Genomic DNA, 56,920 nt, shown 5'->3' with positions numbered 1-56,920 from the left:
GCAGGAGCCGCTGCGCAAGGTCGCCAGCTTCACGCAGATGCTGGAGCAGCGCTACGGCTCCGAGCTCGACGAGCGGGCCAAGCAGTACATCCACTACGCGGTCGACGGCGCCAAGCGCATGCAGCTGCTGATCAACGACCTGCTCGACTTCTCCAGGGTCGGCAGGGTGACCGGCGGCAAGACCACGGTCGACTCGGGGAAGGCCCTCGACACGGCGCTGGACAACCTGTCGGCCACGATCGAGGACACCGAGGCCACGGTCACCAGGGACGAACTGCCCGCGGTCAAGGGCAACCGGGTGCAGCTCACCCAGCTGTTCCAGAACCTGATCGAGAACGCCGTCAAGTTCCGCTCCGAGGCGCCCCCGCGCATCCACATCGGGGCCACCAGGTCCGGCGACATGTGGGAGTTCAGCTGCTCCGACAACGGCATCGGGGTCGAGCCCAAGTACGCCGACCGCATCTTCCTGATCTTCCAGCGACTCCACCCCCGCGACGTGTACCCGGGTACTGGCATCGGGCTGGCACTTTGCCGCAAGATCGTCGAGTACCACGGCGGACAGCTCTGGCTCGACGGCGAGGCCGAGGGCCAGGGCGCGACGTTCCGCTGGACGCTGCCGGCCGCGGGAGACGACGATGAATGAGGGGCGCCCCATCGAGGTGCTTCTGGTGGAGGACGACCAGGGCGACATCCTGCTCACCAAGGAGGCCTTCGACTTCAACAAGGTGCGAAACCGCCTCAACGTGGTCAACGACGGCGAGCAGGCGATGGCGTACCTGCGCAACGAGGACGGATTCGCCGACGCGCCGAGGCCCGACCTCATCCTGCTCGACCTCAACCTGCCGAGGATGAGCGGCCTGGAGGTGCTGGCCGAGGTCAAGGCCGACGCCGGGTTGCGGACGATCCCGGTGGTGATCCTGACGACCTCTGAGGCGGAGGAGGACATCCTGCACAGCTACCGGCTGCATGCCAATGCGTATGTGTCCAAACCGGTGGATTTTGAGCAATTTATCCGGGTTGTCCGGCAGATAGACGATTTTTTCGTGACTGTGGTTAAGTTGCCCGCCCAGGGGCAGCGCCCTGACGGGCGTACGTGACAGGAATCACAGCTAGTCATCGAAATTGTGAGTGACCCCGCTCACAAATTCGCATGCTGTCGTCGTAACGTATCCCCCACCAACGCGCGCCTGAGCGGTCGCTCGCCGCCCGCGCGCCCAGCGAATACGAAAACCACGGACCCCCTGCGCGACGGGTCCGCGGGAGGTGGAGAGGTCCGCGATGACCCAGACTACGCCCGACGCTCCGGTCAGAAGGCAGCGAGCGCAAGTCAAGGTGCGCACCCTGCGCACCGACAGATGGTGGCTTGTCCCGCTGCTGACGTTCCTCGGGCTCAGCTCATTCCTTGTCTACGGCGTGTGGGCGATCATCGACAACAGCTACTTCGTCGATCCCTACATAGCGCCGTTCTCGTCGCCCTGTCTGGCGACGTCATGTCCCGAGGGGGCCCGGCTGTTCGGCCTGGCGCCTTTCGGTGACTGGTACGCACTCCCGCCGGGGCTGCTGATCCTCGGCCTGCCGGGCGGTTTCCGGCTTACCTGCTACTACTACCGCAAGTCCTACTATCGCTCGTTCTGGCTCTCGCCGCCGGCGTGCGCCGTCCAGGAGCCGCACGGCAAGTACACGGGCGAGCGGCGCTTCCCGCTGATCCTGCAGAACGTGCACCGGTACTTCTTCTACGCGGCCATCGTGATCGGCCTCATCCTGGCCTACGACGCCGTCCTGGCGCTCGTGCACAAGCCGATCGGCCTGGGCACCTGGATCCTGGTCGTCAACGCCGTCCTGATCAACGCCTACACGCTGTCGTGCCACTCCTGCAGGCACATCACCGCGGGCAGGCTCAACCACTTCTCTCGTCACCCGCTGCGCTACCGGGCCTGGACGTTCGTGTCCAAGCTCAACGCCAAGCACCAACCCCTCGCGTGGGCCTCGATGTTCTCCGTCATGGGCGCCGACCTGTATGTCCGCCTGGTGGCCAAGGGCATCATCGCCTTCCCGTACGCGTAAGGACCAGCTTCAGTGGATAACTCGCTTAACACAGAGCGTCACGAATACGACGTCGTCGTCATCGGCGCGGGCGGCGCCGGCCTGCGGGCCGCGATCGAGGCCCGCCAGCAGGGCAAGAAGACGGCGATCGTGTGCAAGTCGCTGTTCGGCAAGGCCCACACGGTCATGGCCGAGGGCGGCGCGGCCGCCGCGATGGGCAACGTCAACGCCGACGACAACTGGATGGTGCACTTCCGTGACACCATGCGGGGCGGCAAGTTCCTCAACAACTGGCGGATGGCCGAGCTGCACGCCAAGGAGGCGCCCGACCGCGTCTGGGAGCTGGAGGCCTGGGGCGCGCTGTTCGACCGCACCAAGGACGGCAAGATCAGCCAGCGGAACTTCGGCGGGCACGAGTACCCGCGGCTCGCACACGTGGGCGACCGTACCGGCCTGGAGCTGATCCGCACGCTGCAGCAGCGCGTCGTCGCCCTCCAGCAGGAGGACTACGAGAAGCACGGCGACTACGAGGCCTACATCAAGGTCTTCGCCGAGTGCACGATCACGCGGCTGCTCAAGGACGAGGACCGGATCGCGGGCGCGTTCGGCTACTGGCGCGAGACCGGAAATTTCGTGCTTTTCGATGCGCCCACCGTGGTCCTGGCCACCGGCGGCATCGGCAAGTCGTACGTCGTCACGTCCAACTCCTGGGAGTACACCGGCGACGGCCACGCCCTGGCCCTGCTCGCCGGCGCCAACCTGATCAACATGGAGTTCATCCAGTTCCACCCCACCGGGATGGTCTGGCCGCCCTCCGTGCGCGGCATCCTCGTCACCGAGTCCGTCCGCGGTGACGGCGGCGTGCTGCGCAACTCCGAGGGCAAGCGCTTCATGTTCGACTACATCCCGGACGTCTTCAAGGACAAGTACGCGACCACGGAGGAGGAGGGCGACCGCTGGTACACCGACCAGGCCAACAACCGGCGCCCGCCGGAGCTCCTGCCGCGTGACGAGGTGGCCCGCGCGATCAACGCCGAGGTGAAGGCCGGTCGCGGCTCACCCCAGGGCGGCGTGTTCCTCGACGTCTCGACCCGGCTGCCCGCCGAGGAGATCAAGAAGCGGCTGCCGTCGATGCACCACCAGTTCAAGGAGCTGGCCGACGTCGACATCACCGCCGAGCCCATGCAGGTGGGCCCGACCTGCCACTACATCATGGGCGGCGTCGAGGTGGACGCCGACACCGGCGCGGCGGCCGTGCCGGGGCTCTTCGCCGCGGGCGAGGTGTCCGGCGGCATGCATGGGTCCAACCGGCTGGGCGGCAACTCGCTGTCCGACCTGCTGGTGTTCGGGCGCAGGGCGGGCGCGGGCGCGGCCGCGTACGTGGACTCGCTGGAGGCTCGTCCCAAGGTCCTGCCCGAGCTCGTGGAGGAGGCCCGCCAGGAGGCCCTGGCGCCGCTGGGGCGCGACGGCGAGAACCCGTACGAGGTCCACCACGAGCTCCAGCGGACGATGAACGACCTGGTCGGCATCATCCGCAAGGCCGAGGAGGTCTCCGAGGCGCTCCAGGTCGTGGAGAAGCTCAAGGAGCGCGCGCAGGTGGTCGGCGCGGCCGGGTCCCGGATCTACAACCCCGGCTGGCACCTCGCGATCGACCTGCGCAACATGGTGCTGGTCTCGCAGTGCGTGGCGCGCGCCGCGCTGCTGCGCGAGGAGAGCCGCGGCGGGCACACCCGCGACGACTTCCCCGGGATGAACCCGGAATGGCGTCGCAAGCTGCTCGTCTGCTCCACCGAGGACGGCTCCACGGTCAAGGTCGAGGAGAAGCTCCAACCGGCCATGCGGGACGACCTGATCACCCTGTTCGACCGGGACGAGCTGAAGAAGTACCTCACCGACGAAGAGATGACCGAGTTCGACGGGATTTCGAAATGAGCTACAAGGCGAAGTTCAAGGTCTGGCGCGGTGAGGGCGGTGAGGGCAAGCTCGAGGACTTCACCGTCGAGGTGAACGAGGGCGAGGTCGTCCTCGACATCATCCACCGCCTGCAGGCCACGCAGGCGCCCGACCTGGCGGTGCGCTGGAACTGCAAGGCGGGCAAGTGCGGCTCGTGCAGCATGGAGATCAACGGCAAGCCGCGCCTGGGCTGCATGACCCGGATGTCCACCTTCGAGGAGGACGAGACCATCACGGTCACGCCGATGCGGACGTTCCCGGTCATCAAGGACCTGGTGACGGACGTGTCGTTCAACTACCAGAAGGCGCGGGAGGTCCCGTCCTTCACGCCTCCGGCCGGCGTCCGGCCCGGCGAGTACCGGATGCAGCAGGTCGATGTCGAGCGGTCCCAGGAGTTCCGCAAGTGCATCGAGTGCTTCATGTGCAACAACGTCTGCCACGTCATCCGTGACCACGAGGAGAACAAGGCCAACTTCTCCGGCCCCCGGTTCCTCATGCGGATCGCCGAGCTGGACATGCACCCGTACGACGTGGCCGACCGCCAGGAGGCGGCGCAGGACCAGCACGGGCTCGGCTACTGCAACATCACCAAGTGCTGCACCGAGGTCTGCCCCGAACACATCAAGATCACCGACAACGCGCTGATCCCGATGAAGGAGCGCGTGGTGGACCGCAAGTACGACCCGCTGGTGTGGCTCGGCAACAAGATCTTCAAGCGCGCCAAGTAGGCACAAGCGAATGAGGGGGGCTGGATCTCCAGCCCCCCTCATTTCGTTTCCCGGCTACTTCTTGCGGCCCCAGCGCCTGCGCTTGGGGTCCGGCATCTCCTTGGTCTGCTCCGGCTGCTCAGGCTGCGGCGGCAGCGGCTGGACGACGGTCGCCTCCGCGTCGGGCGCCAGGTAGGGCGGCGGGTCGTACGCCTGCTGCTCCGGGTTCCGTGGCGGCGGGTCGAACAGGGACTGGCCGCCCTGCCACGGCTCCGAGTCGCCGGACTCCGCCGCCGAGACCGGGCCGAGCGGGCGCTCCTGGCCGGGGACCTCGTAAGGGTCACCGCCGCCCGGCGGGATGTCCCCCGGCGGCGGGTCCGCCGGCACCAGCGGCTCGAACGGGTCGCGGAACTCCTTGGGCTTGGGCGGCTCGTGGTTGAAGGAGTCGAACTCGTCCGGGTGCAGCACCACGGGCTCCGCCACGGGCTGCGGCGGGGCCTCCTGCGCGTAACCCTGGGGCGGGTACGGGTGCTCCTCGTAGCCGGGGACCGGGCCGCTCGGATAGGTCTGCACCGGGACGAAGCTGATGATCGGCGCGTACGCCGTGCCGCCCGGGTAGCCGGGCGCGGGGAAGCCCGCCGTGGCGTAGTAACCGGGCCCCGCGGGGTAGCCGCCGCCCGGAGGAGGCGGCATGTCCGGCCGGCCCGTCTGCGGCCCGGCCTTCCGCACGGCCGCCGCGTGGGCCATCCTGCGCAGGCGTCCCTCGAAGATCAGGACGGCGAAGAGAGCGAGCAGGACCAGCACCAGCGCCGGGATGCTGAGCTTCTGCGTCAGCGACTTCTGGTCGAACTCCGGCGCCGCGTTACGCAGCTCCAGCGGCACCTCCTCGGAGGAGGCGGGCTGCGTGTCGCTCGGCTGCGCCGACGGCGCCGTGACCGGCTCGGAGCTCGCGACCTCCGGGATGTCGATGGACTGTTCGGGGGTGCTCTGCGCGGAGGTCGGGGGCGTCTCGATCGTCTGGGTGGGCAGCGGCTGGGGGTTCTGGTTCTGCTGCGGCGGGGCGCTGGTGGTCGCCGGAGGCGTCGTGCTCTTCGTCGGCTTGGGCGTCTTGCTCGCCTTCGTCGGAGTGGAGGTGACGGTCTTGGTGATCGTCGTCTCCGGCTCCTCGGGCTCCGGCGTGCCCGCCGTCTCGGTGACCGTCACGGTGGTCTCCGGCGTGGTGTCGCACGCCTCGCCGACGTCACAGGGATCGACCGGCTCGTACGCCGACACGGACGCGCTCGCGCTCTGCACGATGAACGGGGTCGCTCCGACGCCGGCCAGACCCAGCGCCAGGACGACAGCGGACGCGGCCGTCGCTCGCGTGCGTGCCACCGGTGCCCTCCGCGTATCCCGGAACCTTGGTCAAGGGAATACTAGTCGGGTCAAAGTAACAGTAAAGCCCGAATTAACCTACGTTTTGCTTTTTCGGCGTCTTTGCACCGTGCCAATCAACCACAGGGCCCCCAACAGCACTCCGATGCCTCCGGCGACCATGGGCAATCCCTTCGGACCGTCCAGCGGGCTCACCCATGCGACAGGGCGAGCGCGCTTGCGCGCCACGGCCACATTCCACGGCAGCGGCACCACGCCTTCGGCACCGCGCGCGGACTGCCCGGCCGCCCCTGGAGCGGCCATGCCAGGCACAGGCGGCACGCCCGCGACGCCTGGCATGCCGGCGAGCGGGGGTTGCGCGCCGGGCAGGACCAGCGCCGGCGGGGCGCCAGGCACCGGCTGCGGCACCGCCTCCGGCAGCCGGGGCACCAGCGTCATGCCTTGGGGCAGCTGAGGCACCCCCTGAGGCAACTGCGGAACGGCCTGAGGCGCCCGCTGCACGCCCTGGGGCAACTGCGGCACAGCCTGAGGCAACTGCGGCACAGCCTGAGGCAGCCGCTGCAGGCCCTGAGGCAGCTGTGGAACGGCCTGAGGCAGCACGGGCGCCTGCGGGAGAGGTTGGGCCAGGCCCGGCGCGCCCTGGGGCCACTGCGGCATCGCCTGCGGCTGCCGGGGTGCCTGCGGCATGCCGCCCTTCAACCGGCGGGCGGTCCCTCCGGCCGCCTCACGCCGCGGCGCGGCCGCTTCGGCGGGCCACTGCCCCTCCAGCAGCACACCGGCCCCGGCCAGGACCCGGCGTCTGGCATGCGCCCCGGCGACCTCTGCCCCGTCGGCTTGCACCTTCGCCCAGGCCCCTGCGGGTGGGGCGGGCGCTTGCAGTTGGGCGAGGAGCCGTTCCTTCGCCTCGACGTACTCCCGGGTCTTCCCCGGGGTCACACCGGACGGCGTGTCGGCGCCGAGCTGGGGTTCCGCCGGGCTCACGCGGACCGCCGGGCCGCTGAAGCCCGCGTCCTCGTCCATGACGCGCGTGGCGGCGGTCTTGGTCTTGGTCGTGACCGGGCCACCCGAGTCGGCCCGCATCCCGGCCACCGCCGCGAGCACCACCTGCTTCGCCCCCGACGGGGCGGTGAGCGTCACGTCCACCGCCCGCTCACCGGCGAGGTCGCCCAGCTCGCACACCCGCGTCCCGGGCGGGACGGAGCTCGGCAGGACCGAGCCGCCCGTGACATTCAGCGCCTGGGCCGCCAGGGCCCGCGCGTCTCGCACCCCGCCCCGGGCCGCTCCCATCCCCGTGGCAGGCACGGGCGCGGACGGCGTGCCCGAAGCCGGCGGGGCACAGGACACCTGCGCCAGCGCCGAGGCCGGGCTGGCCGCCACCGCCACCTTGACCCCGCCGGCCATCCCGTTCAGCCGCACCCGGAAGCGCTGGACGTCGCCCGTCCTGATCCACTTTCCGGGCGTGCTCAACCGCTCCAGCACCAGCGACACCTGGGAGGCCGCCAAAGGCACGGAGGGCACAGCCGCCAGGATCAGTGCGCCTGCAATGATCCAGCCACGCCGCATCACTCCCCAACTCCCCCGTTGCGACAGATGTCACTCTTGGTAGTCATTCTGTCACACAGAGGAAGCACCTAATCCCGCGAAAGGAGCAGATTCTCCACAGTCTTCATTACGGGCAGATCCGCCCCGAGCCACTCGACCGAGTAGTACTCGCCGGGCCCCAGCCACCGCAGCGCCAGGTGCTCCCGAGCCTCCGGGACCCCGGAGGCCAGCGAGCACAGCCACACGCGCAGTACGTACCCCTCGGAGAGCGCCCAGTCCCCGCCCACCTGCTCGCCCACCGTGACCTCCACGCCGAGCTCCTCGCGGCACTCGCGGACGAGCGCCGCCGCCTCGCTCTCGCCGGGATCCACCTTCCCGCCAGGGAACTCCCAGCCACCCGCGAGCGCCGGGGGATCCGCGCGCTGGGCGGCCAGCACCCGGGCGCCCGGGGAGACGATCACCGCGGCCACCACGACCGTGTCGAAATCATTCACAGGGAAGGATTCTGCAGCTTCTTCAGCTGCTCGAGCACGTCGGGGTTCTGCAGGGGGCGGGTGAAGCCGATGCGGTTGTCGCGCGCCTGGTAGCTGGTGACCTTGATCGGCCCGCACAGCCGGCACCGGGCCTCCAGCATCTTGCCCTTCGACACGACGAGCCCGACGTGACCGGGGTTGTCGGCGGACGTGCCCGGCCCGGCGTTGAAGAACACCAGGTCACCGGGCTGTTCCTGGCCGTCTAAAACCTTCACGCCGAACGGCCACTGCCCGAACGTCGTACGCGGGATCGTCAGCCCCGCCTCCCGGTAAGCCGCGAAGATGACGCCCGAGCAGTCGAACGCGTCGGGCCCCGTCCCGCCCCACAGGTACGGCTTGCCGCGCTGCGCCAGGGCGTATTCCAAAATCTTGGCCACGATGTCGCTCGGCGCGGCCTCCACCAGCGATTCGTCGCATTCCTCCGAGGCCTGCGGCGGCACCTTGACGTCGCCCGACTTGGCATATTTCCTGGCGATCGCCTCGACCTGGTCCACGTACCACCAGGCCCGGTTGTAGACGAACAGCGCCTGCCGCACGTTCTCCGGGGCGCCGTTGCGCTTGAGCATCCGCGCGGCGCCCAGGATCGCGTCGGCCGGGTTGTAGACGTCGCCCACCCCGTCGCCGTCGCCGTCGGAGGCGTAGCCGGTGAACTTCGACGACATCGCGACCCTGGCCTTGCCGCCCCACGTGGAGATCAGGAACTGCATCGGCCCGGCCGCGCCCGCGTAGTTGGTGCCGCTCTTGACGCCGGGCAGGTTGGAGCGGCCGTGGTCGGTCTCGCGCTTGCCCACGGCGGCCAGGATGTTCCACTGGACGCCGATCTTCTTGCCGTACTGCTTGTAGAACTCCAGGTATTCGGGCGGGATGTCCGACGCCGCCGAGTCGGACACCTCCTCCACCCGCGAGTTGTCGTTGCAGTCGGGCGAGGTGCCGCCGTTGCTGAGGAACGACGGCATCGAGATGAGCAGCATCGGCGACACGACGACCGCCACCAGGAGCAGCACACCGGCGGCGCCGATCAGCAACGCGAGCCGGGTACGTGAGAGCTTCACCCCGAGGTGTCCCCCTCCTGGCCCTCCGCGGCAGGCCGGATGTCGAAGATCCGCCAGTCGGCTCCCGACTGGGTCACCGTGACCGCGTACTCCTCCTGAGCCGTCTGGTTACCGCTCTTGGCGGTGACCTGCCTGGCCGAGGCGACCACGAAGATGATGGAGTTCTTCTCGATCTGCCTGATCTCCTTCAGCCTGGCCGTGGCCTTGGAGACGATCTGGTCGTTGCGGTTCTGCTCGACGGTGCCCGCCGAGGTCATGGTCCTGGTCAGCTCGTTGCCGAGCTCGGCCGTGGTGTACGCCTTCACGCGGGTCGCGTACGCCGCCGGGTCCTCGTCGTACCTGAAGGTGCCGTACTCGGCGGTGAACCGCTCGGCCAGGTCCGCCGTCGCGGCCAGCTGCTCCTTCTTCATCGGCAGGTACGAGTAGATGTCGAACGGCGCGGCGCTGGCGGTCGCCAGCGGCGTGCTCGACGGGACCGGCGCGCTGGCGACCCTGGCCGGCTCCTGGCTGGGCCCGGCCTGCTCCTCCGGGTCGGGCCACATGGTCAGGTAGATGCCGACCGCGGCGATGACCACGACGACGGCGGCGAAGGCCAGCCCCCGCCTGTCACCTCGCTGCACCATGTTCGCTCAGTCCTTGTCCGGGCTGCTCGGCTTGAGCCAGAACGGCACATCCTGGCTGTCGCCTCCGGAGCCGCCGTTGCGGCTGCTGCGCAGCCAGAGGGGCGGGGCCTCGGAGGTGCGGGACGAGGGCTCGTCCGAGCCGAAGATCCGGGGGCCGGACGAGCCGCCGGACGGCCTGGAGCCGCCGCCCGACCGGGCGGCGCCGTTGGACCTCGAACCGCCGCCGAACAGCCCGCCACCCGAGCTGCCGCCCGAGCCGCCACGCGATCCGCCGCCGGAGCCCCCTGAGCCACCTGAGCCGCCGCCGAACAGCCCGCCGCCGGTCCCGCGCGAGCGGGTGCCGCCCGACCGGGACCCACCCGAGCCGCCGAACCGGGAGCCGCGCGACCCGGACGACGAGCCGCCGCGGGACGCCCAGCCACCGCCGGACCGGCCGCCGAACCAGCCGCCCGCCGAGCCGCCGCCGGAGCCACCTGAGCCGCCGGAGGCCGTGCCACCGGCCCCGGCCGCGCCGGCCACCCGTGGGCCGCCCGCCGCGGGACCGCGCGTGCGGGTGGGCGCGCCCAGGTTGAGCGGCGGCGCCGTGCCCCTGCGCGGCTCCATCGGAGCCCTGCCGGCCGCCTTGCCGCCCTGCTGGTCGGTGTCCAGCGGCGCGGCCGTCGCCGGTACGCGGGTGCCCGAGGGAACGCCCTCGCCCTCCTCGGCGCGCACCCGGGCCTGACCGGTGGTGGCCGCCGCCGTGGCCGCGGCGCCCGCCGGGTTGGCCGCGCCGGCCGCCCTGATGATCGGCTCGGCCTTGCGCAGCCCCCAGCGGCCGATCCTGGCCGAGGCGACCGGCGGCAGCGCGCCCGCGGAACGCTCGAGGACCGACGAGCTCGCCGCCTCGCCCAGCATGCGGGTGGTGACCGTGTGGCCGTTCATCGAGGCGAACAGGTGCTGGAACGGCCTGCGGTAGAAGAACACCGCGATCGTCAGCAGGGCCATGAACAGCACCTGCAGGCCCCATGGCATGGCCGTGGAGATGATCAGCGCGTACCCGTAGACGAGGACGCTGAGCACCAGCGTGAGCACGGCCTGCCTGAGCAGCGTGCCGACGAGCATCTCCACCCACCGCATGGCGACGATCCGGCCGCTGCCCGGATGGACGCCGATCAGCAGGAACACGGGCCCGAGGATCAGCAGCAGCAGGAAGCCCACCTTCAGCACCAGCAGCGAGACCGCCACCAGGAAGATGAGCAGCCCGGCCACGATGGCCGCGATGAACGCGCCGACGGCCACGCCGAGCCGGTTGGACCAGTCACGGCCGGAGAAGACGGTGTAGACGGGGTCGTTCTTGAGCTTGTCGGCCAGCGAGGCGTATTCGGACTGGCGGGCGCCCACGTCGGGCGCCGGCTGGCCGGCCACGGCCCGCGGGACCGACTGCATCTCCAGCACCTTGCGGCCCCAGTCGCGCACGATCGGCTGCTGCGGGTCGGCGGTGCCGAACAGGCCCACCAGCCACGGCTTGCAGACCAGCGTGGACCACAGCGCGTCGGCGTTCTGGTCGACGCCCGGCGTGCCGGTCTGGGCGTAGCCGCCGGCCTGGACCTTCGCGTCGCCTCCGCCGGGCGGCGGCAGGCAGGAGGCGCCGCCCGCGCCCGGCAGGCCGGAGAAGGCTGAGTTGACGACCTCGCCGGTCTTGTCGGTCACGACCTTGCCCAGGCCCGTGAAGTCGCCCGGACGGCTGAGGAACCAGACCGCCACGGTGACCGCGAGGACCATCCAGATCACGCCCTCGGCCGTCGTGGTGGCGCGCTTGCGGATCAGCCCGTACCAGGCCAGCCAGATGGCGCCGAGGATGACGATCGGCTGGAGGAAGGGCCAGTACATGGCCTTGGAGAGGTTTGTGATGATGTCGTCGACGACGTCCTTGATGGCCTGGAGCGGTCCCTCCGTCGCCGCCGCCTGGTACGTGGTGATCGTCAGCCGGTCGATGGCCTTGGCCGCGGTGAAGATGCCGTTGGCCCACATGTTGCCGAGCACGGCCACGTAGTCGGAGCAGCCCAGGTCGTGGGTGTGCCAGAACTGGCCACTCATGCCGAACTGGGAGTAGTTGGTGGTCGGCGCCTGCGGCCCGCCCTCGATGGCCGGCGCCTGGATCAGGCCGTCGGTGCCGCCGCCGACCATCTCCGGGTTGAGCGGGCCCGACAGGTCACAGGGCGCCGCGGCGGCCGGGGCCGTCAGCCCGCCCACCACGAGCGGCACCACGAGAATGCTCGTGACGAGCGCGAGCGCCAGTGCGAGCCGTCGAGACAGCCTGATCCTCATGACCGTACCTCCTGCGCCCTGCCCACGCCCCCCTGAAGATCATCATGCCCGCTGCCGTCGGGTTTGTCGTGCGTCGGGTTCGTGTCGAGCCAACGGAGAAGTTCCTCGGAGATCAGGTCTACTCCGATCCGCCCCGCCCTGCCATCCAGATCACGGAATACGCATTCGCCGTTGCCGAGCGAGCGCAGCACGGCCTTGTGCTCCTCCGACGGCTCCACCCCGAGCAGGGACATGACGTGTTCGACCTCCACCCGTTCGGTGGACCTGAACGCGAAGACGGACGACAGGCAGTTGGTCACCTGCTCGTTGAGCAGGTCGCCCGCGTTCTGCGAGACCAGCACGAGAGCGGTGTTGCGGGAGCGGCCCATCCGGCTGACCTCGGGCACCAGCTTGGCGCCCTCGGGCGTGGAGGTGATCGCCCACGCCTCGTCCAGGAAGATCGCCTTGGGGGCGCGCCGGTCGAGGCCATTCATCAGCCTGCGCGCGAACTGGGAGACCAGGTAGAGCAGCGCCACCGACAGCCGCTGCTCGTAGGAGTAGTCGTCCCTGGTCGTGGCCACGTCGGGCAGCGTCAGCCCGCCCAGCGTGAACACGGTCGTCCACCCCTCGCTGTCGATCTGGTCGCCGCCCGAGGGGTCGAAGCAGAGCCTGGCCAGGTGCATCTCCGACATGGAGCGCAGCACCGCGCCCAGGTTCTTCGAGGCGGGGTCGTCGGCCTGCTCCAGGAAGTCGACGACCTTGCCCAGCGACGGGTCGGGCGCGTTGGAGACGGCGGCCACCGCCTGGATCATCGCCGACTCGCGCTCCTCCGACATGCGGGGCAGCAGCAGCCGCAGCGTCTCGGTGGCCATGGTCTTCTTCGCCGCGATGTCGTCGCCGAACGAGAACGGGTCGAGCAGCCCCGGCGCCGCCGACCCCAGCGGGATGATGCGGGCCTTGCGGCCCCGCTTCTCCAGCAGCCGCACCAGCGACTCGGCGTCGCCCTTCGGGTCGATCACCGCGACCGTCACGCCCCTGAGCGCCATCTGGTAGATCATCAGCAGCGCGAGCGTGGTCTTGCCGCCGCCGGGCTCGCCGGTGATCGCGATGGCGGTCGGCCGGTTGCGGGTGGCCGCCACCAGCGGGTCGAAGTGCACGATGCTGCGGGCCCTGCCGACGGTCTCGCCGATGTACGGGCCGAGCCAGCCTTCGGTGCCGTCGCCCAGCCGGTCGCCGAGGTCGACGGTAGCGGTGGCCATGCCGCCCGCGATGGTGCGCAGGGGCTGCCGCTGTGCGTAGGCGTTGACGCGTACCTTCTCGCCGGGGAGCGTCTCGCAGAACAGCGAGAACTGGTCGCCCGTCGAGTTGACCACGTCGATGCCCATGTCGCGGTAGTGCTCGACGACCGCCTCGACGCGCTGCACGCAGATGTCCTCAGTCGGGGCCGACACGATCAGGCGGTGCCAGCCGTACACGAAGGGCAGCCGTTCCTTCGTGATGCCGTGCTCCAGCATGCGGGCCGCGTCGATCTGCTCGGCCAGCGCCAGCGGCGCCTCCGCGCCGGCCTCGCGGATGTGGTGGTCCATGTCGCGGGCGTGCGCGAGCTTGCGCGCGACGTCCTTGGACGCCTTGACCGGCGGGATCAGCCGCATCCGCGACGAGATCTCCACGGGGAAGGCGAGCTGGTCCGCGAAGTGCATCCACGGCTCGCCGTCCGGGAACGGCATGAGGTCGGGGAACCTCGCGAACGACAGGTAGGCCACGTACGAGTCGCCCTGCGGCTGCACGATGCGCAGCAGCGACCTGCCGTTGTGGATCTCCCCCTCGACCAGCGACTCGATCTCGCCCTTGCCCCAGCGCCGCTTCGGGCTGGCCGACGGCGGCGGGTCGCCGAGCGCGCCCGCGGCCGCGTGCTGGAACAACCACGCCACCTCGACGGAGGTGGCGTGCCTGGCGTAGAGCGCGCTCGACGTGAGCGCCCTGCCGAGGCGTTCGGCCTGCTCGGTCCAGCGCCCGATCTCGCTGTCGGGGACGTGGTCGTCCTCCATGCCGAGCGCCTTCTCGGTCTTCTGGTAGAAGCCGAAGAGCTGGGACAGCACGCCGGCGCCGAGCTGCTTGCCGCGCGGGCCGAGCCGCACGCCGAGGTAGACCTCCTTGGACCAGAAGTCCTTCGCCCAGACGTGCCGGTACATCTCCTCCAGGTAGTCGCGCCAGCCGGGCCCCTCGTCTGACGTTGCGTTGAGCGCCATGGCCCACTCGGCGGCGGGGTAGGTGCGGTGCGCGACCCTCAGGTGAACCTCGGCGTCGGGCATCCTGATCGCGGCCAGCGCGATCGTGATGTTGGTGGCCAGCGCCTCGCGTTCGTCGGGTGTGACGAACTCGTAGCTGACCGTCGGAAGGCGGAAGTACGCCCATGCGGAGGTGTCCGTGAGCAGGATGCGGTCGTCGAAATACCGGACCGCCAGGCGCTGGTGCGCTCGTGCCGCCCTGCTCATGCCGCCCCCTCGGCGCATGAACGGGCCAGACCTGCTCGCTTGTTCACTTATCGCTCACCGATTCTCGTGCCCGGGGGGTCACTCGCCAACTCCTCTTCGCTCGGTCGGACGGTCTGTGCCTGTGCCGCGAAGCCCGCGATCACGACGCCGGCGAGGGCGAGATAGGCCCGTTTGCCGGCCGCGCGCAACTGCCCCGGGTCGACGACCTCCCCGCCCTCGGGCGCCAGGCCGTCCTCCCAGGGGACCCTGACGATGGCCCGGCACCTGCCCCTGGCCACCGACTCCGCCTGCTCGACGTCGGCCATCGAACGCCTGCTCACGCCGTTGACCACCATGACCGCACGCCTGCGCAGCTCCGCGCAGCCGTGCCCGTCGAGCCACTCGTACGTCATCGCCACCGCCTCGGACGCCTCCTCGCTCGCGGGGACCACCAGGACGAGCTGGTCCGCGTACGGCAGGAGCCTCGCCGCCAGCGCGGCGGCCGGGTCGATGACGGCGAGCTTGTAGTGGCGGTCCAGAAGGCGCATCGACTCGCCCAACCGGTGGTCGGAGAAGAACGACCGGTCCGTCAGCCGCTGCTCGGCGCCCGCGTCGGTGTCCGCGCTGATCACCTCGAGCCCGGAGGCGGTCCTCGTGGTGTACCCACGCATGGTGAGATACCCGCTGACGCGGTCGAGCCCGGACAGCAGCGAGGTGAGGGTTTCGGGCGTCTCCGGCTCGATCTTGCTCGTCAGGGTGCCGCCGCCGGTGTTGGCGTCGACGGCCACGACCCTGTCGTCGCGGTATTTGGCGAAGGTGTGGCCCAGCATGAGCGCCGTCGTGCTCTGACCGGCGCCGCCGGTGCAGCCCAGGACCACGATCCTACGGCTGCCGCCGAACACGCCCCTGGCCCTGGCCTCGTCTATCTCGGACCCGTCGGTCCGGACCCCGCCTCCGCCGACGACCACCTGCGCGATCCTCCGCCATCCCCCGGAGTCCCGCCCCACCACCGACTCGACCCGCCGCACCCGGCCTTCACCTGGGCGAGGGACTGGCACGGGGGCAACGAACTCGCCCCCACGCTCACGCGCCGCCGCCCCACCCCGACCGTCACCGGCACCCGCCGCCGCACTCCGACCATCGCCTGCATTCGCCGCCGCACTCCGACCGTTACCAGCACTCGGCGCACCCCGGCCATCGCCGACGCTCGCCGCCATACCCCGGCCGTCATCGGCGCTCGCCGCCGCCACGCGCCGATCACCGGCCACCGGACCGCGCGCGTCGGGCACACCCGCACCCCGGTCGGCGCGCGTGCCAGGCGCGGTCGCACCTCGGTCACCGCGCGTACCGGGCACGGCCGCGCCCGGCGCATCGCCCTTCGCCGGGAGTCGCCGCACCGTAGACCGCTCAGGCCGCTCAACCGTAGACCGCTCAGGCCGTTCCACCGTCGACGGCTCAGGCCGTTCAGCCGTTGGCCGCTCGGGCCGTTCATCGGCCGCATCGGGCTCCTGCGCGTGGGGACCGCCGGGCACTTCGGCGGCCCGCTGCGGGACGCCGCGATCCGGCTCCTCCTGCGCCGCAACCGGCGCTTCCGCGTCATCGGGCGCATCCACGCCGTCAGGTCCTTCGGCGGCCTCACCGACCGACTGCGGCGCATTGCCCTTCAGCGCCACAACCCGCGCGCTGGGCGCATTCACCCCGTCTCGCATCTCGGCAGCGCCGCCGACCGTAGCGTCGCCGGCCGTCTCCGGCGTGTCGCCCTTCGGCCCGTCGTCCGCCGTCTTCGGTGCATCCACGGCGCCGCGTGCATCGGGGACCTCGGCCACCGGCTGCGGAACGCCGACGTCCGGGGCGTCGCCGACCGCGCCCGGCACGGTGCCCGATGCGTCGGGCGCGTCAACCGTCGTCCTCGGCGCACCCGGCGTATCAGCCGTCGTACCCGGCACACCCGGCGTCCCGGCAGTCGTGCTCGGCGCACTCCGCGTGTCGGCCGTCGTGCTGGGCTCAGTCGTGCTGGGCTCATGTGTCGGTGTGCTCGGCGTGGCGGCCCTTGGGGTCGGTGCCGTGTCCTGCTGGGGCGGGGTGGTGGATGCGGGGTCGGGGGATTCCGCGCCGGACCTGGTGGCGGCGGGGCGGGGCAGTGGCTTGGCGTCGGGGTTGAGCGGCGGCCAGACGCGCTGCGGGCCGGACAGCACCAGCGACGGGCCCAGCCGAGGCGGCTGCCCCTTCCGGTGCTGGTCCCGCGCGACCTCGTCCTCGCGCCGTTCCCCGCGCCGTTCCCCGCGCCGTTCCTCGCGCAGTTCCTCGCGTCGTTCCTCGTCCCGTTCCCGGTCCCGCTGCTCGCCCTCCGTGCGTCCCGAAGGTTCGGCGGGGGCGTCGGCGCTCGCCGCCAACCGGCGCAGCCGACGCAGCGCCTCGGTGTCGATGGGCTTCCCCGCGCCGGGCTTGTGGGTCTCCGCCTCCCCGGCCGCACCGGCCGCCTCGCGGTCGGACGGCGCGTCACCGGGCGATCCGGAGGCAAGCCCCTGAACGTCCCCGGCCTTCTGGCCCCGGGCCCCGGCCACGGCTTCGCGGTCCCGCGTCTCGATGGCGGGCTCCTGAGCCCCGACGTCGGCCAGAGCGGCGACGGCCTCTGCCCGCCCTGTGCCTTCACGGGCGGCGGCTTCCCTCGCGTCCCCGCGCTCCCAAGCCGCAGCATCCCGCGAGTCCACGCCTTCCCGAGCCGCAGCGTCCCTCGCGTCCACGCGTTCGCGGGCAGGGGACTCGGAACTCTCGTGAACGTCGGGTGGCAGGGCGTCCTGGCGGCGTCCAGGGCCGCCTGGAAGGGCCTCCTCGCGCCGCAACGCCCCCACCCCGGCCCTCGGTGCCGAAGGCGGGGCCGTCTCGCGTACCCGGGCCTTGAGGGCGGGCGCGGTGCCGCGGCGGGTGCCCCAGCGGCCGGTGGTCGGCTCCGCCACGGGAGCCTGGGAAGCGGCGGCGGCAGCGGCCGCGACGGCCGGGCGGACCTGGCGCGGGCCGGTGATGCGCTGGCCCTCGCGCCGCCGCTGCGGCTGGCGGACCTTGCGGGGCGCCTTCGACTTGGCCCGTGCGGGGGTGGTGCGCCAGACGCGGGCGGAGAACGTGATCGTCTCGGGCTCCGACATGGGCGCGAGGCGGTACCACGCCTTGGGCTGGCCCAGGTAGCGGAGCTGGGACTCGAGGAGCTCGGTGAGCCGCTTGCCCTCGATGACGGGACGGGTGGACAGCCACGTCACGATCCCGGGCGGCACGAGGTAGAGCACGTGCCACGGCATCTCCACCGGCACGCCCACCAGGACCAGCAGGAGCGACCACGGAACGAACACCCCGACGAAAACGCCGATCCAGACGATCGGCAGCGGCATCGGCAGCCGTAGGTCGTACAGCTTGTAGAGCCGCTTCTCAATCCGCCAGATGTTCGTATATGTGGGCAGGTCCACGCCGGTCCTCCTCTCCACCCGCTCGTACATGACCGCCGCGGAGCGGTCTCAACCCTTACTTGATGCCCAGTGCGCCCGCGATTGCCTTCGCCGTCACCTCAATGATGTTGGGAACGTAGAAGATCACGCCAATGGCCACAGCCAGTATCAAGAACTGCACGAAACGTGTGATCTCGCGGGTGAAGAGGAAGAAGAGCGCGACCACGGAGACGACGACGAGGAACAGCGGGGCGAAGAAGCTCCGCAGGAAGTTGGCGAGACCCCCGGTGTCCGGGCCGGTCGCCGGGGGCGTCGGCGTCAGTTCGATCAGGTGGAGCAGTACGGTCTTCAAGGTCACTTCTTGTCCTCCCGGGGGGTACCGATGAGCGGCGCGGCCGTGCCTCTATCCAACGACCCGGCCGGCGCCGCGAATGTCGGCGACGAACCACTTGTCGCCCTGCTTCTCGACGGTCAGCCGGTAGGCCATCTCCAGCGTGCCGCCCACAGCCGCGGGATCGGTGGCGTCGGGGCTGGCGGGCGTCTCGCTGTTCGGCACGACCCACACCACGACCGCCTGGATCTCTCGGGTGGCACCCCCCACAGGCACCACGACCTTCTTCAGCTCCCTGAACGTGAACGTGCCGCCGAAGCTCGGCAGGGTCCGGCCCGCGGCGACGTAACGCTGCAGCCCGGCCGCGTCGCCGGAGGCGTAGTCGGTGAAGAAACCCTTCAGTTGCTCTTTGAGCTCGCTCGCGGTGGCCTCGTCGGTCTCCGGCGCGGCGACCTGCGGCACGTCGGCGGGGGACGGGGCGGGCAGCACCGCGGGACGGCCGACCACGGCGAACCTGCCGCCCGCGTCGTCGCCGGAGTAGTAGAGCGGGACCGACAGCATCAACCTGCGCGGGCCTGACTGGAAGGCCACGCTGACCAGGGCGTTGTGGGCGTCGCTCGCATCGATGTCGTACGGCTGGACGGCGACGGCCGCGAACTTGCCGTAGCCGTCCCAGCCCATTTGCGGATCCATGCCCTCGGCCAGGAAAGCGGCCAGTTTACGCGACCTGCTCGCCGCGTCGTCCGGGCTGAAATTGAGGTAGACCCCGGCGAACTGGGCGGCGAAAGCCATGCCCCGGTCGGCCGGAAAACCATGGTGAGCAGGCGCGACGCTATTGGGCGTCGCGGTCGTTTGTTGGGTAAATCGCTCAAATGGGGCACGAACCCCATTCACCACGACAACCACGATAACCGCCCAGAGAATGACACGGCCGGTCCAAACCAGCCACCGCCCGCCTCCGCCCGACCAGCCGCCGCGCCGCGGCCTGCGAGGCGGCGGCGCGTCGAAGTCAGCCGTGTCAAGGCGCGCGGAAAGCTCGGGGTCGCCAGCGATCCGAGGATCGTGCTGGACGGTAGACCTACGAGCCATCACGCCTCCGCTCGCGCCGATCCCCCCGGCTGGCGCGGTGTCGTCCGTTGCCGATCCCCATCATCCGCGGTGAAGTAGCCACCCTATCCGGTCTCCGCCATTGTTCCAGGAAAGCCACGCCCATGCTGCGGCATGACCGTCCTGACGGCAAACCGGGTCACAGGGCAGGCCTCATTGCCGATTCCTGAGACTTCCCGGTGGAAACATCTTTTGACCAGGCCAGATACCTAAATTGGCATAGCGCGACAGCCACGGATTCCTGTCCTGCCGGGCATGGACTCTCGCTACCTGCGGATTCGGTATGGATCGGGGAGCGGAGTCAGGACCGTCAGGCGGGCTCCGGGTCCTGGGTGGGCCGCGGCTGACGCCTGCTGTGCAGGTCCACGACGGTCGGCTGGGCCGTCCGGTCCAGGGACACGACCGTCGGCTGCACCGCCCGCTCCAGGGAGCCGCGCAGGTCCGCCAGCATCTCGGCGGCGTCCCGCTCGCGCATGCGCGTCGCCATCTCGTTGCGCTCGTCGACCTTCCTGCGGAGGTACGCCTCGCGGTTGACGCGCAGGCCGTACATGAGCTCGACCCTGATCAGGGCGAGCTCCTCCTCGAGGCTGATGCCCGCGAGAGTGGGCGTAGGACGTCGTTTCCGGATGATGCGACGGATCATTGAGGGCCTCCCGAGTCAGCGTGAACGCCGTGACGATTCGACGCGCGGGGGCCCAAAGTGGTTGACGCATCAGTTGTCCCGGGATCAGACGTCCTACCGATTCCCGGGATCAGACGTCTGAGGGGGCATCGCCGCCGTCACCGTCGGTAACTTACCGTAACGAACGGCGGCTTTCCGTGATTTCCCACGGGACACCCCGGCCCGGCCCGTGCTCAGACGTTGAAGCGGAACTCCACCACGTCGCCGTCGCGCATGACGTACTCCTTGCCCTCGACGCGGGCCTTGCCCGCCGCGCGGGCGTTGGCGATGGAGCCGACCTCGACCAGGTCGTCGAAGGAGACGACCTCGGCCTTGATGAACCCGCGCTGGAAGTCGGTGTGGATCACGCCGGCCGCCTCGGGCGCGGTGGCGCCCTTGGGGATCGTCCAGGCCCTGGTCTCCTTCGGCCCGGCCGTGAGGTAGGTCTGCAGGCCGAGCGTGTCGAAGCCGACCCTGGCGAGCTGCCGCAGCCCCGACTCCTCCTGGCCGACGGACTGGAGGAGCTCCAGCGCCTCCTCCTCGTCGAGCTCGACCAGCTCCGACTCGATCTTGGCGTCCATGAAGACCGCCTCGGCGGGCGCGACCAGCGTCGCCAGCTGCTCCCGGAGCGCGGAGTCGCCCAGTTCGTCGGCGTCGAGGTTGAACACGTACAGGAACGGCTTGGCCGTCAGCAGGTGAAGGTCGCGCAGCTCCTCGCGGTCGAGGCCGCTCTCGAAGATGGTCTTGCCGGTCTCCAGCACGCTCAGCGCGGCCTCGGCGGCCTCCAGCGCGGACTTCTTGTCCTTGTTGTTGCGCGCCTCCTTCTGCAGGCGCGGGATGGCCTTCTCGACCGTCTGCAGGTCGGCCATGATCAGCTCGGTGTTGATGGTCTCGATGTCGCGCTTGGGCGAGATGTCGCCGTCCACGTGCGTGACGTCGGGGTCGCTGAAGACGCGGACCACCTGGCAGATCGCGTCGGTGTCGCGGATGTTGGCGAGGAACTGGTTACCCCTGCCCTGCCCCTCCGAGGCCCCCTTGACCAGGCCCGCGACGTCGACGAACTCGACCTTGGCGGGCAGGATGCGGGCCGAGCTGAAGATCTCGGCCAGCTTGGGCAGCCGGTCGTCGGGCACGCCCACGATGCCCACGTTGGGCTCGATGGTGGCGAACGGGTAGTTCGCGGCGAGCGCGTTGCCGGACTTCGTCAGCGCGTTGAAGAGCGTGGACTTGCCGACGTTGGGCAGACCGACGATACCGATAGAGAGACTCACGGACGCCAAGTTTACGTGCTGAGCGTAACGAGCGTGTCGGGCCGGAACGGCGCGCCGGAGTCCTGCAATCATCGATCGAGTGGATGTCGTCTCGCTTGTCGTAGGTCTGGCCGCCGGGTTCGTCATCGGGTTCCTGGTGGCCAGGACGCGGGCCGCGGTGCGGGTCGCCGAGGCGGAGGCGCGGGCCAGGTCGGCCGCCGACAAGCTGGTCTACGTCGAGGAGCAGCTCGCCGAGCGCTTCCAGGCCCTGTCCACGCGCGCCCTCGACGTCAACAACGTCCGCTTCCTCGAGCTGGCCGAGACCAGGCTGGCCGCCAGCCGCGCCGAGGCCACGGGCGATCTGGAGCAGCGCAGGCAGGCCGTCGAGCACCTGGTGGAGCCGCTGAAGGACGCCCTCGCCCGGGTCGAGTCGCAGCTGCGCGACACCGAGTCCGGCCAGCGCGCGGCCCGCGCCGAGCTGGCCAAGCAGATGGAGTTCGTACGGCAGAGCAACGAGCAGCTGCGCTCCCAGACCACGGCCCTGGTCAGGGCCCTGCAGCGGCCCGAGGCGCGCGGCAGGTGGGGCGAGCTCCAGCTGCGCAGGGTCGCCGAGATCGCCGGCATGCAGCGCCACTGCGACTTCGACGAGCAGGTCACCGAGGGCTCCATGCGCCCCGACATGGTCGTCAGGCTCGCCGGCGGCAAGAACATCGTGGTCGACTCCAAAGTCTCGCTGGCGGCCTATCTGGAGGCCGCGGAGGCGTCCGACGAGAGCCTCGCCACGGTCCGGCTCGACGCCCACGCCCGGCACGTCCGCGAGCACATCGACCGGCTGGCGGCCAAGTCCTACTGGCAGGGGTTCAACCCGTCGCCGGAGTTCGTGGTGCTGTTCATCCCCGGCGAGGCCTTCCTGGCCCCGGCGCTGGAGCGCGATCCCGGGCTGCTGGAATACGCGATGACGCGACGGGTCCACATCGCCACGCCGACGACGCTGATCACGATGCTGCGCACCGCGCACTACGCCTGGCAGCAGGCCGCGCTGAGCGAGAACGCGCGGGCGGTGTTCGAGCTGGGCAAGGAGCTCTACGAACGGCTCTCGTCCCTCGGCAGGAACGTCGAGTCGCTCGGCAGGGCGCTGACGCGGGCCGTGGAGGCGTACAACAAGTCGGTCGGATCACTCGAAAGCCGCGTCCTGGTCACCGCACGCAAGCTGCACGATCTGGGCGTCGTGGACGGCGATCTCGACTCACCTGAGATGCTCGAAGGGCTGCCCAGACCCCTGGCGTCCCCGGAACTGCTGGAAACCTCGCCTCTGCTTTCCCACTCGAACGGTAAGTTGGCCAACGGGTCGCAATAAATCGGGGGTGGGGCATTGGGTGAGAAGAGGCGTTCCGCGGTCAGGCTGACCGCTCGCGGCGCCATCGCGCTCGCCCTGGTCGCCACCTTGGCGGGCTACGTGCTGGCGGCCCTGCTCGACATCCAGTACGTCGTGGGCGCGGCGTTCGTGCTGTCGAGCCTGCTGGGCGTGCTCATGGTCAACCGGCGCGAGCTGCTGTCGCTGGTGGTGACGCCGCCGCTGGTGTTCTTCTGCGCCACGCTCTTCGTCGAGCTGGGGCGCGCGTTCGGCTCGGTGTCGATCGTGCAGTCGCTGGCGCTGGGGCTCTACACGTCGCTGACGCAGGGCGCGCCGTGGCTGTTCGCGGGCTCGGCCGTCGTGCTGGGCGTCGCGTGGCGGCGCGGGCTCCGCGACAACGTACGCGAGCTGCGGGAGGAGCTGAAGGCGGGCGCGGAGGTGCCGCGCCCGCGCCAGCCGTTCGTGCCCGAGCCGGAGGGCTACTTCGAGCCCAAGGTCTACGGGACGCCGCGCGGGGACGACTAGGAGACCCGCAGGTCCTTGCGCAGCTCGTGGGGCAGGGCGAAGCGCATGCGCTCCTGCACCGACTCGACCTGGGTCACGTCGTCGAACCCGTGCTTGGCCAGCCGCTCCAGCACCTCGTCGACCAGCTCCTCCGGAACGGAGGCGCCGCTGGTCACGCCGACCGTGGTGACGCCTTCGAGCCACTCGTCGCGGATGAAGGTGGCGTTGTCGACAAGGTAGGAGGCCTCGGCCCCGTAGTCCTTGGCCACCTCGACCAGGCGCTTGGAGTTGGAGGAGTTTTCCGAGCCGACCACGATGACCAGCTGCGCCTCGGCGGCGATCTCCTTGACCGCGACCTGCCGGTTTTGCGTGGCGTAGCAGATGTCGTCGCTCGGCGGGTCGATCAGCGTGGGGAAGCGCTCCTTGAGCCGGGTGACCGTCTCGGTGGTCTCGTCGACCGACAGCGTGGTCTGCGACAGCCACACCAGCTTGCTCGGGTCCTTGACCTGCACTTTGTCGACCGCGTCGAGCCCGTCCACGAGCTGGATGTGGTCGGGGGCCTCACCGGAGGTGCCCTCGACCTCCTCGTGACCCTCGTGCCCGATCAGGAGGATGTCGTAGTCCTGGCTCGCGAACCGCTTGGCCTCGTTGTGCACCTTGGTGACCAGCGGGCAGGTGGCGTCGATGGTGCGCAGGCTGCGCCGGCGCGCTTCGTCGTGCACCGCCGGGGACACCCCGTGAGCCGAGAACACCACGATCTCGCCCTCGGGCACCTCCTCGGTCTCGTCGACGAAGATGGCGCCCCTGGCCTCCAGCGTCTTGACGACGTGGGTGTTGTGGACGATCTGCTTGCGCACGTAGATCGGCGCACCGTACTGCTCCAAAGCCTTCTCGACCGCTACCACGGCTCGATCGACTCCGGCACAGTAGCCACGTGGCTTGGCTACGAGTACTCGGCGGGAAGTGGGGGTCTGCGGCTCCATACTTTCTATGCTACGTGGAGCGGCCATCAGGCCCGCGCGTGCGTGGTTGCCCGCGGTTTGCCAGACTGGCCGTCCATTACTGACCTCCCAGGGAGACGTCATGTCCCTCAGCGACGTGATACGCAACATCGCCAAGACAGTCACCAACAAGGACGAGCTGAAGGAGAAGGCCAAGGACCTTCCGCTCCTGTTCATCCAGACCACGCTCAGCGCGGCCGGGCAGGCCCTGCTGGTCGTGGACCGGGTGAAGAACTCCATCAAGGGCCTTGGCAACAAGGAGGAGCGGGAAGAGGAGTCGCACGACTCGCGCCCCTCCGCCGCCGACCAGGTGGCCGCGGCTCCGGCCGCGGAGGAGGAGAAGCCGGCCCGCAAGGAGCCGGTGATCTTCGCCCCGCGCCCCAGCGCCGCCGAGCCCAACGGTGTCGCCAAGACCAAGCCCGACCCCGTCATCTTCGCTCCGGCGGGCAAGTCCGAGTCGGCGGCCACCGCCAACCCCGAGACCGCCGCCCCGGCCGCCGAGCCCAAGCCCGCCGCGACGGAGCAGCCCAAGCCCGTGGCCACGGAGGAGCCCGCCGCGGCCGCGAAGGCCGCCGAGCCCGCCGTCGCGGAGAAGCCCGCCGAGGTCGCCGAGCCGAAGGCCGCCGTCGCGGAGGAAGCCGTCAAGGAAGAGGCCGTCAAGGCGGAGCCCGCCGCGGAGGAGGCCGTCGCGGCCAAGCCGAAGCGCACCCGCAGGACCACCAAGAAGCCGGCCGCGACCGAGGAGCCCGCCGCGGCCCCCGAGGCGACGGTGGCCCCGGAGCCCGCGTCCGCGCCGGAGCCCGCCCGCGCTCCCGAGCCCGCCGCCGCGCCCGAGCCGGTCGCCGCCGCCCCGGTGGACCTGGCCGAGCCGCTGCCCGGCTACTCCGAGCTCACCGTCGCGTCCCTGCGCGCCAGGATGCGCGGCAAGACCGCCGAGCAGATCAGCGACTTCCTCACCTTCGAGAAGGCCACGAAGTCCCGGCCCGAGGTGATCAAGATGTTCGAGAACCGGCTGGCGAAGCTGCAGGCCGGAGAGTAGGTCGTACCGACCCCGTAGTCTTCCGGCATGAGCGAGAAGACCTCACCCGAGTCTCCCCTGCCGATCCGCACGGTCCTGCAGATGGTGGGCGGTTGGATCGGCAGACTCGGCACGGTCTGGGTCGAGGGCCAGATCACCGACCTGAGTGCTCGTGGCGGCACGGTGTTCATGACCCTGCGCGACCCGGTCGCCAACGTGTCGGCCAAGGTCACCACCCCGCGCGGGGTCTACGAGGCCGCCGTGCCGAGGCCGGCCGACGGCGCCAGGGTCGTGATGCAGGTCAAGCCCGACTTCTGGGTCAACAGGGGCTCTTTCGCCTTCACGGCGCTGGAGATCCGCCCGGTCGGCGTGGGCGAGCTGCTGGCCCGGCTGGAGCGGCTCAGGCAGCTGCTGGCCACAGAGGGGCTGTTCAACGCCGACAGGAAGCGGCGGCTGCCGTTCCTGCCCGGCACGATCGGGCTCATCTGCGGCCGCGACTCCGCGGCCGAGCGCGACGTGCTGGAAAACTCCCGCAGGCGCTGGCCGGCCGTGCGGTTCAAGGTCGAGGAGGTGGCCGTCCAGGGGCCTTACGCGGTGGGCGAGGTGACCGAGGCGCTGCGCAAGCTCGACGCCGACTCCTCGGTCGACGTGATCGTCATCGCCCGCGGCGGCGGCTCGCTGGAGGACCTCCTGCCGTTCTCCGACGAGACGCTCGTACGCTCGGTGGCCGCCTGCCGCACCCCCGTGGTGAGCGCGATCGGCCACGAGCAGGACAGCCCGCTGCTCGACCTGGTGGCCGACGTACGCGCGTCCACCCCCACCGACGCGGCCAAGAAGGTCGTGCCCGACGTCGGCGAGCAGCTCTCGCTGGTGCGCCAGCTGCGCGACCGGGGCCGCAGGGTGCTGAGCGGCTGGCTCGACCGCGAGATGTCCTGGCTGACGTCGGTGCGCTCGCGCCCCTCGCTGGCCGACCCGGTGCGCGAGCTGGAGCGCCGGGCCGAGCAGGTCGAGTCGCTGCGCGACCGGACCAGGCGCTCGCTGTCCGGCTCGCTCGACCGGGCCTCGGACGATCTCGTCCACCTGCGTGCCCGCCTGATCGCGCTGTCCCCCGCGGCCACGCTGGAGCGCGGGTACGCCATCGTCCAGCACCCGTCGGGCGAGGTCGTACGCCTGGCCAAGGACGTCTCCCCCGGCTCGTTGCTGACCATCCGCTTGAGCGACGACCGCCTGACCGTCCGCGCGCAGGACCCGGGCGAAACCGGGGACACGTGAGCGACCCGCTACGTTCGGCACATGAGAGGACTCGTGCAGGTCGCCCAGCACGCCGACGATCTCGACAGGGCCACCGCCTTCTACCGCGACGTGCTGGGCCTGCGGCACATCGCCACCTACCGGCCGCCCGGGCTGGCCTTCTTCGACCTCGACGGCGTCCGCCTGCTGATCGAGCGGGGCGCGCCCTCCACGGTGCTCTACCTGGCCTCCGACGACCTGGAGGCGGATGTTGCCCGGCTGCGCTCGCACGGCGTCGCGATGGTCGAGGAGCCGCATCTGATCTTCACGGACGACGGCACGTTCGGCACGCAGGGCCGGGAGATCCACATGGCCGCGTTCAGGGACTCCGAGGGAAACCTGCTCTGCCTGATGACCTAGCGTGGGAGGTGTGAAGCTAACAAAGTTCACGCATGCCTGCGTAAGGGTCGAACTCGACGACCGGGTGCTGGTCATCGACCCGGGGATCTGGAGCGAGCCGTCCGCGCTGGACGGGGCGGACGCGGTGCTCGTCACCCACGAACACAGCGATCACGTGGACGTGCTGCGGCTGCTCGGGGCCGGGGTCCCGGTGTTCGCGCCGGCCGGGGCGGCGCTGGGCGGGCTGCCGTACACGCCGGTGAGCGCGGGCGAGGAGTTCTCGGCGGCGGGCTTCCGGGTGCGGGCGCACGGCGGGCGGCACGCGCTGATCTACGGGGGCCAGCCGGACTGCCCGAACCTCGGCTACCTGATCGACGGCGCCCTCTACCACCCGGGCGACTCGGTGCACGTGCCGGACGAGCCGGTGGAGACCCTGCTGGTGCCGCTGCAGGGGTCGTGGCTGAAGACCGTCGAGGCGATCGACTTCGTACGGGCGGTGCGGCCGCGGCAGGCGTACGGGATCCACGACGCGCAGCTCAACGATCGCGGACTGGGTACCACGAACGCCTGGCTGGCGAAGGCGACCGACCACGGCTACCGCTGGCTGGCCCCCCGCGAGACCGCCTAGCCCCTCAGTGCCGTCAGAAGGGGGCGTCGTCGGAGTTGCCCGCCGACGGCTCGGAGCGGCGCGCCATGGCGGCGGCGAGCTTGACCCTGGCCCCCTGCAGCCACTCCTCGCAGACCGCCGCCAGCTTCTCGCCGCGCTCCCACAGCTCGATGGACTGCTCCAGGGTGAGCCCACCGGTCTCCAGGCGGCGCACCACCTCGGTCAGCTCCTCGCGGGCCTGCTCGTATGAGGGCGCCTTCTCGTCTCCTGCCACGACCACCACCCTAGACGGGGCGGCCGACATCCGCAGACCAGGCGGCCCCGTCAGCCCTTGGGGCGCTGCTGCAGGACGGAGGCCAGCTCGGCGAGCTCCGGCCAGTCGGCGGTGCCGGTGATCACGAGCGTCACCTCCGGCAGGAAGCGGACGAGCGAGCGCTGGTTCTTGTCCTCGCGGAAGCGCTGCTCCCACTGCACCCCGCCCACCTGCTGCGTGCCGACGGCCTTGTCGGAGTTGGCCATACGGCTGGCGAACCCGGCCGCCGGCTGCTCGTTGCTCTGCGTGAACATCGCGTGCTCGCGCTTGGCGGTGGCGTAGCCGAGGAAGAGGACCTGGGCGCCGTTCTCACCCTTGGCGATCTTGTTGCTGTTGGGGATCCAGCCCGCCGGGTCCCTCTGCGGCGCCCACACGCCGTACGGCACCGAGTGGCCGAAGTTGGCGACGGTGATGGAGTATTCGAGCTTCGGAATGTGCTGCTCCCGGCTCTGCGGGGTGACCAGCAGGAACAGCCCGACCGCCGCGAGGCAGACGAACAGCGCTACCGCGTAACCGTAGAAACCTTGGGTGAACCGTCGCACACTTGGCGAGGTTACCCGCTGGAGGAGGCGGTCGCCGAAGTGGCCGGGCGGATCTGGCCGATGATGGCCAGCACCTCCTCGGCCAGGCCGCGATCGCCCGTGCGGACGACCTCGGACACGGCCGCGGCCAGCGCGCCCGTGACGACCACGACCAGCGCGCCCTCGTCCTCGAACAGCGCCGCGTTGAGCTGCGCCCACTTGCGCAGCCGGTCGCGCATGACCACGTCGAAGCCGGGCGGCCCGTCGCCGCGCAGGAACAGGTCGGCGAGCTCGCGCTCCTCCAGGCACCCGTCGAGGTAGGCGCGGGCGGCGCTGATGAACACGCGCATCGGGTCGCTCTCGCCGGCGGCGCGGGCCGAACGGGCGGCCTGCTTCGTCCGCTGGGTCTGCCGGGCCTGGAACTCCTCGAACAGCGTCAGGTAGAGATCGGCCTTGCCGGAGAAGTGGTGGTAGAGGCTGCCCACGCTGGCGTCGGCCCTGGCCACCACGTCGGTCACGCCGGCCTCGGCGAACCCGTTGGAGACGAAGACCTCCCTCGCGGCCGCGAGAAGCGAGCTGCGGGTGGCGGCGCCGCGCTCGGACGTCCGCGGCTGGGCGACCACGTTTTCCACTTCGCTCATGCGATCTCCTCCAGGCTCCATGGTGGAGGCAAGATCTTGGACGCGCACACCGTATGGCGCAAAATCCGTTCTCCGTGATGGCAGGGCAACCCTGTCGAAGCTTACCGATGTCGCCTCCGACCCGCCCCTGCTGCGAGGAAGCGGTCATCTCGGGCAGGAGATGGGCAGATTATCCGCCTCTGGGCGGGAAGAGAGGGACAACTACGATCGACGTAGATTCCCCTTAGGAGGCTGCTCATCATGTCCGATCAGACATCCGTACCGCCCGCGCTCGCCACGGGCGAGCACGCCCCCGATCGCAACCTGGCGTTGGAGCTGGTACGCGTCACGGAGGCGGCCGCGATGGCAGCGGCCCGGTGGGTCGGCCGGGGCGACAAGAACGGCGCCGACGGCGCGGCGGTGAACGCCATGCGCCAGCTGATCAACACGGTCTCGATGAACGGCGTGGTGGTCATCGGGGAGGGCGAGAAGGACCACGCCCCGATGCTGTTCAACGGCGAGCAGGTGGGCGACGGCAGCGGCCCCGACTGCGACGTGGCCGTGGACCCCATCGACGGCACCCGGCTGACGGCGCTGGGCATGCCCGACGCGGTGTCGGTGATCGCGGTGAGCGAGCGCGGCTCGATGTACGACCCGTCGGCCGTGTTCTACATGGAGAAGCTGGTCACGGGCCCCGAGGCGGCCGACGTGGTGGACATCGAGGCCCCCGTGTCCGCGAACATCAACGCGGTCGCCAGGGCCAAGCACTGCTCGCCCTCCGACGTGACCGTGGTCGTGCTCGACCGGCCCAGGCACGAGCGGCTGGTCAAGGAGATCAGGGAGGCGGGCGCGCGGATCAAGTTCATCACGGACGGCGACGTGGCCGGCGCGATCATGGCGGCCCGTGGGGGCACCGGCATCGACCTGCTGCTGGGCATCGGCGGCACGCCCGAGGGCATCGTGGCCGCGTGCGCGCTCAAGTGCCTGGGCGGCGTGATCCAGGGCAAGCTCTGGCCGCGCGACGACGCCGAGCGCTCCAAGGCCCTGAACGCCGGGCACGACCTCAACCAGGTGCTCACCACGAACGACCTGGTCAGTTCCGACGACGTGTTCTTCGCGGCGACCGGCATCACGCACGGTGAGCTCATGCAGGGCGTACGGTTCCGCGCCGGCTCGGCGGTGACGGAGTCGCTGGTGATGCGCGGCCGGTCGGGGACCATCCGCAAGATCGAGAGCGAGCACCAGCTCTGGAAGCTGCGCGCGTACAGCGCGATCAACTTCGACACGGCCGGCTGAAGCTCAGCGGCGGCGCTTGCGGCGAGGGGGCTCCTTGACCTTCACGTCTCCCGCGAAGTTCGTGGTGCGCACCTCGACGACGGGCGCGCCGGGCTCGGTCGGCTGCTTGGTCAGCCGTACGGACTTGCCCTTGGCGACCCTGATCACCTCCAGCCCCTCCGGCACCTGGATCTCCAGCCCGCCGAAGACGAGGGTGGCGTTGATGATGATCTGCCGGTTCTGCAGGATCGCGTCGCGGAGGTCCAGCTTGGTGGTGCCGAACATGGCCGTCACGTCCAGCTCGGCGGGCACGACCCAGCGCCCGCCGCGCTGCTCCTGCTTGAAGATGGCCGACACGGGACGGCCGTCCAGGTTGAGCGGCTGCTGGTCGGCGGGCAGCAGGTCACTGGTGAGCGCGGCCAGCTCGCCCAGCGTGCGCGCGGAGTAGAGCACGCCGAGCCGTTCCTCGAGCTCGTCGAGGGTGATCCGGCCGTCGGCGTGCGCGTCCTGCAGCACCTGGGCGATGCGTTCGCGATCGGCGTCGGACGCGCGGAGCTCGTGGGGCGGCGGCACGTCGCTCGCCGCGGGCGGCCGCCGGGCCGACACCCACTCCTCGGCCAGCCGCTCTCCGACTTCCTGCAGCTTCGGCAGCCACGATTGCGCGCGTTCGTTCACACATCCGACGATAACCGGCGCCCGCGAGAATCGCTCGTGCCAAATCAGCAGATGCGCTCCGTAAGCCACGGGAATCAGTTGATGCGCGCCAGAAGTCCGGCGATTTCCTCGGCCAGTTCCTGATTCACTTCGGCGTGGCGGTTGAGCAGCCGGTACCACATCGCGCCGAAGACGAGATCGACGGCCAGCTCCAGGTCCACGTCAGCCGGCACGGCGCCGCGCGCCAGGACCGCGCGCAGGGCGGCGCGGCGGGGATTTATGATCTTCGCCCGCAGCTCGGCGGCGAGCTCCGCGTCGGACTGGGCGTCGGCCATCAGCCCCACGACGACCTGCCCCGCGACCCCGCGTGCCAGCCCGAACGTCTGCTCCAGGAACGCCACCAGATCGGCCCGCGCGTCCCCGGTGTCCGGCAGCCCCTGCACCTCCTCGGCCAGGACGTCTGTCAGGGCCTCCAGCAGGACCTGCGCCTTGGTCTGCCACCAGCGGTAGACGGTCTGCCTGCCGCTGCCCGCGACCTGGGCGATGCCCTTCATCGTCACGTTCTGGTAGCCGTCGCGGGCGCACAGGTCGAGCGCCGCCCGGAGGATCGCGTTCCTGGCCACTTCGCTGCGTGGTCTGCCAACCATGGCGCTCACTTTACAAGACACAGTGCCTCGTTTATATTCGAGGCAGGATGTCTCGTAATGAGAGGACGACGAAGATGCGAGTAGTGATCGTCGGCGGCACGTCCGGCATCGGCCTGGCAGCGGCGGCCCGGCTGGCCGCGGGCGGCGCCGAGGTGGTCGTCACGGGCCGTTCGGAGGAGCGTCTGCGTTCGGCGTTGAAGCAGCTCGGCGACCAGGCGCGGGGCGAGGCCGTGGACGCGCGTGACACCGAGGCGATGCGGGCGTTGTTCGAGGGGCTCGGCACGGTCGACCACCTGGTCGTGACCCTGACGGGCCGCGGCGGCGCGGGCCCGCTGAGCTCGCTGACCGCCGATGGGCTGACCGAAGCGGTGCGCAACAAGCTGGTCCCGCACCTGCTGACCGCGCAGGCCGCGCTGGGCGTACTGAACCCGGAGGGCTCGATCACCTTCGTGACGGCGGCGTCGGCCGGCGCGGCCCTGCCCGGCATCGCCACGCTGGCGGCGGTGAACGGGGCGATCGAGGCCGCGGTTCCCGGACTGGCCGTCGAGCTGGCCCCCATCAGGGTGAACGCGGTCTCCCCCGGCGTGATCGACACCGACTGGTGGTCGGAGATCGGCGACGAGGCGCGGGCCGCGTTCATGGAGAGCGCCGCCGAGAGCCTGCCGGTCCGGCGCGTCGGTCAGCCGGAGGACGTGGCGGCCACGATCGAGTACGTGGTGCGCAACGCGTACACGACCGGCATCGTGCTGACCGTCGACGGAGGGGCGCGGCTCAAGGCCTGAGGAATCCCAGGCCCTTCCACGCCGTTGATCCCGGCAAAGGGAGGTGTGTGCGTGCATCAACCGGCGCGATGGGGTCTCGGTGTGGCGGGCGCGGGCATAGCGGTGATCCTGGGCCTGGAGCTGACCAGCCTCGACGAGATGAACCCGATCAGGCGGACCATCAGCGAGCACGGCCTCGGCCCCGACGGCTGGATCTTCGGGCTGGCGGTGGGGCTGCTCGCGGTCGGGTCGGCGGCCATCGGGGTCTCGCTGGCACGCCAGCGGCTGGCGGGGGTCTTCGGCACCGTCGCGCTCATGGGGTGGAGCGTGGGGCTGTTCATGACGGCGTGGTTCGAGAAGCACGACTGGTCGGTCGGCCCGAGCCTGAGCGGGAGCATCCACCGGGTGGGCAGCTTCATCGCCTTCCTCAGCCTGCCGCTGGCCGCGGTGATCATCGCCAGGCCCTGGCGGCACCGCGAGCGGTCGCGGGCCACGCTGGTGGCCTTCGGGCTCGGGATCTGCTCGGTGCTGTGGGTGGCGGGCATCGCCGCGGTCATGTTCATCGGGGCGCGCAACGGGATGCCGTGGTGGCGCGTCATGCCGCTCGGCCTGGTGGAGCGCGGCATGGCCATCACGGAGGTGGCCGCCCTGCTAGCGCTCGGCGTCTGGGCCGCCGCCAAGCGGCTGGACACGACGGAGCAAACCGGACGCCTGGTCGATGCCGGGGTCGGTGGGCTGGCGGAACGGAGTGGCGGGCCGCTAACCTGACCCCGCCTCACGTTTGATTCCCCCCATCAGGAGGCCGTCGTGCCGTCCTCGCGTGATCGTCAGGCCCGCATCGCCACGTACGTCGTCTATGCCGTACAGGGCCTGTCCTTCGCCTCGCTGCTCATCCAGGTCGCCAACCTGCAGGCCAAGCACGGCCTCGACGAGGGCTCGCTGACGCTCCTGCTGCTGATCGTGCCCGTGTTCGCGGGGGTCGGCAGCGTGGCGGCGGGCACGTTCGCCGCCCGGTTCGGCAGCAAGGTGCTCCTGCGCGTCGCCCAGCCCGTGGTCGCGCTCGCCGTGGTGCTCGTCGGGCTCGCGCCCAGCGTGAAGCTGCTGGTGCCGGTGCTGCTGCTGTTCGGCGTGGCGGTGGGCGCGGTGGACGCGGGCATGAACATGCAGGGCGTGGCGGTCGAGCGCAGGTACGGCGTGCAGATCCTCAACGGCTTCCACAGCGTGTGGAGCGTGGCCAGCATGCTCGGAGCGGCGTGGGCGTCGGTGGCCGCCACCCTGCCGCTGCCGGTGATCATGTCGGTCCCGATGGTGTTCGCGCTGGTGGGCTCGCTCGTGTTCGCACGCGACCTGTGCACGCCGGAGGAGGAGAAGGTCGAGGACGCCCCCGAGAGCGCCACCGAGGGCGGCTTCCCGTGGCGGCCGATCATCCCGCTCTGCCTGGCCATGGGCTTCCTGTACGTCGGCGACGCCGCCGTGTCGAACTTCAACACCGTGTTCATGAAGAACGTGCTCTTGGCCGGCCCGAGTGTGATCCCGCTGGCCTACGTCGCCTACCAGGCGACCACGCTGGCCGTCCGGCTCGGCGGCGACCTCGCGGTCCGGCGGTACGGGCCCGCCGCCATCGTCAGGATCGGCGGCGTGATCGCCACGCTGGGGTTCCTCGGCGTCGTCGCGGCCCCGAACCAGCCGCTGGCCATCGTCGCGTTCGGCCTGACCGGGGTGGGGCTGTCAGTGGTGGCGCCGCAGTCGTTCTCGGCGGCGGGCAAGCTGGACCCGGCCGGGACCGGCGTGGCCATCGCCCGCGTGAACCTCTTCAACTACATCGGCTTCATCGTGGGCGCGGCCCTGGTGGGCGGCATCGCGGACGCGGCGGGCATGCGGTGGGCGTTCGTCGCGCCGCTCGTGCTGGCCGCCGTCATCATCGCCCTCGCCCGGGGCTTCGAGCCCAAGCGCCAGACCCCCAACCCCTCCGCCGCCTGAGGGCTTCACCGCCGCACTTCGGCGACCTCGACGGTACGGCGCTCGCGGAGCGACAGGTCGGCCGCCTCGGCGACGTACAGCGCCTCCAGCGCGTCCTCGATCGTGCAGAGGCTCTTCTCGCTGGTCAGGAAGCCGTCGATCTCGTTGCGGTAGGCGGTCTCGAAGCGGGTGACGAAGTCGGGCCAGGGATCCAGCGCGCTCGGCACGCCCTCGGCCGAGTGCAGCGGGGCGCGCGGGCTCAGGCCGACGGCCTGGGTGCGCCTGGTGCCGGCCAGCTCCATGCGCACGTCGTACCCGCCGCCGTTGTAGCGGGAGCCCTGCAGGGTGGCCAGCGTGCCGTCGTCCAGGGTGAGCAGCGCGGCGCTGTTGTCCACGTCGCCCGCCTCCGCGAAGAACGCGGCGCCGCGGTTGGCCCCCGTCGCGTACACGGAGATCACCTCGCGGCCGGTCACCCAGCGCAGGATGTCGAAATCGTGGATGTGGCAGTCGCGGAAGATGCCGCCGGAGGTCGCGATGTACTCGGCGGGCGGCGGCGCGGGATCGGCGGTGAGGAGGTGGACGCGGTGCAGCTCCCCCAGCTCCCCTGCCCTCAGCGCGACCGCCGCCGCCGCGTAGCCGGGGTCGAACCTGCGCTGGAACCCGATCTGCACCCGGTTGCCGGCGCTCGCCTCCAGCACCTTGACGGTCTCGTCCACGGTGCCCGCGACCGGCTTCTCGCAGAAGACCGGGATGCCCTTCTCGCACGCCTTGATGATGAGCTCGGCGTGGGTGCCGGTCGGGGTCGCGATGATCACGGCGTCCGACTCGAACGGGTCCCCCGGCCTGCCGTACGGCGACGTACGCACGGGATCGGCCACGATCAGCTCGTCCACCAGCGGATGCGCGGCCAGGGTCGCGGCGTGAAAGGCTCCGATCCTGCCCAGACCCATCAGTCCCACACGCATGACGCCTCCAATCCGGACCAGGCTTTCTTTCTAAGGGAGCGCTTCTCCCTCAGTCAACACTTTGTCCTGACATTCTTACCTTCAAGCCTCGTACGGCGTCCAGCGCCTTGTGCGCCGGCAGCCGCGCGAACCCCACCACCAAGGCCGCCGGCCCCGCCGACTCGCGCATGGGCCCCACGGGCTCGGTGGACAGGCCGAGCTCCTGCGCGACGTGGGTGGTCCTCAGCTCGTCCCAGCCGTCCGGCAGCTCCAGGTAGACGTGCAGGCCCGCGTCGATGCCCTTGACCCGCACCTCCGGCAGCTCCTCGGCCAGCGCCCTGACCAGGGCGTCCCGGCGGCGGCGGTATTCGCGGCGCATCCTGCGCAGGTGCTTGTCGTAGCCGCCGGTACGCAGGAAGTGCGCCAGCGCGTACTGCTCGACGACCGGCGAGCCCAGGTCCAGCTCGCCCCTCGCCCGCCGCACGGCCTCCGCCAGGTCGGGGGGCGCCGCCACCCAGCCGAGCCGCAACCCGGGCGCCAGGGACTTGCTGACGCTGCCCGAGAGGATCACCCGGTCGGGGGCCAGGCCCTGGAGGCAGCCGACGGGGTCGCGGTCGAAGCGGAACTCGGCGTCGTAGTCGTCCTCCAGGATCACCCGGTTGCCCGCGTACGCCCACTCCATGAGGGCGGCCCGGCGCGGCGGCGAGAGCACCACGCCGGTCGGGTACTGGTGCGCCGGGGTGACCAGGACCGCGTCGCCGCTCAGCTTCCGCACGTCCAGGCCCTCCTCGTCCACGGGCACCGGCACCAGGTGCGCGCCCGCGCGCCTCAGCAGCGGGACCTGGCGGTGGCTCGTCGGGTCCTCGACGGCGAGCCGGATCGGCCGCTGCCGGCTCAGCACGTGCAGCACCAGGCTCAGGCCCTGCGCCACGCCGCCGACGATGACGAGATTTTCCGGGCGCACGTCCGCCGCCCTGACCCGCCGGAGATAGCCGGCCAGCTCTTCTCGCAGCTCAGGCACCCCGCCAGGGTCCCCGTAATCGAAGGCTTCCGAGGGTACGGTGGTCAGGACGTGCCTGACGGCGGCGAGCCAGCGCTCGCGGGGGAAGTGGCTGAGGTCAGGAGAGGTGGGGCGATGACCGTAGTACGGCGCGCACACGGGGGCGCTCGACGCGCGGCGCACCGGCTTGGGCCGGGGAGGCGTCTTCTGCCGCGGGGCGGCCCGGGGTGCGCTCTTGGGGGTGACCTGGGTGCCGACGCCCACCCGGGACACCAGGAAGCCCTCGGCGACGAGCTGCTCGTACGCCTCCACCACCACGCCTCTGGATACCTGGAGGTCGGTGGCGAGGTCGCGGGTCGCGGGCAGGCGGGTGCCCGGCGTCAGCCGGCCGCCCCTGATCGAGTCGCGCAGCTCGGAGGCGATCTGCCCGGCGATTCCCCCCTTATCGCGATTTATCTGGATATGGAGGTCGGCCATATTGGTCCTGTCTTTCGGCGGGACATTGGACTGTTTACGCGAACCATTGTCTCCCTAGCATCCTTCGCATGAGAAACGGCATCGTGGGTGCGGCCTCGGCCATGTTCCTCGTCGGGACGCTGGCCGGGGTGTCGGGACTTGTGGACGGCTATCCCATATACGGCGGACAGGCCGTTCGGTATCTCGTGGCGTCGGTCATCCTGCTTGTCATAACGCGAGCGCTCGGCCTGCGGTTCGTGCGCCTGACGCCGCGCGAGCTGCTCTGCCTCCTCGGGCTCACCCTGTTCGGCCTGGTCATCTTCAACGTCTGCGTGATCGAGTCGACCAGCGCCGCCGGGCCCGCCCTGGTCGGGACCGTGCTCGGCACCGTGCCGCTGGCCCTCGCGCTGGCCGGCGGGCGGCCCGCGCCGCGGCTGCTGGCCGGGGCCTGCGTGGTGGTGGCCGGGGCGACGCTGGCCACGGGGCTCGGCAGCGGCAACCTGCCCGGCCTGCTGTGGGCGCTGGGGGCGCTCGTGGGCGAGGTGTGCTTCTCCATGCTGGCCATACCGCTGCTGCCGAGGCTGGGGGCGATCAGGGTGTCGGCCTACTCGACGGCGCTGGCCGTGCCGCTGCTGGCCGTGGTCGGGCTGGTGCACGAGGGCGCCGGGATGTTCCGGCCGCCGACGTGGGCGGAGGCGCTCGGGTTCGCGTACCTGGCGACCGTGGTCACCGTGGTGGCGTTCTTCCTCTGGTACAGCTCGCTGCCCAAGCTGGGCCCCGGCCGGGCCGGGCTCTTCGCGGGGATCATCCCGGTGGGCGCGATCGTGACGGGGGCGGTGCTCGGCGTGGCGATGCCGTCGGCGTACGACCTGCTGGGCGCGGGGTTGGTGATCGCCGGCATCCTGGTCGGCCTGACCGCCGGACGGTCGCGAGCGGTCACCGAAGTGGGATCCCCCGGAGGCGCGTAATCTCTTGGGGGACCGAAAGGATGGACATGGGCGAGTTCGACTACACCGACCTGCTGCCGCTGGGAGCCGATGAGACCGAATATCGGCTGATCACATCGGAGGGGGTGCGGAAGGTCGAGGCGGCCGGGCGTACGTTCCTCGAGGTCGAGCCGGAGGCGCTGCGGCTGCTGACCGAGACGGCCATCCACGACATCTCCCACTTCCTGCGGGCCTCGCACCTCGCCCAGCTCCGGAAGATCGTCGACGACCCCGAGTCGAGCGGCAACGACCGCTTCGTGGCGCTCGACCTGCTCAAGAACGCCTCCATCTCCGCCGGAGGTGTCCTGCCCATGTGCCAGGACACCGGCACCGCGATCGTCATGGGCAAGCGCGGGCGTCACGTGCTGACCGACGGGCTCGACTCCGAGCACGTCTCCCGGGGCGTGTACGACGCGTACACCAAGCTCAACCTGCGTTACTCGCAGATGGCCCCCCTGAACATGTGGGACGAGAAGAACACCGGCAACAACCTGCCCGCCCAGATCGAGCTGTACGCCGAGGACCCGCACGGCCACCCGGACGAGTACAAGCTGCTGTTCATGGCCAAGGGCGGCGGCTCGGCCAACAAGTCGTTCCTGTACCAGGAGACCAAGGCCGTGCTCAACGAGAAGCGCATGATGGCCTTCCTGGAGGAGAAGATCCGCTCGCTCGGCACCGCGGCCTGCCCGCCGTACCACCTGGCCGTCGTGGTGGGCGGCACCTCCGCCGAGTACGCGCTGAAGACCGCCAAGTACGCCAGCGCCCGCTACCTCGACTCGATCCCCACGGAGGGGTCGGCGTCCGGGCACGGGTTCCGCGACCTGGAGATGGAGGCCAAGGTCTTCGAGCTGACGCAGAAGCTCGGGATCGGGGCGCAGTTCGGGGGCAAGTACTTCTGCCACGACGTACGCGTCATCCGCCTGCCCCGGCACGGGGCCTCCTGCCCGGTGGCCATCGCGGTCTCCTGCTCGGCCGACCGCCAGGCGCTGGCCAAGATCACCCCTGAGGGCGTCTTCCTGGAGAAGCTGGAGACGGACCCGGCGCGGTTCCTCCCGGAGACGACGGACGAGCACCTCTCGGACGACGTCGTCCAGATCAACCTCAACCGCCCCATGCCCGAGATCCTCGCCGAGCTCACGAAATATCCCGTCAAGACCCGCCTCTCCCTCACCGGCCCCCTCGTGGTCGCCCGCGACATCGCCCACGCCAAGATCGCCGAGCTGCTGGACAACGGCGGCGAGATGCCGCAATACCTGAAGGACCACGCCGTCTACTACGCCGGGCCGGCCAAGACCCCTTCCGGGTACGCGTCGGGCTCGTTCGGGCCGACGACCGCCGGGCGGATGGACTCGTACGTGGAGCGCTTCCAGGCGGCCGGCGGCTCCATGGTCATGCTGGCCAAGGGCAACCGGTCGAAGCAGGTGACCGAGGCCTGCCGGCAGCATGGCGGGTTCTACCTGGGCTCCATCGGCGGGCCCGCGGCCCGGCTGGCGCAGGACTGCATCAAGAAGGTCGAGGTCCTGGAGTATCCCGAGCTGGGGATGGAGGCGGTGTGGAAGATCGAGGTCGTGGACTTCCCGGCGTTCATCGTGGTGGACGACAAGGGCGACGACTTCTTCACCGACCGCACCGGCCCCGTGCTGACGATCGGCCGCCGCTGATCGCCTGACCCCCGGCTCTCTCCACCCACCGGCGCGACCGATCGCCGGTGGGGCGGGGCACGGTGGGCGGCGAGCGGACCAGGCGCGGGAGGCGGTGTCACCCCGGGAGGCCGGGTCGCCTCGGAGGCGGGTGAACTGAGGGTGGCGGCGAGCTGAGGGTGGCGGCAGGCGAGCCGGATACGGGCCTGGCGCGGGCGAGGCGCGGCTCGGGGGCGGCTACGGGCAGGGGTGCGGTGCGAGCATCTCCTCGGAGCTGCCGGCTCAGGCGGCCACCGGGGACCGGTGCGGCGCCACGACGGTGCCGTCGGGCAGCAGCAGACCGGTGTCCTCGAACAGCACGACGCCGTTGCAGAGCAGGCTCCAGCCCTGGTCAGGATGGGCCGCGATCACATGCGAGGCCTCACGGTCGGGTGAATCGGCACTCGGGCAAGCGGGGTAGTGACTGCACATGGCGCACCTCTCAGATTGCGCTCCTGATTCATGGCTTTCAAAAGGGCAGCTTGCGCCCCGATGGCGTGCGAAGGTCCAGAGCGGTCCCGCTCGGTTTCTTGGGCCGGGTGCGAACCTGGGTCTGGCGCATCTTCATCACGTCCTTCAACGACCTGTCGTTAGTGGTGGGACCTTGGGTGTTCGCCCTCATTCTGACGCCGGGCACCGACACTTTGCGGGCCTGTGGGAGAACTCCCTCTCTCATGGCTGTACCATGCCCCCGCCCCCTTACGGGACCCTTACAACTCGCTGACGGGGCCCCTCAGTTCATGTCCGTCAGCTTGCCGTACACCTGAAAGCCCCCTGCCTTGCATCATGCACATTTATCGGGGCCGCGAGTGTGCCGCACGACACACATCACCGCCGAGCTGCGCAAACGCGTTCAGGAAAGCCGGTACGGGAGGCCCGTGCGGGCCGTGGGTAAGGCCGTCCGCGAAGCGGGACCAATCTGACTCCCTCGACATTGCCAAGAGACGGCAGGACGCGACCCGGGAGCGTCCCGACTACCCTCGGTATCGGAACGTGCGCCCGGACTGCGGCGAGAAACTGCGGGGCCTCATCAACTGGGCCGATGTGGCCAGGAGGTTTGCTGACGTCACGAGTCAGGCGGGTTGACTTAAGTTCGCAACAATTTATCGGCCGCGCCTCTACTGGTCGGTTTACACAAATAGGTAAGCTGCCAGGCATGCGTGCGCCCTCCGGTTACCTACTCGCCGCGCGCTACCGGCTTGTGGAGCCGGTCGGACGCGGCGGCATGGGCACCGTTTGGCGGGCACATGACGAGTTGCTCGACCGCGACGTGGCGGTCAAGGAAGTGCGCCTGCCCAACGTGCTCGACGAGGAGTTGCGTGCCGAGCTGTGCGCGCGCACCGAGCGCGAGGGCCGGGCGACCGCGATGGTCGCGCACCCCTCGGTCATCACCGTCTTCGACGTGGTCACCGAGGACGACCGGCCGTGGATCGTGATGGAGCTGCTGCGGGCCAAGTCCCTGGAGCAGCTCATCCAGGAGCAGGGACCGCTCCACCCCCGCAGGGCCGCCGAGATCGGCCGGCAGATCCTCGGGGCGCTGCGCGCCGTGCACGCCAAGGGGATCCTCCACCGTGACGTCAAGCCGAGCAACGTGCTGGTGACCGAGGACCGGGCGGTGCTCACCGACTTCGGCCTGGCCGCACTGGAAGGTGACGTTTCCATCACCCAGGCGGGCATCGTCCTGGGCTCCGCGGGATACATCGCTCCAGAGCGGGTGCTGGGCTCGAAGGCCAGCCCGGCGGGCGACCTGTGGTCGCTCGGCGCGACCCTCTACACCGCCGTCGAGGGCAGGGGCCTGCACGGGCGCCGTACGGCCGCCGCCGCGCTCGCCGCGCTGACCAGTGGCGAGCCGATCCCGATGACCAAGGCCGGGCCGCTGGCCCCCGTGCTTGACGCGCTGCTCAGGATCGACCCCGCGACCAGGCTCGACTCCGTGCGGGCCTCGCTCATGCTGGCCAGGGTCGCCGCCGGAGGCTCGGCCGAGGAGCCGCTGGCCCCGGGCAAGCCCGTACGTTCCGGGCCGACGATCAACCCGCCGTCTTTCACACGCAGGCCCGCGCATCGCGGGCTCCACAGGGCCGACGTCACCACGACAGCGCTGTCTGTCCCGGTGCCCCGGCAGGAGCGCAAACCCGGCGAGGGCGTGCACAGGAAGCGCGTCGAACCGCGGCCTACGCCGTCGGCTTACGCCCGTTTCAAAGCGACGGTGATAAAGTTGTGCCTTCCTCGGCGGTTCTGGCCAAGAGAACTTCGCAAGCGAGGGTAAAGCACTTCCCAAGCGAGAATCGATATCTTCTTCTCATGCCGGAACAGCAGACACGCCTGCTCGCGGAGCGCTACGAGCTCATAGCCCCGCTCGGCCGGGGCACGATGGGCACGGTGTGGCGCGCCCGCGACCGCGCGCTCGGGCGCGAGGTGGCGGTCAAAGAAATCCGCCAGGACCCGGGTCTCACTGAGGAACAGCGGGCCGAGCTGCGCGAACGCATGGTGCGCGAGGGCCGCATAGCCTCGCGGATCAACCATCCCTCGGTGGCGTCCATCCATGACGTCCTGATCCAGGACGACAGCCCGTGGATCATCATGGAGCTCATCGAGGCCCGATCGCTGGAGCAGGTGATCGACGAGGAGGGACCGCTGCCGCCACGGCTCGTGGCGGAGATCGGCGTGGACCTGCTCGGGGCGCTGCGCGCAGCGCACGCCCAGGGGATCACCCACCGCGACGTCAAGCCGGGCAACGTGCTCATCACGGAGAGCGGCCGCGTGGTGCTCACCGACTTCGGCATCGCCAAGGCCGAGGGCGACTCGCGGCTGACGAAAACGGGCATGGTGATCGGCTCACCCGGCTACACGGCCCCGGAACGTGCCAGGGGCGAGTACACCGGCCCCGAGTCGGACATCTGGTCGCTCGGGGCGACGCTCTACTTCGCCGTCGAGGGGCGTCCGGCGTACGAACGGGCCACGATCGCGGAGACGCTGGCGGCGCTGCTCACCGAGAGCGCCGACCCGCCCACGCAGGCGGGCCAGCTGCGGCCCGTGCTGAACGGGCTGCTCAACAAGGACTACCGGCAGCGCCTCAACGCTGCCAAGGCGGAGACCCTGCTGCGCATGGTCGCCGACACCCCCACGAGCGAAATGCCGGCGATCACGGCTGAGGCTCTCATGGCGCAGGAGGCCGCTTTGCCCGACCCGTTCGCCGGCCAGAAGAACCCAGCCCAGAAGAAGCCGGCGCAGCAGAATCCGGCCCAGCAGACTCCGGCCCAGCAGAATCCAGCGCAGCACAGCCCGGCCCAGACGAACCCGGTGCAGAAGGCCCCGGTCCCCCAGGCCGGGCCCGCCGGCCCCGCGCCGTACGGCCCCGGGGGCGCGGGCGCTCCCGGCGGTCAGGCGCCCTGGGGCCCGGGTCCCGCCGGACCGGGTCAGGGTCCGGGCGCGCAGGCGCCCAGGGGTCCTGTCGGTGCGCCCGGCGGCCCGGTGCCCGGTGGCCCGGGGCGGGGGCCCGCGTCGGGGCCGCACGGGCCGATGACGAGCCCGGGCACGCCCACCGTGCCGCGCAACGCCGCGCCTCAGCGCCAGCCGCAGTCCGGCCCCCAAGGATCCCCTGACCAGGGGTTCGACCCCGAGCGGACGGTCAGCGTCCAGCGCCCGAAGGGCCCGTTCCCGCCGGCTCCGGAGCAGAGCAGGCCGCCGCAGGGGCCCGGCGACGAGGGCGCGATCGTCACCACGCGCATCCAGCTCCCGCCCGCGCCCGGCCAGCAGGTCTATCCGCCCACCACGCCGCCCGCGGGCCGGCAGCCCGCTCCTCAGCAACCGGCATCCCAGCAGCAGCCGCCCCCGCCGGGCGGCCAGCAGGTCCCGCAGCAAGGCAAGGGCCTCGGGACCGACCTGTTCGCCATCGCCGGGCAGCCGGAGCAGCCCTCGGGCAACCGCAACGGCATGCTGGTGCTCATGGCGGTGGCCGCCGCGGCCGCCGTGGTGATCGCCGTCCTCATCGTCGCGCTCTTCTCCAGCTGACCCGCGCCGCGGCCGTAAGGCGGTCGTGGGTCAGACTGGAAGTCATGAGCGAGTTCAGAATCGAACATGACTCGATGGGCGAGGTACGCGTGCCCTCAGGCGCCAGGTGGCGCGCGCAGACCCAGCGGGCAGTGGAGAATTTCCCGGTTTCGGGACGCCCCCTCGAGCCGTCCCACATAGCCGCGCTCGGCCTGATCAAGGCGGTGGCCGCCGAGGTGAACGGCGAGCTGGGAGTGATCGACAAGGACCTGGCCGAGGCCATTGCCCAGGCGGCGGCCGACGTCGCCGAGAACGAGCACGACGCCCACTTCCCGATCGACGTCTTCCAGACCGGCTCCGGCACCTCGTCCAACATGAACGCCAACGAGGTGATCGCGACGCTGGCCGAGGAGCGCCTCGGCCGTCCCGTGCACCCGAACGACCACGTGAACGCCTCCCAGTCGTCCAACGACGTCTTCCCCACCTCGATCCATGTGGCGGCGGCGACGGAGGTGACGTTCCACCTGCTGCCCTCGCTCAGGCATCTGGCGGCGGTGCTGCGGGAGAAGGCGATCGAGTTCGACGGGGTGGTGAAGTCGGGGCGCACCCATCTGATGGACGCGACCCCGGTGACGCTCGGCCAGGAGTTCGGCGGGTACGCCACCCAGGCCGAGAACGGCGCCCTGCGCGTGGCGGCGGCCCTTGAGCGCGTGCTGGAGCTGCCCCTGGGCGGCACGGCCGTGGGCACCGGCATCAACACCCCGCCGGGCTTCGCGCAGGCGGCCATCGCCAAGCTGGTCGAGGCCACCGGCATCCCGTTCGTCGAGGCCGGCGACCATTTCGAGGCCCAGGGCGCGCAGGACTCGATCGTCGAGCTGTCGGGCCAGCTCAAGGTGGTGGCCGTCTCGCTCACCAAGATCGCCAACGACCTTCGCTGGATGGGCTCCGGCCCGCGCGCCGGGCTGGCCGAGATCAACCTGCCCGACCTGCAGCCCGGCTCGTCCATCATGCCCGGCAAGGTCAACCCGGTGATCCCCGAGGCCACGACCATGGTCGCGGCCCAGGTCATCGGCAACGACGCGGCGATCACGTTCGCCGGCGCGTCCGGCAACTTCGAGCTGAACGTGCAGCTGCCGATCATCGCGCGCAACATCCTGGAGTCGATCAGGCTGCTGGCGAACGTGTCGCGGCTGCTCGCCGACCGCTGCGTCTCCGGCATCACGGCCAACGTCGAGCGCCTGCGCGAGTACGCCGAGTCGTCCCCGTCGATCGTCACCCCGCTGAACAGGTACGTCGGCTACGAGGAGGCCGCGAAGATCGCCAAGCAGGCCCTGGCCGAGCGCAAGACCATCCGCGAGGTGGTCATCGAGCGCGGCCACGTGGCCGACGGCACCCTGACCGAGGACCAGCTCGACGCCGCGCTCGATGTGCTGTCGATGACCCGGCCTCAGTGACCCGCTGACGCCTGGCCCTGCGTGGCGTGCGCCCACAGGGTGAGCAGGGACAGCGCGGCGCCGGAGTCGACCGCCTCCGCGGCCCGCTTGTAGGCCATGCCCAGGGCGGGCGTGAGGTCGGGGGCGGGCGGCGTGCCCTCGGCGGCCACCACGGCGGCGGCCGCGTTGAGCAGGACGACGTCCCGCACCGGTCCCCGCTCGCCCCCGAGCACGGCCCGCGCCACGGCCGCGTTGTGCCGGGCGTCGCCGCCGCGCAGGTCGTCCTGGCGCGACCGCGGGATCGACAGGTCGGCCGGGTCGAAGGCGGTGGGCGTGACCGTGCCCCGGCGTACGACCCAGATCGTGGAGGGGCCCGTGGTGGTGAGCTCGTCGAGCCCGTCGTCGCCCCTGAAGACCAGCGAGGAGCAGCCGCGCTGGGCCAGCACGCCCGCGAGGACCGGCGCCATCCCCTGGTGGAAGACGCCGACCGCCTGGGCGGGCGGCAGGGCCGGGTTGGTGAGCGGGCCCAGGAAGTTGAAGACCGTGGGCACGCCCAGCTCGCGGCGCGGCCCGGCGGTGCGTCTCAGCCCGGAGTTGAACGCGGGCGCGAAGCAGAACGTGATGCCGACCTCGTCCGCGACCCTCACCACCGCGGCCGGCGGCAGGTCGATGACCACGCCCAGCTCCTCCAGCACGTCCGCCGCGCCCGCCAGCGAGGAGGCGGCCCGGCCGCCGTGCTTGACGACCTTGACGCCCGCGGCGGCGGCGACGATGGCCGCCATGGTGGAGATGTTCACGGTGTGGGCGCGGTCGCCGCCGGTGCCGACCAGGTCCACGGGGTCGCCGGAGACCCTGATCGCGGCCGATTTCAGGAGCATGCCGTCGGCCAGCCCGGACACCTCGGCCACGCTCTCGCCCTTGGCCCGGAGCGCGATCGCGAACGCGGCGATCTGGGCGTCCGTGGCCGCCTCGCTGATGATCTGCTCCATGGCCCATTTGGCCTGGAGCGAGGTGAGCGACCTGCCGTCGAGCAGCGTGCTGAGCAGTGCTGGCCAGGTGGTGTTCATGGTGAGCGCCCCTTTCGTCAGTGCTCGACGGGGGTGCGTACGACATGCGAGCGGCCGCCTCGTCGAGGCGGCCGGTGCGTATGCGCTGGGAGGTCCGCCTAGGAGGCGGGCCACCACTGGGACGAATACGCGGTCATGCGTTCAAGATAGCAGATGCCTTGATCCACATAGGGCGGCACGGATCTATGTCGTCGGCACCCATGCGTCGAGACAGGGCGACCGCCTAGGGTTCGGGTATGGCGAAGGAGCTGACGGGGCGGACCGCGCTTGTGACGGGGGCGGGGGGCGGCATCGGGGCGGCCTGCGCCCGGCGCCTGGCCGCCGAGGGGGCGAAAGTACTGGTCGTCGACCTGCGGGCCGAGCCCGCCGAGAAGGTCGCCGCCGAGATCGGCGGGGCGGCGGTGGTGGCCGATCTGAGCGATCCCGGGTTCGTGGCGGCGCTGCCTGACGAGCCGGTCGACATCGTGGTGAACAACGCCGGGTTCCAGCACGTCTCCCCGATCGAGGACTTCCCGCCCGAGGTGTTCTCGGCGATGCTGCGGGTGATGGTCGAGGCGCCGTTCCTGATCGCCCGGAAGGTGCTGCCCGGCATGTACGCCAGGGGCTGGGGCCGGTTCGTGAACATCTCGTCCGTGCACGGGCTGCGGGCCTCGCCGTTCAAGTCGGCGTACACGACGGCCAAACACGGGCTGGAGGGCTTCTCCAAGGTCGTCGCGCTCGAAGGGGCGCCGCACGGGGTCACCTCCACCTGCGTCTGCCCCGCCTACGTGCGGACGGGGCTGGTGGAGGCGCAGATCGCCGACCAGGCTAAAGTGCACGGCATCGAGCCGGACGAGGTCGTCGGGAACATCATGCTGCAGCCCGCCGCGATCAAGCGGCTGATCGAACCCGAGGAGGTGGCCGAGCTGGTCGCCTACCTCTGCGGCCCCGCCGGGTCGTTCATCACCGGCGTCTCCCTCCCGATGGACGGCGGCTGGACGGCGCACTAGTGCGACGGAGCGCAGCGACCGAGCCGCCTAGTGGAGCGAGGCAATGAGCACGCGAGGGAGCGCCGTCGCCTGGACTGAGGAGCGCAGGGAGCGCAGCGACCGGAGCGACGAGGGAAGGCGACGGATCCCAGCGACCGAGCCGCCGAGCGGAGCGAGGCAATGAGCACGAGCACGCAGTTCCTGGAGTTGCTGGCCCGGGAGGCGTCGGCGGTCGAGTTCGAGAGGCCGATCATCGAGGCCAGGGCGCGGGGCGCGGACCCGGCCACGATCGAGGAGCTGGAGCAGGCCAAGGTCGAGGCGCTCAAGGTACGTGACCTGCTCAAGCGGCGCGCCAGGCGTGAGGCCGAGCTGTCGGCCCTCTATGACACGGCCGGCGACCTGGCCGCCCTGCGCGACCTCGACGCCGTGCTGGAGGCCATCGTGCACCGGGCCAGGCAGCTGCTGGCCACCGACGTCGCGTACATGACGCTGCACGACCCCGAGCAGGGCGACACGTACATGCGGGTCACCGACGGGTCGATCTCGGCCAAGTTCAGGGCGTTGCGGCTGGCCATGGGGGCGGGGCTGGGCGGCCTGGTCGCGCAGACGGCGACCCCGTACTCGACGGCCGACTACTTCGCCGACGCCAGGTTCCGGCACAAGCACCACATCGACGAGGCCGTCAAGGAGGAGGGCCTGGTCGCGATCCTGGGCGTGCCGCTGCGGCTGGGGCAGCGGGTGATCGGCGTGCTGATGGCGGCCAACCGCAGCGCGCGGCCGTTCCACCAGGAGGAGGTGTCGCTGCTGGCCAGCCTGGCCGCGCACGCCGCCGTCGCGATCGACAACGCCAGGCTGCTGCAGGAGACCAGGAACGCGCTGGAGGAGCTCTCCCAGGCCCACAGGACCGCCAGGGCGCACGGGGAGGCCGTGGAGCGGGCCGCGCTGGCCCACGACAGGATGACCTCGCTGGTGCTGCGCGGCGGCGGGATCGAGGACGTGGCGGCCGTGGTGACCGACGTGCTCGGCGGCTCGCTGGCCGTGCTCGACGATCTGGGGCGGCCGCTCACGGGTGACGTGGGTGAGCTCGACTCCGGGGTGTTCGAGTCGGCGCAGGCGTCCAGGGCGCTGGGGCGTACCGTGCGGAGGGGCGACCTGCTGATCGCGTCGGTGGACGTCGGCGGGGAGCCGCTGTGCACGCTGATCCTGCGCAGCGACGACGCCGACGAGCGCATCCTGGAGCGGGCGGCGCTGGTGTGCGCGCTGCTGCTGCTGTTCCGCAGGAGCGTGGCGGAGGCCGAGGGCCGGGTCAGGGGCGAGCTGCTCGACGACCTGATCTCCCGGCCCGGCTCCCCCGGCCTGGCCGACCGGGCCCGGCGGCTGGGCGTCGATCTCTCGGCGCCGCACGTCGTGGTCGTGGTGCGACATGAGGGGCAGCGGGAACGGGCCGCGTTCTGGGCCTCGTCGCAGGCCACGCTGCGGCACGGGCTCGCGGCCGGGCGGGCGGGCGAGGTGGTGCTGCTGCTGCCGGGGGAGAACGCGGGCGGCATCGCGCAGCGCGTCGCCGCCGAACTGAGCGCGTCGCTGCACGTGCCCGCCACGGCCGGCGCGTCGAAGATCTGTCTCCCGGATGCGACGGCCCGGCCGCCGGGCGGCGACACGCCCGGGGCGGGCGACGTGGCGGCGGCCTACCAGGAGGCGCGCAGGTGCGCCGAGGCGCTGATCGCGCTCGGACGGGCGGGTGACGGCGCGAGCGCGGCCGAGCTGGGGTTCGTCGGGCTGCTGGTGGGCGACGGCCGTGACGTGCGCGGCTTCGTCGGACGGGTGCTCGGCGCCGTGATCGACTACGACGCCCGCAGGGGCACCGCGCTGGCCGACACGCTGGCCGCCTACTTCGGCTCGGGCGGCTCGCCCTCCCGTACGGCCGAGGCCATGCACATCCACGTCAACACCGTCACGCAGCGGCTCGACCGGATCGGCAAGCTCCTCGGCGACGGCTGGCTGGAGCCGGAACGCGCGCTCGAGATCCAGCTCGCGCTCCGCCTGCACCGGCTCGGCCACACATCCACCCCATAGACTGTGGGCCCCAGCCCCATACAAGTGACGCCGGTCACTCCTTACCGTGACCGGCATGGCCACTTCCATCAAGAAGATCGTCGCCGCGAGCCTGATCGGCACCACCATCGAGTGGTACGACTTCTTCCTGTACGGCTCGGCAGCCGCCCTCGTGTTCAACAAGCTCTTCTTCCCCGAGTCCGACCCGCTCACCGGCACGCTGCTGGCGTTCCTCACCTACGCCGTCGGATTCGTCGCCCGTCCGCTCGGCGGCCTGGTCTTCGGCCACTTCGGCGACCGGATCGGCCGCAAGACGCTGCTGGTCGTCAGCCTGCTGACGATGGGCGCGGCCACGTTCCTGATCGGCTGCCTGCCGACGTACGAGACCCTGGGCCCGTCCGCGGCGCTGCTGCTGACCGCGCTGCGGCTCGTGCAGGGCTTCGCGCTCGGCGGCGAGTGGGGCGGCGCGGTGCTGATCGTCTCCGAGCACGGCGACACGGCCCGCCGCGGCTTCTGGGCCTCCTGGCCGCAGGCCGGCGCCCCCGGCGGCAACCTGCTGGCCACCGGCGTGCTGGCGGCCCTGGCCGCCTGGCAGTCGGACGAGGCGTTCCTGGCGTGGGGCTGGCGGGTGCCGTTCCTGCTGTCGGGCGTGCTGGTGCTGATCGGCCTCTGGATCCGCCTGACGATCACCGAGTCGCCGGTGTTCCAGGAGGCCCCGCCGGAGAAGGCGCCGCCCATCGTGGGCGTGCTGCGGCACCACTGGAAGGACGTGCTCACCGCGATCGGCGCGCGCCTCGCGGAGAACATCTCCTTCTACCTGCTCACCGTCTTCGTCATCACGTACGCCAAGTCAGTCAAGATCGACAACTCCACCGTGCTGAACGCGGTGCTGATCGCCTCGGCCATCCACTTCGTCACGATCCCGATATGGGGCGCGCTGTCGGACCGGATCGGCCGCCGCCCGATCTACCTGGCGGGCGCCGCCGGCATCGGGGTGTGGATCTTCGCGTTCTTCCCGCTCATCGACACCGGCAACTTCCTGGTGATCACCCTCGCCATCACCGTCGGCCTGCTCTTCCACGGCATGATGTACGGCCCGCAGGCGGCCTTCTTCTCCGAGCTCTTCGGCACGAGGATGCGCTACACCGGCGTCTCCATCGGCGCCCAGCTGTCGGCGATCGTGGCCGGCGCGCTGGCCCCGATCATCGCGGTCGCGCTGCTGAAGAGCTACTCGAGCAGCCTGCCCATCTCGGTCTACCTTGGTCTGGCGGCGCTGCTCACCCTGGGTGCGGTCTACGCCGCACGCGAGACCCAGGGCAGCGACCTGGCTGAGAGGATCCACGCGCGATGAAGGTCACCACGCCCAGGCTCACCCAGAACGTCCTGACCGTCGAGGGCAGGGACACCGGCGAGCCGGTGCTGTTCGTGCACGGAAACGTCTCCTCGGCCGCCTTCTGGCGCGACAGCATGGCGGCGCTGCCCGGCGGCTACCGCCCGCTCGCGGTCGACCTGCGCGGGTTCGGCGAGAGCGACCCCGCGCCCGTGGACGCCACGAGGGGCCTGCGCGACTGGTCCGACGACCTGATCGAGCTGGTCGAGGCGCTGGGCCTGGACGGCGTGCACCTGGTCGGCTGGAGCCTGGGCGGCGGCATCGTGCTGCAGGTCCTGCGCGACCGGCCGGCCGCCGTCAGGAGCGTCACCCTGGTCAACCCGATCTCCCCGTACGGCTTCGGCGGCACGGAGGGCCCGGACGGCCGTCTCACGCACCCCGACGGCGCGGGAGCGGGCGCCGGCGCCGCCAACCCCGACTTCGTGGCCCGGCTCAAGGCGGGCGACATGTCGGACGAGTCCCCCACGTCGCCGCGCAGCGTCTTCCGCTCCTCGTACGTCAAGCACCCCGAGATCGCCGACGAGGACTTCTACGTACGCTCGATGCTCACCACCCGCGTGGGCGAGGCCAACTACCCGGGCGACGCCGTCACCTCGGCGCAGTGGCCCGGCGTGGCCCCCGGCAAGCACGGCATCCTCAACGCCATCGCCCCCACCCACTTCCGCCTGGACGACCTCCACGAGATCGACCCCAAGCCGCCCATCCTGTGGATCAGGGGCGCCGACGACGTGATCGTCTCCGACACGTCGTTCTTCGACCTGGCCCACCTGGGCGCGCTCGGCGTCGTGCCCGGCTCCCCCGGCACCCCGGCCCAGCCCATGGTGGCCCAGACCAGGGCCGTGCTGGCGCGCTACGGCCCCTACCGCGAGGCCGTCATCGACGACTGCGGCCACAGCCCGCACCTGGAGCACCCCGAGGAGTTCCGGCGCCTGCTGACCGCTCACCTCGGGGAGGCGTGATGTTCGTCGCGCTCACCTTAGTGGCGAGCCTGCTCACCCCGGCCCCGCAGCTCACGGTGCCGGGCGCGGAGCAGGCCGTGGTGGCCACGCTGGACGACCTGACCACGGCGGGCACCGCGAAGACCGGCCACACCGACCCGGCCGACTGGGCCGGGCTGCACTCGGCCGCCACGGTCAACCCGACGGGCGTGCCCGGCATCCAGATCGACGGCTACTTCCCCGACACCTCCACCACCAACGCCACCCACGGCTGGAACCACGACTCCCAGTTCGTGATCAGACTCCCCGAGCACTGGAACGGCGGCCTGGTCGTCAGCGGCACCCCCGGCAACCGGGAGCAGTACGCCAACGACTACACGATCTCCGACTGGGTGCTGGCCAAGGGATACGCGTTCGCCGCCACCGACAAGGGCAACGTCGGCGTGAACTTCCACGAGGACGGCCGGAATCCCGGCGACGCCATCGCCGAGTGGAACCACCGGGTCACCCAGCTCACGGTGGCCGCCAAGGCCGTCGTGAGGCAGCGGTACGGCAGCAAGCCCCACCGCACGTTCGTGGCGGGCATCTCCAACGGCGGCTACCTGGTCAGATGGCAGCTGGAGAACCGCGGCTGGCTCTACGACGGCGGCGTCGACTGGGAGGGCACGCTCTGGCGGGTCAAGGGCGACAACCTGCTGGACTTCCTGCCGCCCGCGCTGAAGGCGTATCCGGACGAGGCGGGGGTGCGGGCGGCCGGGTTCGCGGCGGGCTCGGAGTTCCTGTGGCCGTTCCACCGGCAGTACTACTGGGAGCTCACCCAGCAGCTCTACCAGAAGGAGCTGGACCCGTCCTACCAGGGCGCGGCGGCGGACTACGACTACAACCGGCGCAGGCCGTACGCGGCCGTGGCGAAGATCGCGCTGACCGGCCGGATCACCAAGCCGCTGATCACGATCCACGGGACGCTCGACACGCTGCTGCCGATCTCCCGCGACTCCGACGTCTACGCGAAGATGGTCGGCCCGCACCGGCCGTTCCGCTACCACCGCGTCGAGGGCGGCAACCACCTGGACAGCCTGGTCGACGTCTACCCCGACAAGTTGAAGCCCATGCTCCCGGTCTTCAGAAGCGCCTTCGAGGAGCTGGAGGGCTGGGTCAGTCCTTGAGGTAGCGGTGCCTGCCCGCGCGCGCCAGGCGCACCATGTGACGCGCGCCGGGCAGCCGCCTGCCGATCCGGTGCAGGACGGTGTCCCGGCCCATGGGTGAGCGCCGCCCCGGATCGACCGCGGCGGCGGGCCGTACCTGGATCCTGCCTCTGCGCATCTCCAGCGCGAACCTGAGCCCGATCTCCTCCTCCGACGTCCGCAGCGACGTCAGCCAGGCGCCGGGGCCGAGCTGGTCGGGCGGCGGCATCATCCGCTTGACCGGCACCTTGGCCACGAGCTGCCCCGCGATCCGGCCCGGCACCCCGGCCTCGACCAGGGCGGGCGCGCACACCTCACGGCCGCGCCGCCCGGTGCTGCGCAGCACCAGCTCCAGCGGCGGCCCGCCGCTCGGCGGCACGTACGGCACCGGCAGCACGACGTACACGTGCCCGTCGAGCCGCTTGACCTCCGCCCCGCGCGACACCAGGGCGATCGACTCGGAGAACGAGCGCGGCTCGACGGCCAGGCCCAGCTCGCCGTGGTCGGTCCAGCACGGCACCACCAGGCGCATCCTGGGGCGCTGGGCCAGCACGCCCAGGCAGTTGAGCGGGCCCACCGAGCTGCCGACGCGGCTCCTGGCCTGGTTGGCGCCGCCGAACATGCGTACGTGCACCTCCCACTGGCCCGGCTTGAGCGGCTCGCCGACCGCGGCGGCGGTCACGTCCAGCTTGGCCTCGCCCCTGATCTGCACCCGGATCCGGCGGCGGCCGTCCTGGATGCGCTCCACGTGCTGGGTCAGGGGCAGGAAGTGGATCACTCCCGTCTCGGTGTGGCGCACGTACAGCTCGACGCGGGCCCGCTCGACCGCCTCGGTGACGTCGGTGACGCTCTCGTCCAGGGCCTTGGTCTCCAGCGAGCGCGGCGGGATCCAGTGCAGGCGCTCGCCGTCCTCCCGGTACCTGTCCGGCGTGCCGTCGCCCGCCAGGACCTCCACGGTCAGCGCGAGCACCAGCACGTGGGCGTCCCAGCGCATCTCGGTCAGGTCGGCGCGCAGCCCGGCGCGCTTGGAGGAGTTCGACAGGAGCACGATCTGGTCCAGGCGCCCCATGCGCACGTACGCGGCCACCACGCGCAGCTGGACGGGCAGGTAGCGGTCGAGCCGCTCCGGGAACCGCTCCTCGACCAGCTCCTGCACCACCCGGAAGTGCAGGCCCCGATCCACCGACGAGTCGGCGAACCTGGCGGTCAGCAGCGGGCGCAGGACCGCGTACCGGAACCAGTGGGCGTACATGCGGTCGCGCTGGCGGCCCTCGCCCGCGCAGGTCTCGATGTCGGCGAGCAGCCCGTTGAGCTCCTTCACCATCGCCCGCGGCTCCTCCTCGGCCCCCGGCCGGTCGCCGAGGTGGCAGCAGACGTGCTCGGCCAGCACGGCGATGACCTTGGCGTACAGGTAGGCCCGCATCACGAACGCCTGCTCGGCCATCCTGCCGCCGGGCACGGTGAAGCCCAGCTCGTGCTCCTCCAGGAAGGCGCGGCGGTAGAGCTGCTGCGGCACGAGCAGGTGGAGCAGGCGGTCGCGCAGGATGTCGGCGCGGGCCGTGCCACGCTCGAAGGCGGTCATCGGCGGTCCGAAGTCGCGGATCAGGCGGCCGACCAGCACGTCGGCGTCGGTCTCCACGGCACGCTCGTGCATGCGGGCGACCGCGTCCTTCTCCAGGCGGTCACCCTGGTCGAGGAAGTAGACGTAGTCGCCGGCGGCGGCCGCGAGGCCCACGTTGCGGCCGCGCATGGGCGTCCCGGTGTGGGGCAGGTGCAGCACGCTCACGTTGTCACGGGTCGTGGCGATGGTGTCGAGGCGCTCGCCGACCCCGTCGGTGGAGCCGTCGTCCACGAAGATCACTTCGTACTCGTCCGGGGGCATCGTCTGCTCCAGGGCGGAGCGGATGCACGCGTCGGCGGTGGCCCCCGGGTTGTGGACACTGACGATCACACTGACCTTGACACCCATGCGGCCAGAGTGGGCCCGCATGCACGTTCGGGAGCGGCGGCTTGCCGATTAGAGAGGGAAAGTTGACCCTCTAATACCAACCCACCGACTGTGAGTGTCCCCAGGCGCCGCAGGGCGTGCCGTAGCGGCCCTTGATGTAGCCGAGGCCCCACTTGATCTGCGTCGCGGCGTTGGTCTGCCAGTCGCTGCCCGCGCTGGCCATCTTGCTGCCGGGGAGGGACTGCGGGATGCCGTACGCGCCGGAGTAGCGGTTCATCGCCCGCTCGTTCCAGCCGCTTTCCTTCTGCCAGAGCCGCTCCAGGCAGCCCCACTGGTCGTCGCCCCAGCCCATGGAGGCGAGCATGGCCTTGGCGGTGGCCTTGTTGCTGCCCGGCGAGGGGTCGCTGCCCGGCGGGAAGTTCGCGGCGGGGAACCCGTCACCGCCCGGCGCCCTCTTCGGCACCACCCAGTCGATGTCGGGGTTCTTGCCCGCGGAGGCCCGACCGTCCTTGAGCTTGTCCGCCTTGTATGCCTGCTCGGCGGCGTTCTTGAGCGCGTCGTTCTGGGGGTCGGGCGTGTAGAAGCTGCCGCTGGTGATGGCGCCCAGTTGCTCGGGCGTGAAGGGCGTGACGGCTGGCCTCTTGGCGTTCTCGACGGCGCGGTAGGCGACGAAACCGCCTCCGCCGACCACGACCACCAGCGAGACGGTGGTGATGACCACCGCTTTCGCGCTCAGGCGCTTCTTGGGCCGGCGCGCCGGGGGGAGGTCTTCCTTCGGCGGGCGCTCACTCAACTGCGGACCGGGGCTCACGAACCATGAGCTTGCCCTGTACTGGGGGGTGGTCCGCAACCGAAACGCGGGAATCGCTTGGGGCCCCGTTGGCTAACTTGCTGGTAAGCGTGGCGTTTCCGAAATAGTGTGATATTGCTCACACGAAGGACGGCTCCTCCTCAGAGGCCCGCAAACCAGAGGGAGGCCGCTTCCAGGGTGCCGCGGCTACTTCGGTGTCCCATCTGTGACACGTCACAGTTTGATGACTTAGTTCGGGCATTCGGGACATGGAATAATAATTTGTGCGTGGCTGGCATCCTCCTGGTTGAAGACGACCCCTCGGTCCGCATGGCTCTCGAGCTGGCGCTGACCCGGCAGGGGCATTCCGTCACCTCGTACGCGACCGGCGAGGAGGCACTCGACCACATCAGGGCCCGCCGCCCGGAGATCGCGATCCTCGACGTGATGCTCCCCGGGATCGACGGGATCGAGGTCTGCCGCCGCGTACGCAAGCTCGACCAGCTCCCCGTCATCCTGCTCACGGCCCGCGGCGACGACCTGGACGTGGTGGTCGGTCTGGAGGCCGGCGCGGACGACTACGTGGTCAAGCCGGTCGAGCCCCGGGTCCTGGACGCGCGCATCCGCGCCATACTGCGCAGGGCCGAGTCCGCCGCCTCCGATCGCATCACCTTCGGCGACCTCGTGATCGACCGGGGCGCGCTCAAGGTCATGCTGGCCAACAAGGAGATCCACCTGACGCCGACCGAGCTGCGGCTGCTGCTGGAGCTCGTACGGCACCCGGGCCAGGTGCTCAACCGCCGCTACCTGCTGCGCGAGGTGTGGGACCACACGCACATCGCCGACTCGCGGCTGGTGGACGCCTGCGTGCAGCGGATCCGGGCGAAGATCGAGCCGAAGCCGGCCGAGCCCGTGTTCATCCACACGGTGCGCGGGTTCGGCTACCGCTTCAGCCCTCCGTGATCCCCCTGCCCACGGGGCTGCGCGCCCGCCTCGTCATCACGTTCACGCTCGTCGCCGTCACCGCCTCGCTGCTGGTCGCCACCATCGGCTTCGAGCTGGCCAAAACGGCGCTCGTGACCCGCGAGGAGAACACCTCGCTCGATCTCGTGATCAGAGAGCTGGGCAGCATCACGTTCCCCATCGGCAAGCTCGCGCCCGGCGAGGCCGCGCCGACCATCAAGGAACTGGACCGGGTCGCCACCGCGCTGAGCGGCCCGGGCCGCAGCGTGATCGTGGAGTACGGCACCATGGTCGCCACCGAGGGCCCCATGACCATGAGCGACGTGCCCAACGAGCTCTACGGCCGGGCCAAGCAGAGCGTGGTCACCCAGCGCAAGGTCATCCGCAACCAGCTCTGGCTCATCGTCGGCGCCGAGGTCTACCGCGACGTCGACAGCACGCCCCAGGCCACCGGGCTGCGCGCGTTCGTGTTCTTCCCGATGCAGGGCGACGAGAACCAGCTCAACACGCTCAGGGCCACGCTCGCCCAGGCCGGCGCCGCCATCGTGCTGATCGCGCTGGTCGTGGCCCTGCTGTCGGCCAGGCAGGTGCTGCTGCCGGTCAGGCGGCTGAGCGCGGCCGCGCAGGCGCTCGGCCAGGGCCGGCTGGACACGCGCCTGCCCGTACACGGGCAGGACGAGCTGGCCGAGCTGACCGCCAGGTTCAACGACGCGGCCGCGGCGCTGGAGCTGAGCGTGGCCGAGCTGCGCTCGCTGGAGGCCATGTCGCGCAGGTTCGTGGCGGACGTCTCGCACGAGCTGCGCACGCCCCTGACCGCCATGACCGCCGTGGCCGACATGCTCTCCGAGGAGGCGGGCCGGCTGCCTGAGGCTCCGGCTGAGGCCGTCCGGCTGGTC

General features: G+C 70.9%; 51 protein-coding genes (2 of these 51 cut by a window edge). 27 read left to right on the top strand and 24 right to left on the bottom strand.

Annotation, left to right across the window (positions count from 1 at the left end):
* The 5 genes from ACIBI9_RS27880 to ACIBI9_RS27860 all read left to right on the top strand — a co-directional run.
* Window positions 1-643 carry the 3' portion of an ATP-binding protein gene (locus tag ACIBI9_RS27880; RefSeq protein ID WP_397225784.1) on the top strand. The gene continues 503 nt to the left of window position 1, outside the view, so the window shows 643 of its 1,146 coding nt (coding positions 504-1,146); its start codon lies off the left edge, out of view; its stop codon occupies window positions 641-643.
* Entirely contained in the window at window positions 636-1,097 is a 462-nt protein-coding gene (locus tag ACIBI9_RS27875; protein ID WP_397225782.1) for a response regulator, read from the top strand. The genes ACIBI9_RS27880 and ACIBI9_RS27875 overlap by 8 nt, the downstream gene beginning before the upstream one ends.
* 181 nt (window positions 1,098-1,278) lie before the next feature.
* Window positions 1,279-2,064: a hypothetical protein gene (locus ACIBI9_RS27870; RefSeq protein ID WP_350725598.1), complete on the top strand. Its 786-nt coding sequence runs from the start codon at window positions 1,279-1,281 to the stop codon at window positions 2,062-2,064.
* Window positions 2,065-2,076: 12 nt separating this feature from the next.
* Entirely contained in the window at window positions 2,077-3,975 is a 1,899-nt protein-coding gene (locus ACIBI9_RS27865; RefSeq protein WP_397225780.1) for a fumarate reductase/succinate dehydrogenase flavoprotein subunit, read from the top strand.
* A complete protein-coding gene (locus tag ACIBI9_RS27860; protein WP_185068527.1) occupies window positions 3,972-4,724 on the top strand; it encodes a succinate dehydrogenase/fumarate reductase iron-sulfur subunit in 753 nt (250 codons plus the stop codon). The genes ACIBI9_RS27865 and ACIBI9_RS27860 overlap by 4 nt, the downstream gene beginning before the upstream one ends.
* A gap of 54 nt (window positions 4,725-4,778) precedes the next feature.
* Here the strand turns inward: ACIBI9_RS27860 and ACIBI9_RS27855 are convergent, their stop codons facing one another.
* The 12 genes from ACIBI9_RS27855 to ychF all read right to left on the bottom strand — a co-directional run bounded on the left by ACIBI9_RS27855 (window position 4,779) and on the right by ychF (window position 21,394).
* The gene (locus tag ACIBI9_RS27855) at window positions 4,779-6,077 is read right to left on the bottom strand and encodes a hypothetical protein (protein ID WP_397225778.1); all 1,299 of its coding nucleotides are present in this window, start codon (window positions 6,075-6,077) and stop codon (window positions 4,779-4,781) included.
* A gap of 78 nt (window positions 6,078-6,155) precedes the next feature.
* Complete coding sequence (locus tag ACIBI9_RS27850) at window positions 6,156-7,595, bottom strand: hypothetical protein (RefSeq protein WP_397225776.1); 1,440 nt, start codon at window positions 7,593-7,595, stop codon at window positions 6,156-6,158.
* A 113-nt stretch (window positions 7,596-7,708) separates the two neighbouring features.
* Window positions 7,709-8,113: a (deoxy)nucleoside triphosphate pyrophosphohydrolase gene (locus tag ACIBI9_RS27845; RefSeq protein ID WP_397225774.1), complete on the bottom strand. Its 405-nt coding sequence runs from the start codon at window positions 8,111-8,113 to the stop codon at window positions 7,709-7,711.
* The gene (locus ACIBI9_RS27840) at window positions 8,110-9,204 is read right to left on the bottom strand and encodes an NlpC/P60 family protein (RefSeq protein ID WP_397225772.1); all 1,095 of its coding nucleotides are present in this window, start codon (window positions 9,202-9,204) and stop codon (window positions 8,110-8,112) included. Before ACIBI9_RS27840 ends, ACIBI9_RS27845 begins: the two co-directional genes overlap by 4 nt.
* On the bottom strand, window positions 9,201-9,827 hold the full coding sequence (locus tag ACIBI9_RS27835; RefSeq protein ID WP_397225770.1) for a hypothetical protein: 627 nt from the start codon (window positions 9,825-9,827) through the stop codon (window positions 9,201-9,203). Before ACIBI9_RS27835 ends, ACIBI9_RS27840 begins: the two co-directional genes overlap by 4 nt.
* A 6-nt stretch (window positions 9,828-9,833) precedes the next feature.
* Window positions 9,834-12,134, bottom strand: a complete 2,301-nt coding sequence (locus ACIBI9_RS27830; protein WP_397225768.1) for a type IV secretion system protein — start codon at window positions 12,132-12,134, stop codon at window positions 9,834-9,836.
* Window positions 12,131-14,608, bottom strand: coding sequence for an ATP-binding protein (locus tag ACIBI9_RS27825; RefSeq protein WP_397225766.1), 2,478 nt, complete (start codon window positions 14,606-14,608; stop codon window positions 12,131-12,133). The genes ACIBI9_RS27830 and ACIBI9_RS27825 overlap by 4 nt, the downstream gene beginning before the upstream one ends.
* Before the next feature lie 47 nt (window positions 14,609-14,655).
* Window positions 14,656-18,045 (bottom strand): TcpE family conjugal transfer membrane protein, encoded by a 3,390-nt coding sequence (locus ACIBI9_RS27820; protein WP_397225764.1) that lies wholly within the window; start codon window positions 18,043-18,045, stop codon window positions 14,656-14,658.
* Window positions 18,046-18,100: 55 nt separating this feature from the next.
* The gene (locus ACIBI9_RS27815; RefSeq protein ID WP_397225762.1) at window positions 18,101-18,382 is read right to left on the bottom strand and encodes a hypothetical protein; all 282 of its coding nucleotides are present in this window, start codon (window positions 18,380-18,382) and stop codon (window positions 18,101-18,103) included.
* Between the two features lie 45 nt (window positions 18,383-18,427).
* Complete coding sequence (locus ACIBI9_RS27810; protein ID WP_397225760.1) at window positions 18,428-19,147, bottom strand: conjugal transfer protein; 720 nt, start codon at window positions 19,145-19,147, stop codon at window positions 18,428-18,430.
* 625 nt (window positions 19,148-19,772) lie between these two features.
* Window positions 19,773-20,105 carry a hypothetical protein gene (locus tag ACIBI9_RS27805; RefSeq protein ID WP_397225758.1) on the bottom strand — a complete coding sequence of 111 codons (333 nt, stop codon included), beginning with the start codon at window positions 20,103-20,105 and terminating at the stop codon, window positions 19,773-19,775.
* A 212-nt stretch (window positions 20,106-20,317) separates the two neighbouring features.
* Window positions 20,318-21,394 (bottom strand): redox-regulated ATPase YchF, encoded by a 1,077-nt coding sequence (ychF, locus tag ACIBI9_RS27800; protein ID WP_387836043.1) that lies wholly within the window; start codon window positions 21,392-21,394, stop codon window positions 20,318-20,320.
* A 79-nt stretch (window positions 21,395-21,473) separates the two neighbouring features.
* On the opposite strand from ychF, the gene ACIBI9_RS27795 reads away from it, so the two are divergent.
* Complete coding sequence (locus ACIBI9_RS27795; RefSeq protein ID WP_397225756.1) at window positions 21,474-22,730, top strand: DNA recombination protein RmuC; 1,257 nt, start codon at window positions 21,474-21,476, stop codon at window positions 22,728-22,730.
* A gap of 15 nt (window positions 22,731-22,745) precedes the next feature.
* Window positions 22,746-23,252, top strand: coding sequence for a DUF6542 domain-containing protein (locus ACIBI9_RS27790; RefSeq protein WP_397225754.1), 507 nt, complete (start codon window positions 22,746-22,748; stop codon window positions 23,250-23,252).
* On the opposite strand, the gene ACIBI9_RS27785 is transcribed toward ACIBI9_RS27790, so the two are convergent.
* Window positions 23,249-24,214, bottom strand: coding sequence for a 4-hydroxy-3-methylbut-2-enyl diphosphate reductase (locus ACIBI9_RS27785; RefSeq protein WP_397225752.1), 966 nt, complete (start codon window positions 24,212-24,214; stop codon window positions 23,249-23,251). The two genes, ACIBI9_RS27790 and ACIBI9_RS27785, sit on opposite strands and share 4 nt — an antisense overlap.
* Before the next feature lie 100 nt (window positions 24,215-24,314).
* Here ACIBI9_RS27785 and ACIBI9_RS27780 point away from each other — a divergent pair, with 100 nt between their 5' ends.
* Genes ACIBI9_RS27780 through ACIBI9_RS27765 form a run of 4 tightly spaced genes read left to right on the top strand, consistent with a single transcriptional unit; the run spans window position 24,315 to window position 27,507 of the window.
* Complete coding sequence (locus tag ACIBI9_RS27780) at window positions 24,315-25,271, top strand: hypothetical protein (protein WP_397225750.1); 957 nt, start codon at window positions 24,315-24,317, stop codon at window positions 25,269-25,271.
* 27 nt (window positions 25,272-25,298) lie between these two features.
* Window positions 25,299-26,522, top strand: coding sequence for an exodeoxyribonuclease VII large subunit (gene xseA, locus ACIBI9_RS27775; protein ID WP_397225748.1), 1,224 nt, complete (start codon window positions 25,299-25,301; stop codon window positions 26,520-26,522).
* A 21-nt stretch (window positions 26,523-26,543) separates the two neighbouring features.
* Window positions 26,544-26,900, top strand: a complete 357-nt coding sequence (locus ACIBI9_RS27770; protein WP_397225746.1) for a VOC family protein — start codon at window positions 26,544-26,546, stop codon at window positions 26,898-26,900.
* 10 nt (window positions 26,901-26,910) lie between these two features.
* The gene (locus tag ACIBI9_RS27765; protein ID WP_397225744.1) at window positions 26,911-27,507 is read left to right on the top strand and encodes an MBL fold metallo-hydrolase; all 597 of its coding nucleotides are present in this window, start codon (window positions 26,911-26,913) and stop codon (window positions 27,505-27,507) included.
* A gap of 13 nt (window positions 27,508-27,520) precedes the next feature.
* Here ACIBI9_RS27765 and ACIBI9_RS27760 read toward each other — a convergent pair whose 3' ends face one another.
* From ACIBI9_RS27760 to ACIBI9_RS27750, 3 genes are read right to left on the bottom strand one after another with little or no spacing between them, the layout of a single operon-like run.
* Window positions 27,521-27,790, bottom strand: a complete 270-nt coding sequence (locus ACIBI9_RS27760) for an exodeoxyribonuclease VII small subunit (protein ID WP_185068545.1) — start codon at window positions 27,788-27,790, stop codon at window positions 27,521-27,523.
* A 20-nt stretch (window positions 27,791-27,810) separates the two neighbouring features.
* A complete protein-coding gene (locus ACIBI9_RS27755; protein WP_397225742.1) occupies window positions 27,811-28,341 on the bottom strand; it encodes a DUF4245 domain-containing protein in 531 nt (176 codons plus the stop codon).
* An 11-nt stretch (window positions 28,342-28,352) separates the two neighbouring features.
* Window positions 28,353-28,961 carry a TetR/AcrR family transcriptional regulator gene (locus tag ACIBI9_RS27750; protein WP_397225740.1) on the bottom strand — a complete coding sequence of 203 codons (609 nt, stop codon included), beginning with the start codon at window positions 28,959-28,961 and terminating at the stop codon, window positions 28,353-28,355.
* 240 nt (window positions 28,962-29,201) lie between these two features.
* Here ACIBI9_RS27750 and glpX point away from each other — a divergent pair, with 240 nt between their 5' ends.
* Window positions 29,202-30,236, top strand: a complete 1,035-nt coding sequence (glpX, locus tag ACIBI9_RS27745; RefSeq protein WP_397225738.1) for a class II fructose-bisphosphatase — start codon at window positions 29,202-29,204, stop codon at window positions 30,234-30,236.
* Window positions 30,237-30,239: 3 nt separating this feature from the next.
* On the opposite strand, the gene ACIBI9_RS27740 is transcribed toward glpX, so the two are convergent.
* Both ACIBI9_RS27740 and ACIBI9_RS27735 read right to left on the bottom strand, forming a co-directional pair.
* Complete coding sequence (locus tag ACIBI9_RS27740) at window positions 30,240-30,890, bottom strand: DUF1707 domain-containing protein (protein WP_397225736.1); 651 nt, start codon at window positions 30,888-30,890, stop codon at window positions 30,240-30,242.
* A 74-nt stretch (window positions 30,891-30,964) separates the two neighbouring features.
* Window positions 30,965-31,516 (bottom strand): TetR/AcrR family transcriptional regulator, encoded by a 552-nt coding sequence (locus ACIBI9_RS27735; RefSeq protein WP_397225734.1) that lies wholly within the window; start codon window positions 31,514-31,516, stop codon window positions 30,965-30,967.
* Between the two features lie 74 nt (window positions 31,517-31,590).
* Here ACIBI9_RS27735 and ACIBI9_RS27730 point away from each other — a divergent pair, with 74 nt between their 5' ends.
* Genes ACIBI9_RS27730 through ACIBI9_RS27720 form a run of 3 tightly spaced genes read left to right on the top strand, consistent with a single transcriptional unit; the run spans window position 31,591 to window position 34,257 of the window.
* Window positions 31,591-32,298, top strand: coding sequence for an SDR family oxidoreductase (locus ACIBI9_RS27730; protein ID WP_397225732.1), 708 nt, complete (start codon window positions 31,591-31,593; stop codon window positions 32,296-32,298).
* Window positions 32,299-32,349: 51 nt separating this feature from the next.
* On the top strand, window positions 32,350-33,045 hold the full coding sequence (locus ACIBI9_RS27725) for a DUF998 domain-containing protein (RefSeq protein WP_397225730.1): 696 nt from the start codon (window positions 32,350-32,352) through the stop codon (window positions 33,043-33,045).
* A gap of 39 nt (window positions 33,046-33,084) precedes the next feature.
* Window positions 33,085-34,257: an MFS transporter gene (locus tag ACIBI9_RS27720; protein ID WP_397225728.1), complete on the top strand. Its 1,173-nt coding sequence runs from the start codon at window positions 33,085-33,087 to the stop codon at window positions 34,255-34,257.
* A 5-nt stretch (window positions 34,258-34,262) separates the two neighbouring features.
* On the opposite strand, the gene ACIBI9_RS27715 is transcribed toward ACIBI9_RS27720, so the two are convergent.
* Together ACIBI9_RS27715 and ACIBI9_RS27710 are read right to left on the bottom strand one after the other, a co-directional pair.
* Complete coding sequence (locus ACIBI9_RS27715; protein ID WP_397225726.1) at window positions 34,263-35,201, bottom strand: Gfo/Idh/MocA family oxidoreductase; 939 nt, start codon at window positions 35,199-35,201, stop codon at window positions 34,263-34,265.
* Between the two features lie 49 nt (window positions 35,202-35,250).
* Entirely contained in the window at window positions 35,251-36,657 is a 1,407-nt protein-coding gene (locus ACIBI9_RS27710; protein ID WP_397225724.1) for a PLP-dependent aminotransferase family protein, read from the bottom strand.
* Window positions 36,658-36,725: 68 nt separating this feature from the next.
* On the opposite strand from ACIBI9_RS27710, the gene ACIBI9_RS27705 reads away from it, so the two are divergent.
* Together ACIBI9_RS27705 and ACIBI9_RS27700 are read left to right on the top strand one after the other, a co-directional pair.
* Window positions 36,726-37,604 (top strand): DMT family transporter, encoded by an 879-nt coding sequence (locus ACIBI9_RS27705; RefSeq protein WP_397225722.1) that lies wholly within the window; start codon window positions 36,726-36,728, stop codon window positions 37,602-37,604.
* A gap of 26 nt (window positions 37,605-37,630) precedes the next feature.
* Window positions 37,631-39,283 (top strand): fumarate hydratase, encoded by a 1,653-nt coding sequence (locus ACIBI9_RS27700; RefSeq protein ID WP_397225720.1) that lies wholly within the window; start codon window positions 37,631-37,633, stop codon window positions 39,281-39,283.
* 261 nt (window positions 39,284-39,544) lie between these two features.
* On the opposite strand, the gene ACIBI9_RS27695 is transcribed toward ACIBI9_RS27700, so the two are convergent.
* Window positions 39,545-39,733 carry a DUF5999 family protein gene (locus ACIBI9_RS27695; protein ID WP_394498547.1) on the bottom strand — a complete coding sequence of 63 codons (189 nt, stop codon included), beginning with the start codon at window positions 39,731-39,733 and terminating at the stop codon, window positions 39,545-39,547.
* 724 nt (window positions 39,734-40,457) lie between these two features.
* Here ACIBI9_RS27695 and ACIBI9_RS27690 point away from each other — a divergent pair.
* The 3 genes from ACIBI9_RS27690 to ACIBI9_RS27680 are packed head-to-tail and all read left to right on the top strand — an operon-like array spanning window position 40,458 to window position 44,745.
* Window positions 40,458-41,567, top strand: a complete 1,110-nt coding sequence (locus ACIBI9_RS27690) for a serine/threonine-protein kinase (RefSeq protein ID WP_397225718.1) — start codon at window positions 40,458-40,460, stop codon at window positions 41,565-41,567.
* 35 nt (window positions 41,568-41,602) lie between these two features.
* Window positions 41,603-43,312: a serine/threonine-protein kinase gene (locus ACIBI9_RS27685; RefSeq protein ID WP_397225716.1), complete on the top strand. Its 1,710-nt coding sequence runs from the start codon at window positions 41,603-41,605 to the stop codon at window positions 43,310-43,312.
* A 44-nt stretch (window positions 43,313-43,356) separates the two neighbouring features.
* Window positions 43,357-44,745 (top strand): class II fumarate hydratase, encoded by a 1,389-nt coding sequence (locus ACIBI9_RS27680; protein ID WP_397225714.1) that lies wholly within the window; start codon window positions 43,357-43,359, stop codon window positions 44,743-44,745.
* Here the strand turns inward: ACIBI9_RS27680 and trpD are convergent.
* A complete protein-coding gene (gene trpD / locus ACIBI9_RS27675) occupies window positions 44,739-45,791 on the bottom strand; it encodes an anthranilate phosphoribosyltransferase (protein ID WP_397225712.1) in 1,053 nt (350 codons plus the stop codon). The genes ACIBI9_RS27680 and trpD overlap by 7 nt on opposite strands.
* A 236-nt stretch (window positions 45,792-46,027) precedes the next feature.
* Between trpD and ACIBI9_RS27670 the strand changes: the two genes are divergently transcribed.
* From ACIBI9_RS27670 to ACIBI9_RS27650, 5 genes are all read left to right on the top strand, one after another.
* A complete protein-coding gene (locus ACIBI9_RS27670) occupies window positions 46,028-46,780 on the top strand; it encodes a 3-hydroxybutyrate dehydrogenase (RefSeq protein ID WP_397225710.1) in 753 nt (250 codons plus the stop codon).
* Window positions 46,781-46,939: 159 nt separating this feature from the next.
* The gene (locus ACIBI9_RS27665) at window positions 46,940-48,832 is read left to right on the top strand and encodes a helix-turn-helix domain-containing protein (protein WP_397225709.1); all 1,893 of its coding nucleotides are present in this window, start codon (window positions 46,940-46,942) and stop codon (window positions 48,830-48,832) included.
* A 55-nt stretch (window positions 48,833-48,887) separates the two neighbouring features.
* Complete coding sequence (locus tag ACIBI9_RS27660; protein ID WP_397225707.1) at window positions 48,888-50,162, top strand: MFS transporter; 1,275 nt, start codon at window positions 48,888-48,890, stop codon at window positions 50,160-50,162.
* On the top strand, window positions 50,159-51,160 hold the full coding sequence (locus ACIBI9_RS27655; RefSeq protein WP_397225705.1) for an alpha/beta fold hydrolase: 1,002 nt from the start codon (window positions 50,159-50,161) through the stop codon (window positions 51,158-51,160). Before ACIBI9_RS27660 ends, ACIBI9_RS27655 begins: the two co-directional genes overlap by 4 nt.
* Window positions 51,160-52,305, top strand: coding sequence for an alpha/beta hydrolase family protein (locus ACIBI9_RS27650; RefSeq protein WP_397225703.1), 1,146 nt, complete (start codon window positions 51,160-51,162; stop codon window positions 52,303-52,305). Before ACIBI9_RS27655 ends, ACIBI9_RS27650 begins: the two co-directional genes overlap by 1 nt.
* Here ACIBI9_RS27650 and ACIBI9_RS27645 read toward each other — a convergent pair.
* On the bottom strand, window positions 52,295-54,292 hold the full coding sequence (locus ACIBI9_RS27645; RefSeq protein WP_397225701.1) for a glycosyltransferase family 2 protein: 1,998 nt from the start codon (window positions 54,290-54,292) through the stop codon (window positions 52,295-52,297). The genes ACIBI9_RS27650 and ACIBI9_RS27645 overlap by 11 nt on opposite strands.
* Window positions 54,293-54,362: 70 nt before the next feature.
* Window positions 54,363-55,064, bottom strand: coding sequence for a lytic transglycosylase domain-containing protein (locus tag ACIBI9_RS27640; RefSeq protein ID WP_397225699.1), 702 nt, complete (start codon window positions 55,062-55,064; stop codon window positions 54,363-54,365).
* Window positions 55,065-55,349: 285 nt separating this feature from the next.
* Between ACIBI9_RS27640 and ACIBI9_RS27635 the strand changes: the two genes are divergently transcribed.
* Together ACIBI9_RS27635 and ACIBI9_RS27630 are read left to right on the top strand one after the other, a co-directional pair.
* Window positions 55,350-56,024 (top strand): response regulator, encoded by a 675-nt coding sequence (locus tag ACIBI9_RS27635; protein WP_192788022.1) that lies wholly within the window; start codon window positions 55,350-55,352, stop codon window positions 56,022-56,024.
* Window positions 56,021-56,920: the 5' portion of an ATP-binding protein gene (locus ACIBI9_RS27630; RefSeq protein WP_397225697.1), read on the top strand. 513 nt of this gene lie beyond the right edge of the window; 900 of the gene's 1,413 nt are visible here — the first part of the coding sequence; its start codon is at window positions 56,021-56,023; its stop codon lies beyond the right edge, outside the window. The genes ACIBI9_RS27635 and ACIBI9_RS27630 overlap by 4 nt, the downstream gene beginning before the upstream one ends.

Source organism: Nonomuraea sp. NPDC050451 (assembly GCF_044458585.1).
This window is presented reverse-complemented; position numbering and strand designations above follow the sequence as displayed.

Coding starts and splice junctions, on each gene's coding strand:
- ACIBI9_RS27875 (WP_397225782.1), top strand. CDS start 636: ATGAATGAGGGGCGCCCCATCGAGGTGCTTCTGGTGGAGGACGACCAG.
- ACIBI9_RS27870 (WP_350725598.1), top strand. CDS start 1,279: ATGACCCAGACTACGCCCGACGCTCCGGTCAGAAGGCAGCGAGCGCAA.
- ACIBI9_RS27860 (WP_185068527.1), top strand. CDS start 3,972: ATGAGCTACAAGGCGAAGTTCAAGGTCTGGCGCGGTGAGGGCGGTGAG.
- ACIBI9_RS27835 (WP_397225770.1), bottom strand. CDS start 9,827: ATGGTGCAGCGAGGTGACAGGCGGGGGCTGGCCTTCGCCGCCGTCGTC.
- ACIBI9_RS27830 (WP_397225768.1), bottom strand. CDS start 12,134: ATGAGGATCAGGCTGTCTCGACGGCTCGCACTGGCGCTCGCGCTCGTC.
- ACIBI9_RS27825 (WP_397225766.1), bottom strand. CDS start 14,608: ATGAGCAGGGCGGCACGAGCGCACCAGCGCCTGGCGGTCCGGTATTTC.
- ACIBI9_RS27810 (WP_397225760.1), bottom strand. CDS start 19,147: ATGGCTTTCGCCGCCCAGTTCGCCGGGGTCTACCTCAATTTCAGCCCG.
- ACIBI9_RS27805 (WP_397225758.1), bottom strand. CDS start 20,105: ATGATCCGTCGCATCATCCGGAAACGACGTCCTACGCCCACTCTCGCG.
- ACIBI9_RS27785 (WP_397225752.1), bottom strand. CDS start 24,214: ATGGAGCCGCAGACCCCCACTTCCCGCCGAGTACTCGTAGCCAAGCCA.
- ACIBI9_RS27780 (WP_397225750.1), top strand. CDS start 24,315: ATGTCCCTCAGCGACGTGATACGCAACATCGCCAAGACAGTCACCAAC.
- xseA (WP_397225748.1), top strand. CDS start 25,299: ATGAGCGAGAAGACCTCACCCGAGTCTCCCCTGCCGATCCGCACGGTC.
- ACIBI9_RS27770 (WP_397225746.1), top strand. CDS start 26,544: ATGAGAGGACTCGTGCAGGTCGCCCAGCACGCCGACGATCTCGACAGG.
- ACIBI9_RS27760 (WP_185068545.1), bottom strand. CDS start 27,790: ATGTCGGCCGCCCCGTCTAGGGTGGTGGTCGTGGCAGGAGACGAGAAG.
- ACIBI9_RS27750 (WP_397225740.1), bottom strand. CDS start 28,961: ATGAGCGAAGTGGAAAACGTGGTCGCCCAGCCGCGGACGTCCGAGCGC.
- glpX (WP_397225738.1), top strand. CDS start 29,202: ATGTCCGATCAGACATCCGTACCGCCCGCGCTCGCCACGGGCGAGCAC.
- ACIBI9_RS27735 (WP_397225734.1), bottom strand. CDS start 31,516: ATGGTTGGCAGACCACGCAGCGAAGTGGCCAGGAACGCGATCCTCCGG.
- ACIBI9_RS27730 (WP_397225732.1), top strand. CDS start 31,591: ATGCGAGTAGTGATCGTCGGCGGCACGTCCGGCATCGGCCTGGCAGCG.
- ACIBI9_RS27715 (WP_397225726.1), bottom strand. CDS start 35,201: ATGCGTGTGGGACTGATGGGTCTGGGCAGGATCGGAGCCTTTCACGCC.
- ACIBI9_RS27710 (WP_397225724.1), bottom strand. CDS start 36,657: ATGGCCGACCTCCATATCCAGATAAATCGCGATAAGGGGGGAATCGCC.
- ACIBI9_RS27705 (WP_397225722.1), top strand. CDS start 36,726: ATGAGAAACGGCATCGTGGGTGCGGCCTCGGCCATGTTCCTCGTCGGG.
- ACIBI9_RS27700 (WP_397225720.1), top strand. CDS start 37,631: ATGGGCGAGTTCGACTACACCGACCTGCTGCCGCTGGGAGCCGATGAG.
- ACIBI9_RS27695 (WP_394498547.1), bottom strand. CDS start 39,733: ATGTGCAGTCACTACCCCGCTTGCCCGAGTGCCGATTCACCCGACCGT.
- ACIBI9_RS27690 (WP_397225718.1), top strand. CDS start 40,458: ATGCGTGCGCCCTCCGGTTACCTACTCGCCGCGCGCTACCGGCTTGTG.
- ACIBI9_RS27685 (WP_397225716.1), top strand. CDS start 41,603: ATGCCGGAACAGCAGACACGCCTGCTCGCGGAGCGCTACGAGCTCATA.
- ACIBI9_RS27680 (WP_397225714.1), top strand. CDS start 43,357: ATGAGCGAGTTCAGAATCGAACATGACTCGATGGGCGAGGTACGCGTG.
- trpD (WP_397225712.1), bottom strand. CDS start 45,791: ATGAACACCACCTGGCCAGCACTGCTCAGCACGCTGCTCGACGGCAGG.
- ACIBI9_RS27670 (WP_397225710.1), top strand. CDS start 46,028: ATGGCGAAGGAGCTGACGGGGCGGACCGCGCTTGTGACGGGGGCGGGG.
- ACIBI9_RS27665 (WP_397225709.1), top strand. CDS start 46,940: ATGAGCACGAGCACGCAGTTCCTGGAGTTGCTGGCCCGGGAGGCGTCG.
- ACIBI9_RS27660 (WP_397225707.1), top strand. CDS start 48,888: ATGGCCACTTCCATCAAGAAGATCGTCGCCGCGAGCCTGATCGGCACC.
- ACIBI9_RS27655 (WP_397225705.1), top strand. CDS start 50,159: ATGAAGGTCACCACGCCCAGGCTCACCCAGAACGTCCTGACCGTCGAG.
- ACIBI9_RS27650 (WP_397225703.1), top strand. CDS start 51,160: ATGTTCGTCGCGCTCACCTTAGTGGCGAGCCTGCTCACCCCGGCCCCG.
- ACIBI9_RS27645 (WP_397225701.1), bottom strand. CDS start 54,292: ATGGGTGTCAAGGTCAGTGTGATCGTCAGTGTCCACAACCCGGGGGCC.